Source organism: Streptomyces sp. NPDC090025 (assembly GCF_044748125.1).
Lineage (GTDB): Bacteria > Actinomycetota > Actinomycetes > Streptomycetales > Streptomycetaceae > Streptomyces.
The window spans coordinates 485,059-531,982 of sequence record NZ_JBIVFL010000001.1; the positions used below are offsets into that span (position 1 = coordinate 485,059).

General features: G+C 70.6%; 49 protein-coding genes and 4 tRNA genes (1 of these 53 cut by a window edge). 25 read left to right on the plus strand and 28 right to left on the minus strand.

Features of this window, described 5'->3' with window-relative positions; all coding sequences use genetic code 11:
• The 5 genes from ACIPXM_RS02325 to ACIPXM_RS02345 form a co-directional block, all read left to right on the plus strand.
• On the plus strand, positions 1-530 hold the 3' end of the coding sequence (locus ACIPXM_RS02325; RefSeq protein WP_401652460.1) for a NuoM family protein. It extends 1,024 nt beyond the left edge of the window; the window shows 530 of its 1,554 coding nt (coding positions 1,025-1,554); the start codon falls outside the window, past its left edge; it ends in the stop codon at positions 528-530.
• Entirely contained in the window at positions 527-2,074 is a 1,548-nt protein-coding gene (locus ACIPXM_RS02330; RefSeq protein ID WP_401650994.1) for an NADH-quinone oxidoreductase subunit N, read from the plus strand. The genes ACIPXM_RS02325 and ACIPXM_RS02330 overlap by 4 nt, the downstream gene beginning before the upstream one ends.
• A gap of 63 nt (positions 2,075-2,137) precedes the next feature.
• Positions 2,138-2,623 carry a large conductance mechanosensitive channel protein MscL gene (gene mscL, locus ACIPXM_RS02335; protein ID WP_401650995.1) on the plus strand — a complete coding sequence of 162 codons (486 nt, stop codon included), beginning with the start codon at positions 2,138-2,140 and terminating at the stop codon, positions 2,621-2,623.
• 175 nt (positions 2,624-2,798) lie between these two features.
• Positions 2,799-3,662: a zinc metalloprotease HtpX gene (htpX, locus tag ACIPXM_RS02340; RefSeq protein ID WP_401650998.1), complete on the plus strand. Its 864-nt coding sequence runs from the start codon at positions 2,799-2,801 to the stop codon at positions 3,660-3,662.
• A complete protein-coding gene (locus tag ACIPXM_RS02345; RefSeq protein ID WP_401651000.1) occupies positions 3,659-4,060 on the plus strand; it encodes a YccF domain-containing protein in 402 nt (133 codons plus the stop codon). Before htpX ends, ACIPXM_RS02345 begins: the two co-directional genes overlap by 4 nt.
• 18 nt (positions 4,061-4,078) lie before the next feature.
• Here ACIPXM_RS02345 and ACIPXM_RS02350 read toward each other — a convergent pair whose 3' ends face one another.
• The gene (locus ACIPXM_RS02350) at positions 4,079-5,317 is read right to left on the minus strand and encodes an APC family permease (protein ID WP_401651002.1); all 1,239 of its coding nucleotides are present in this window, start codon (positions 5,315-5,317) and stop codon (positions 4,079-4,081) included.
• A gap of 57 nt (positions 5,318-5,374) precedes the next feature.
• Here ACIPXM_RS02350 and ACIPXM_RS02355 point away from each other — a divergent pair, with 57 nt between their 5' ends.
• Positions 5,375-5,647: a GlsB/YeaQ/YmgE family stress response membrane protein gene (locus ACIPXM_RS02355; RefSeq protein ID WP_401651004.1), complete on the plus strand. Its 273-nt coding sequence runs from the start codon at positions 5,375-5,377 to the stop codon at positions 5,645-5,647.
• Between the two features lie 19 nt (positions 5,648-5,666).
• On the opposite strand, the gene ACIPXM_RS02360 is transcribed toward ACIPXM_RS02355, so the two are convergent.
• From ACIPXM_RS02360 to ACIPXM_RS02370, 3 genes are all read right to left on the minus strand, one after another.
• Positions 5,667-6,290, minus strand: coding sequence for an alpha-ketoglutarate-dependent dioxygenase AlkB family protein (locus ACIPXM_RS02360; RefSeq protein ID WP_401651007.1), 624 nt, complete (start codon positions 6,288-6,290; stop codon positions 5,667-5,669).
• Between the two features lie 9 nt (positions 6,291-6,299).
• Positions 6,300-6,800 carry a methylated-DNA--[protein]-cysteine S-methyltransferase gene (locus ACIPXM_RS02365; RefSeq protein WP_401651009.1) on the minus strand — a complete coding sequence of 167 codons (501 nt, stop codon included), beginning with the start codon at positions 6,798-6,800 and terminating at the stop codon, positions 6,300-6,302.
• Positions 6,801-6,929: 129 nt separating this feature from the next.
• On the minus strand, positions 6,930-7,418 hold the full coding sequence (locus ACIPXM_RS02370; RefSeq protein ID WP_401651012.1) for a YajQ family cyclic di-GMP-binding protein: 489 nt from the start codon (positions 7,416-7,418) through the stop codon (positions 6,930-6,932).
• Between the two features lie 168 nt (positions 7,419-7,586).
• Between ACIPXM_RS02370 and ACIPXM_RS02375 the strand changes: the two genes are divergently transcribed.
• Positions 7,587-7,668 (plus strand) — tRNA-Tyr (locus tag ACIPXM_RS02375).
• Between the two features lie 94 nt (positions 7,669-7,762).
• On the opposite strand, the gene ACIPXM_RS02380 is transcribed toward ACIPXM_RS02375, so the two are convergent.
• The 4 genes from ACIPXM_RS02380 to ACIPXM_RS02395 form a co-directional block, all read right to left on the minus strand.
• Entirely contained in the window at positions 7,763-8,170 is a 408-nt protein-coding gene (locus tag ACIPXM_RS02380) for a hypothetical protein (RefSeq protein WP_401651015.1), read from the minus strand.
• Positions 8,171-8,173: 3 nt separating this feature from the next.
• On the minus strand, positions 8,174-8,845 hold the full coding sequence (locus ACIPXM_RS02385; protein WP_401651018.1) for a DUF6313 family protein: 672 nt from the start codon (positions 8,843-8,845) through the stop codon (positions 8,174-8,176).
• Between the two features lie 123 nt (positions 8,846-8,968).
• Positions 8,969-9,625, minus strand: a complete 657-nt coding sequence (locus ACIPXM_RS02390; protein ID WP_401651021.1) for an SDR family oxidoreductase — start codon at positions 9,623-9,625, stop codon at positions 8,969-8,971.
• Between the two features lie 17 nt (positions 9,626-9,642).
• Positions 9,643-10,947 (minus strand): amidohydrolase family protein, encoded by a 1,305-nt coding sequence (locus ACIPXM_RS02395; RefSeq protein WP_401651024.1) that lies wholly within the window; start codon positions 10,945-10,947, stop codon positions 9,643-9,645.
• A 193-nt stretch (positions 10,948-11,140) separates the two neighbouring features.
• Here ACIPXM_RS02395 and ACIPXM_RS02400 point away from each other — a divergent pair.
• From ACIPXM_RS02400 to ACIPXM_RS02425, 6 genes are all read left to right on the plus strand, one after another.
• A tRNA-Thr gene (locus ACIPXM_RS02400) sits at positions 11,141-11,213 on the plus strand.
• 42 nt (positions 11,214-11,255) lie between these two features.
• A tRNA-Met gene (locus tag ACIPXM_RS02405) sits at positions 11,256-11,328 on the plus strand.
• Positions 11,329-11,414: 86 nt separating this feature from the next.
• Positions 11,415-11,579: a 50S ribosomal protein L33 gene (gene rpmG, locus ACIPXM_RS02410; protein ID WP_003956487.1), complete on the plus strand. Its 165-nt coding sequence runs from the start codon at positions 11,415-11,417 to the stop codon at positions 11,577-11,579.
• A 137-nt stretch (positions 11,580-11,716) separates the two neighbouring features.
• Positions 11,717-12,169: a MaoC family dehydratase N-terminal domain-containing protein gene (locus tag ACIPXM_RS02415; RefSeq protein ID WP_401651027.1), complete on the plus strand. Its 453-nt coding sequence runs from the start codon at positions 11,717-11,719 to the stop codon at positions 12,167-12,169.
• Positions 12,170-12,172: 3 nt separating this feature from the next.
• Positions 12,173-12,601, plus strand: coding sequence for a MaoC family dehydratase (locus ACIPXM_RS02420; protein WP_401651029.1), 429 nt, complete (start codon positions 12,173-12,175; stop codon positions 12,599-12,601).
• A 32-nt stretch (positions 12,602-12,633) separates the two neighbouring features.
• A complete protein-coding gene (locus tag ACIPXM_RS02425; protein WP_401651032.1) occupies positions 12,634-13,743 on the plus strand; it encodes a UDP-N-acetylmuramate dehydrogenase in 1,110 nt (369 codons plus the stop codon).
• Between the two features lie 37 nt (positions 13,744-13,780).
• Here ACIPXM_RS02425 and ACIPXM_RS02430 read toward each other — a convergent pair whose 3' ends face one another.
• Positions 13,781-14,413 (minus strand): NAD(P)-dependent oxidoreductase, encoded by a 633-nt coding sequence (locus ACIPXM_RS02430; protein ID WP_401651034.1) that lies wholly within the window; start codon positions 14,411-14,413, stop codon positions 13,781-13,783.
• Positions 14,414-14,520: 107 nt separating this feature from the next.
• Between ACIPXM_RS02430 and ACIPXM_RS02435 the strand changes: the two genes are divergently transcribed.
• Both ACIPXM_RS02435 and ACIPXM_RS02440 read left to right on the plus strand, forming a co-directional pair.
• Positions 14,521-15,138 carry a TetR/AcrR family transcriptional regulator gene (locus tag ACIPXM_RS02435; protein WP_401651036.1) on the plus strand — a complete coding sequence of 206 codons (618 nt, stop codon included), beginning with the start codon at positions 14,521-14,523 and terminating at the stop codon, positions 15,136-15,138.
• A gap of 41 nt (positions 15,139-15,179) precedes the next feature.
• Complete coding sequence (locus ACIPXM_RS02440) at positions 15,180-15,908, plus strand: hypothetical protein (RefSeq protein WP_401651039.1); 729 nt, start codon at positions 15,180-15,182, stop codon at positions 15,906-15,908.
• Here ACIPXM_RS02440 and ACIPXM_RS02445 read toward each other — a convergent pair.
• Together ACIPXM_RS02445 and ACIPXM_RS02450 are read right to left on the minus strand one after the other, a co-directional pair.
• On the minus strand, positions 15,853-16,890 hold the full coding sequence (locus ACIPXM_RS02445) for an adenosine deaminase (protein WP_401651041.1): 1,038 nt from the start codon (positions 16,888-16,890) through the stop codon (positions 15,853-15,855). The two genes, ACIPXM_RS02440 and ACIPXM_RS02445, sit on opposite strands and share 56 nt — an antisense overlap.
• Positions 16,891-17,039: 149 nt before the next feature.
• Positions 17,040-18,266, minus strand: coding sequence for a pyridoxal phosphate-dependent aminotransferase (locus ACIPXM_RS02450; protein WP_401651044.1), 1,227 nt, complete (start codon positions 18,264-18,266; stop codon positions 17,040-17,042).
• Between the two features lie 259 nt (positions 18,267-18,525).
• Here ACIPXM_RS02450 and ACIPXM_RS02455 point away from each other — a divergent pair.
• The 9 genes from ACIPXM_RS02455 (at position 18,526) to ACIPXM_RS02495 (ending at position 31,238) form a co-directional block, all read left to right on the plus strand.
• Positions 18,526-18,598 (plus strand) — tRNA-Trp (locus ACIPXM_RS02455).
• A 106-nt stretch (positions 18,599-18,704) separates the two neighbouring features.
• Positions 18,705-18,992 (plus strand): preprotein translocase subunit SecE, encoded by a 288-nt coding sequence (gene secE, locus ACIPXM_RS02460; protein WP_401651047.1) that lies wholly within the window; start codon positions 18,705-18,707, stop codon positions 18,990-18,992.
• A 44-nt stretch (positions 18,993-19,036) separates the two neighbouring features.
• Complete coding sequence (gene nusG / locus ACIPXM_RS02465) at positions 19,037-19,990, plus strand: transcription termination/antitermination protein NusG (RefSeq protein WP_401651050.1); 954 nt, start codon at positions 19,037-19,039, stop codon at positions 19,988-19,990.
• A gap of 159 nt (positions 19,991-20,149) precedes the next feature.
• Entirely contained in the window at positions 20,150-20,584 is a 435-nt protein-coding gene (gene rplK / locus ACIPXM_RS02470) for a 50S ribosomal protein L11 (RefSeq protein ID WP_030494213.1), read from the plus strand.
• Positions 20,585-20,664: 80 nt separating this feature from the next.
• Positions 20,665-21,393: a 50S ribosomal protein L1 gene (gene rplA / locus ACIPXM_RS02475; protein ID WP_401651053.1), complete on the plus strand. Its 729-nt coding sequence runs from the start codon at positions 20,665-20,667 to the stop codon at positions 21,391-21,393.
• A 581-nt stretch (positions 21,394-21,974) separates the two neighbouring features.
• A complete protein-coding gene (rplJ, locus tag ACIPXM_RS02480; RefSeq protein ID WP_401651056.1) occupies positions 21,975-22,505 on the plus strand; it encodes a 50S ribosomal protein L10 in 531 nt (176 codons plus the stop codon).
• Positions 22,506-22,625: 120 nt separating this feature from the next.
• Positions 22,626-23,012, plus strand: coding sequence for a 50S ribosomal protein L7/L12 (gene rplL, locus ACIPXM_RS02485; protein ID WP_401651059.1), 387 nt, complete (start codon positions 22,626-22,628; stop codon positions 23,010-23,012).
• 555 nt (positions 23,013-23,567) lie between these two features.
• On the plus strand, positions 23,568-27,050 hold the full coding sequence (gene rpoB, locus ACIPXM_RS02490; protein WP_401651062.1) for a DNA-directed RNA polymerase subunit beta: 3,483 nt from the start codon (positions 23,568-23,570) through the stop codon (positions 27,048-27,050).
• A gap of 273 nt (positions 27,051-27,323) precedes the next feature.
• Complete coding sequence (locus tag ACIPXM_RS02495; protein ID WP_401651064.1) at positions 27,324-31,238, plus strand: DNA-directed RNA polymerase subunit beta'; 3,915 nt, start codon at positions 27,324-27,326, stop codon at positions 31,236-31,238.
• 70 nt (positions 31,239-31,308) lie between these two features.
• On the opposite strand, the gene ACIPXM_RS02500 is transcribed toward ACIPXM_RS02495, so the two are convergent.
• The 15 genes from ACIPXM_RS02500 to ACIPXM_RS02570 form a co-directional block, all read right to left on the minus strand.
• Positions 31,309-31,572 (minus strand): hypothetical protein, encoded by a 264-nt coding sequence (locus ACIPXM_RS02500; RefSeq protein ID WP_401651067.1) that lies wholly within the window; start codon positions 31,570-31,572, stop codon positions 31,309-31,311.
• Positions 31,559-31,795, minus strand: coding sequence for a hypothetical protein (locus tag ACIPXM_RS02505; RefSeq protein WP_401651069.1), 237 nt, complete (start codon positions 31,793-31,795; stop codon positions 31,559-31,561). The genes ACIPXM_RS02500 and ACIPXM_RS02505 overlap by 14 nt, the downstream gene beginning before the upstream one ends.
• Positions 31,796-31,865: 70 nt before the next feature.
• Positions 31,866-32,777, minus strand: coding sequence for a peptidoglycan-binding protein (locus tag ACIPXM_RS02510; protein ID WP_401651072.1), 912 nt, complete (start codon positions 32,775-32,777; stop codon positions 31,866-31,868).
• Between the two features lie 104 nt (positions 32,778-32,881).
• Positions 32,882-33,292: an ATP-binding protein gene (locus ACIPXM_RS02515; protein WP_401651075.1), complete on the minus strand. Its 411-nt coding sequence runs from the start codon at positions 33,290-33,292 to the stop codon at positions 32,882-32,884.
• Between the two features lie 58 nt (positions 33,293-33,350).
• A complete protein-coding gene (locus tag ACIPXM_RS02520; protein ID WP_401651077.1) occupies positions 33,351-33,923 on the minus strand; it encodes a hypothetical protein in 573 nt (190 codons plus the stop codon).
• Positions 33,923-35,023 carry a hypothetical protein gene (locus tag ACIPXM_RS02525; protein ID WP_401651080.1) on the minus strand — a complete coding sequence of 367 codons (1,101 nt, stop codon included), beginning with the start codon at positions 35,021-35,023 and terminating at the stop codon, positions 33,923-33,925. Before ACIPXM_RS02525 ends, ACIPXM_RS02520 begins: the two co-directional genes overlap by 1 nt.
• 8 nt (positions 35,024-35,031) lie before the next feature.
• Positions 35,032-36,180 carry a hypothetical protein gene (locus ACIPXM_RS02530; protein ID WP_401651082.1) on the minus strand — a complete coding sequence of 383 codons (1,149 nt, stop codon included), beginning with the start codon at positions 36,178-36,180 and terminating at the stop codon, positions 35,032-35,034.
• 52 nt (positions 36,181-36,232) lie between these two features.
• Complete coding sequence (locus ACIPXM_RS02535) at positions 36,233-37,447, minus strand: hypothetical protein (RefSeq protein WP_401651085.1); 1,215 nt, start codon at positions 37,445-37,447, stop codon at positions 36,233-36,235.
• Between the two features lie 109 nt (positions 37,448-37,556).
• Positions 37,557-38,735 (minus strand): hypothetical protein, encoded by a 1,179-nt coding sequence (locus ACIPXM_RS02540; protein WP_401651088.1) that lies wholly within the window; start codon positions 38,733-38,735, stop codon positions 37,557-37,559.
• A 141-nt stretch (positions 38,736-38,876) separates the two neighbouring features.
• Positions 38,877-40,076 (minus strand): hypothetical protein, encoded by a 1,200-nt coding sequence (locus tag ACIPXM_RS02545; protein WP_401651090.1) that lies wholly within the window; start codon positions 40,074-40,076, stop codon positions 38,877-38,879.
• Between the two features lie 82 nt (positions 40,077-40,158).
• Entirely contained in the window at positions 40,159-41,082 is a 924-nt protein-coding gene (locus ACIPXM_RS02550; RefSeq protein ID WP_401651094.1) for a phage distal tail protein, read from the minus strand.
• A 121-nt stretch (positions 41,083-41,203) separates the two neighbouring features.
• Entirely contained in the window at positions 41,204-42,466 is a 1,263-nt protein-coding gene (locus ACIPXM_RS02555) for a tape-measure protein (RefSeq protein WP_401651097.1), read from the minus strand.
• The gene (locus ACIPXM_RS02560; RefSeq protein ID WP_401651100.1) at positions 42,463-43,665 is read right to left on the minus strand and encodes a phage tail protein; all 1,203 of its coding nucleotides are present in this window, start codon (positions 43,663-43,665) and stop codon (positions 42,463-42,465) included. Before ACIPXM_RS02560 ends, ACIPXM_RS02555 begins: the two co-directional genes overlap by 4 nt.
• Positions 43,666-43,724: 59 nt before the next feature.
• Positions 43,725-44,465, minus strand: a complete 741-nt coding sequence (locus tag ACIPXM_RS02565; RefSeq protein ID WP_401651102.1) for a hypothetical protein — start codon at positions 44,463-44,465, stop codon at positions 43,725-43,727.
• 151 nt (positions 44,466-44,616) lie between these two features.
• Complete coding sequence (locus ACIPXM_RS02570; RefSeq protein ID WP_401651104.1) at positions 44,617-44,808, minus strand: hypothetical protein; 192 nt, start codon at positions 44,806-44,808, stop codon at positions 44,617-44,619.
• A gap of 252 nt (positions 44,809-45,060) precedes the next feature.
• On the opposite strand from ACIPXM_RS02570, the gene ACIPXM_RS02575 reads away from it, so the two are divergent.
• Positions 45,061-45,966, plus strand: coding sequence for a hypothetical protein (locus ACIPXM_RS02575; RefSeq protein WP_401651107.1), 906 nt, complete (start codon positions 45,061-45,063; stop codon positions 45,964-45,966).
• Between the two features lie 38 nt (positions 45,967-46,004).
• Here the strand turns inward: ACIPXM_RS02575 and ACIPXM_RS02580 are convergent, their stop codons facing one another.
• On the minus strand, positions 46,005-46,241 hold the full coding sequence (locus tag ACIPXM_RS02580; protein WP_401651110.1) for a hypothetical protein: 237 nt from the start codon (positions 46,239-46,241) through the stop codon (positions 46,005-46,007).
• 188 nt (positions 46,242-46,429) lie between these two features.
• Positions 46,430-46,720, minus strand: a complete 291-nt coding sequence (locus ACIPXM_RS02585; protein WP_401651111.1) for a hypothetical protein — start codon at positions 46,718-46,720, stop codon at positions 46,430-46,432.
• Between the last annotated feature and the right edge of the window lie 204 nt (positions 46,721-46,924).

Consider the following 46,924-nt stretch of genomic DNA (forward strand, 5'->3'; position numbering starts at 1 on the left):
ACGGCGCCCTCTTCGCCAACATCGCCCACGGCCTCATCACCGGCCTGCTGTTCTTCCTGGTCGGCGCCGTCAAGGACCGCTACGGCACCGCCGACCTCGACACCCTCGCCGGAGCCACCGGCGCCGCCCTCTACGGCCGCGCCCCCCGCCTCGGCGCGCTCCTCGCGTTCGCCGCCGTCGCCTCGCTCGGCCTGCCGGGCCTCGCCGGGTTCTGGGGCGAGATGCTCGCCCTGTTCGGCGCCTTCGACCCGGCCGAGGGCCTCAGCCGTCCCGCCTTCCTCACCTTCATGGCGATCGGCGGCCTCGGCACCCTGCTCACCGCCGGATACCTCCTCGTCGTGGTCCGCCGGGTCTGCATGGGCGGCCCGCGGCCCGCGGGCGAGACCGCCATCGCCGACGTCCAGGGCTACGAGTTCGCCGCCTGGACCCCGCTCGTCGCCCTCACCGTCCTCGCCGGACTGTGGCCCGCGGTCCTCCTCGGCCTCACCGACCCGGCCGTCCAGAAGCTCCTCGCGGGAGGCACCCAGTGACCGCCCTGGCCGCCGCCGACCTCGTCCAGTCCGTCGACTGGACGACGATCGCGCCGCCCACCCTGACCGCGCTCGTGGGACTGGTCGTGCTCGTCGCCGACCTGTTCGTCCCGGCCGCGCGCAAGCAGTTCCTCGGCTGGACCGCGATCGGCGGCCTCGCCGCCGCGCTCGCACTGCTCGTCCCGCTGCGCGACGGCGACCACGCCACCTTCTGCCTCACCCTCGACACCCAGCTCCGGGCGTGCAGCTACACGGCCGACCGGTTCACCGTCGTCATCCAGTTCCTGGTGCTCGCCGGAGCCCTGGTCACCGCGCTGCTCTCGGTCGCCGACACCCGCGAGAAGCTGCCGCCGGGCGAGTACTGGTTCCTGCTGCTCGCCTCCGCCGCGGGCGCCGCCCTGCTGCCCGCCGCCCGCGACCTCGCCACCCTCGTCGTCGCCCTCGAAGTCGCCTCGCTGCCCGCGTTCGCGCTCGTCGGCCTCAAGCGCGGCGACCGGATGTCCGGCGAGGCCGCGCTGAAGTTCTTCCTGTCCTCGGTCACCGCCACCGCCGTCACCCTGCTCGGCGTCAGCTTCGTGTACGCGGCCACCGGCACCCTCCACCTCACCGAGATCGCCGCCCGGCTCGGCGACGTACCGGGCCAGCTGCACACCCTCGCGCAGGCCGGAGTGGTCCTCGCGCTCGTCGGCTTCGCCTTCAAGACGGCCGTCGTGCCCTTCCACTTCTGGGTCCCCGACACCTACGTCGGCGCCCCGCTGCCCGTCGCCGCCTACCTCTCCGTGGTCGGCAAGGCCGTCGGCTTCACCGGCGTCATCCTGCTGACCGTCGGCGCCTTCCCCGCGTACGCCGACGTCTGGGGCCCCGCGCTCGCCGTGCTCGCCGCGCTCACCATGAGCGTCGGCAACGTCGCCGCCCTCCGCCAGAGCACCACGCGCGCGTGGAGCGCGGTACGGCTGCTCGCCTGGTCCTCGATCGCGCAGGCCGGCTACCTCCTGGTGCCGATCGCCGCCGCCGCGTACACCGGCGACGACCAGATCGGCGCCACCGTCGCGTACGCCCTGATGTACGCGGTCGTGAACCTCGGCGCCTTCGCGGTGGTCGCGCTCGTCGCCCGCACCGCCCCCGAACTGCGGCTCACCGACCACCGCGGCCTCTGGTCCCGGCGGCCCCTGACGGCCCTCGCGCTCGGTTTCTTCCTGCTGAACCTGGCCGGACTGCCCCCGGGTATCATCGGCCTCTTCGCAAAGGTGACCGTCTTCTCGACGGCCGTCGACGCGGGCCTCGGCTGGCTCGCGGTCGTCATGGGCGTCAACGTCGTGATCGGCCTCTACTACTACCTGCGGTGGACGGCGCTGCTGTTCCAGGGCAGTGGCGAGACGGCGGACGCGCCCGTGGCCGGGTCCGCGGACCCGGCCACGGCGGCGGTACGGGCCGGGGTCCCGGCCCCGATCACCGTCGCCGTGGTGCTGACCGCGGCCGCCGGCGTGGTGCTGTCCTGCTGGCCGGAGACCGTGCTGCGCTATGCGACCGCGAACCTTTTCTGACCTCGTACGCCCCCATAGCCCCCACACACGTCCCCCCACAGAATCACCAAGGAGCGGTACCCCGTGCTGAACGGTTTCAAGGACTTCATACTTCGCGGGAACGTCGTCTCGATGGCCATCGGTCTGGCCGTCGGCTCGGCGTTCACGGCCGTCGTGACCGGCTTCAGCAAGGCGTTCATCACCCCCCTCATCGGTCTCGCGACCGGCTCGGTCGGCGACTTCAGCGAAGCGCACTTCACCATCGGCAAGACCGACTTCCCGTACGGCCTGGCCATCGCCGCCGCCATAGCCTTCGTGATCACCGCCGCCGTCCTCTACTTCCTGATCGTCGTCCCCATGGCGAAGATCCAGGAGCGCTTCGCCCGCGCCGAGGCCGCCGACCCGAAGTCCGAGAAGCGCGACTGCCCGCGCTGCTTCACCGAGATCCCGGCCGTCGCCTCCCGCTGCGCCCACTGCACCAGCGAGATCGAGCCCGTCCCCACGGCCCTGGCGAAGCTGACCACCGACGCGGCCGACGCCACCAGGGTCGCGGTCCCGTACCAGCGCTGACCCGCCCGCAAGAGGCCCGTCACCCGTACGGCCCACACGGCACCCCCCGCGACCTGGGGAACCCGAGCTTCCCGCCTGGCGTTGACCTGGTGAGGAGGGTCCACTGGACGGTGGACCCCATGAGAGCCCCACCAGAGCAAAGGGTTCCCCTGCCGCACCACTTGGAGGGCGTACCGTGCACCGCCGGCACAACGGGCTGAGGACCGCCGTCCTCCTGGGAGGGCTGTCCGCCCTCATCATCGTCATCGGCAGTTTCTTCGGGCGTACGGGCCTGATCGTCGCGCTCGTCGTGGCGCTCGGCACCAACGCGTACGCGTACTGGAACAGCGACAAGCTGGCACTGCGCGCCATGCGCGCCCGCCCGGTGAGCGAGTTCGAGGCACCAGCCCTCTACCGGATGGTCCGCGAGCTCTCCACCCAGGCCCGCCAGCCCATGCCCCGGCTGTACATCTCGCCCACCCAGGCCCCCAACGCCTTCGCGACCGGCCGCAACCCGCGCAACGCGGCCGTGTGCTGCACCGAGGGCATCCTCGCGATCCTCGACGAGCGCGAGCTGCGCGGGGTCATCGGCCACGAGCTGAGCCACGTCTACAACCGGGACATCCTGATCTCCTCGGTCGCCGGAGCGCTCGCCTCCGTGATCATGTTCCTGGTCAACTTCGCCTGGCTGATCCCGGTCGGCCGGTCCAACGACGACGACGGCCCCGGACTGCTCGGCATGCTGCTGATCATCATCCTGGGCCCGATCGCCGCCTCGATCATCCAACTGGCCATCTCGCGCTCCCGGGAGTACGAGGCGGACGCCTCGGGCGCCCAGCTCACCGGCGACCCGCTCGCCCTGGCCAGCGCCCTGCGGAAGCTGGAGGCGGGCACCAAGCAGCTGCCGCTGCCGCCCGAGCCGAAGATCGAGACGGCGAGCCACATGATGATCGCGAACCCCTTCCGGCCGGGGCAGGGGCTGTCCAGGATGTTCTCCACCCACCCGCCGATGGCGGAGCGCATCGCCCGACTCGAGAAGATGGCAGGTCCCCGCCCGTGAAGACGATCCTCAACGTCATCTGGCTGGTCCTCTGCGGATTCTGGATGTTCCTCGGCTACATGCTGGCCGGTGTGCTGCTCTGCATCACGATCATCGGGATCCCGTTCGGCCTCGCCGCCTTCCGGATCGGCCTGTACGCCCTGTGGCCGTTCGGCCAGACCGTCGTCGACCGGCGGGACGCCGGGGCGCCGTCCTGCGTCGGCAACGTGCTGTGGCTGATCCTGGCGGGCTGGTGGCTGGCGCTCGGCCACATCACCACCGGCATCGCGCTGTGCATCACGATCATCGGCATCCCGCTCGGCATCGCGAACTTCAAGATGATCCCGGTGTCGCTGCTGCCGCTCGGCAAGGAGATCGTCAGCACCGACCGGGCGGCGTACGGCTACCGCCCCCAGTGAGACCGCCCGGGTACGTCCTCAGTGGTGCGGCGGTGACGGGCGCCCCCGGCTGACCGTCACCGCGTACGCCACCACGCCGACCGCGAGCACCCCGAGCCCGGCGAGCACCGCCGTCGGCGGCAGCGCGAAGGCGAGGGTCGCGCAGCCCGCGAGGCCGAGCACGGCGAGCGGGCGCTCACGGCGGCCGAGGGTCCAGGCGGAGGCGTTGGCGACGGCGTAGTAGACCAGCACCCCGAACGACGAGAAGCCGATCGCGCCCCGTACGTCCGCGGTCGCCGCGACCACGGCCACCACCGCGCCCACCGCGAGCTCCGCGTGGTGCGGCACCTGGAAGCGCGGGTGGACGGCGGCGAGGGCGGCCGGGAGGTGGCCGTCGCGGGCCATCGCGAGGGTGGTCCGCGACACCCCGAGGAGCAGCGAGAGCAGCGCCCCGAGGGCGGCGACGGCCGCGCCGACCGCGACGAGCGGCACCAGCCGGTCGGCGCCCGCCGCGCGGGCCGCGTCGGCGAGCGGGGCGGGGGAGGCGGCCAGGCCGCGCGGGCCGAGGACGGAGAGCACGCCGACGGCGACGGCCGCGTAGACGGCGAGGGTGACGCCGAGGGCGATCGGCACGGCCAGCGGGATGGTCCGCTCCGGGTCGCGGACCTCCTCGCCGAGGGTCGCGATCCGCGCGTACCCGGCGAACGCGAAGAACAGCAGTCCGGCCGCCTGGAGCACCCCGCCCCCGGGCAGTTCCCCGGCGAGCGCGAGCCGGTCGGCGTCCCCGGCCCCGGCGGTGGTGACCACGACGGCGGCGAGCACGGCGAGCACGAAGGCCACGATGATCCGGGTGAGCAGCGCGGACTTCCGTATGCCCGTGTAGTCGACGGCGGTGAGCAGGACGACGGCGGCGACCGCCACCGCGTGGGCGTGGTCGGGCCACAGGTAGGCGCCGGCGGTGAGCGCCATGGCCGCGCAGGAGGCGGTCTTGCCGACGATGAAGGCCCAGCCCGCCAGGTGCCCCCAGAACGCGCCGAGCCGCTCCCGCCCGTAGACGTAGGTGCCGCCGGAGGCCGGGTAGCGGGCGGCGAGCCGGGCGGAGGCCATGGCGTTGCAGTACGCGACGACCGCGGCGATCCCGAGCGCCGGGAGCAGACCGGGTCCGGCCGCCTGCGCGGCCGGTCCGAGCGCCGCGAAGATGCCCGCGCCGATCATCGAGCCGAGCCCGATCACGACGGCGTCGAACACTCCGAGCGTGCGGCGCAGTTCCTGTGTCATGCCCCGCACATTAGGGGGTCCGGCAACCACCGGACGCCACCGGGCGTCCTTGGGGACATGAGCATCATCAGCTGGATAGTCCTCGGCCTGCTTGCCGGTGTCATCGCCAAGGTCCTGCTGCCCGGGCGCGACCCCGGCGGCCTGATCGGCACGACCCTGATCGGGGTCGTCGGCGCGTTCCTCGGCGGCTGGCTGTCGGCGAAGTTCCTCGACCGGCCGATCTCCCAGGACTTCTACGACGGGGCGACGTGGCTGTCGGCGATCGGCGGTTCGCTGGTGCTCCTGATCGGCTACCGGATCCTGTTCGGCAACTCGCGCGAACGCCGCTGAGACACCGGCCGGAGACCGGTCAGAGGCCGGTCTCGCGCAGGGTGATGTTGAGCCGCCCGGCCAGGCCGAGGGCGGGCTCGGCCGTCCCCGGGTACACCTTCGGCACCCCGTGGAACGCGAACCGTGAGGGCCCGCCGAACACGAACAGGTCGCCGGACGCCAACTCCACGTCCGTGTAGGGCCGTCCCCGGTCCTCGGTGTTCCCGAACCGGAACACGCAGCGGTCGCCGAGGCTCAGCGACACGACGGGCGCCGCCGAACGCTCGTCCCTGTCCTGGTGCATGCCCATCCGGGCGCCGTCCCCGTAGAAGTTCACGAAGGCGGTGTCGGGCGCGTAGCCGTCGTGCCGGCCGTACGCCTCCGCCAGTGCCGCCCGGCCCAGTTCGGCGAGCCAGTCGGGGAGTTCGACGGTCACGGTGTCGAGATAGCGGTACGGCACCCAGCGCCGCCCGAGCCCGAGCGAGCGCACCGACATCACCCCGCCGCCGGGCAGCACGGTCTGCCGGTACCGTCCCGGGCCGCGCCCGAACTCCCGGCAGGCCGTGACCAGTTCCCGCTGCCGCTCGAACGGCAGCCAGCCCGGCACGTGCACCGCGCCGGGCGCGGGCTCGGACCGCTGCCGGGGGAACAGCTCCTGGGTCACCGGATCACCTCACCCCAGGGCGCCTTCGAGCCCGAGCAGCCGCTCCTTGCGGTCGAGCCCGGCGGCGTACCCCCGCAAGGACCCGTCGGCGCCGATCACCCGGTGGCAGGGCCGTACGACGAGCAGCGGATTGCGCCCGATCGCGGTCCCCACCGCCCGCACCCCGGCGCCGGACGACCCGACGCGCCGGGCGATCTCCCCGTACGAGACGGTCGTGCCGTACGGGATCTCCTCAAGGGCCCGCCACACGCGCCGCTGGAACTCCGTGCCGCCCGTGGCGCACGGCACGTCGAATCGGTCGCGGCGTCCGGCGAAGTACTCGCCGAGCTGCGTGGTGATCTCCGTGAAGGCCGCCGGGTCGAGCGTCCAGCCGTCCTCGGCCTCCGCCGCCCCCTTCTGCCCGGGCAGCGAGAGCGAGGCGAGCACGGTCCGCCCGTCCTCGCCGGGGTGCCCGACCAGGAGCATCCGCCCCAGGGGCCCGTCCGCGTACGCGTAAAGGGTGCCGCTCATGACCGTTTCCTCAACCTCGTCCGTGCCGACCTGCCTGTGAGGTCCAGTCTGCGAGCCGGCCGGACCCCGGGCTGGCGGTTTTCGGACGCCGTCCCGGGGCCGCTCGCCGGGCTCGTGGAACCCTTCGGACTACCGGTAGTTCACGAACTGCAGCGCGAAGTCGAAGTCGTGGTTCTTCAGGAGCGCGATCACGGCCTGCAGGTCGTCCCGGCTCTTCGAGCTGACCCGCAGCTCGTCGCCCTGGACCTGCGCCTTGATGCCCTTCGGGCCCTCGTCGCGGATGATCTTGGCGACCTTCTTCGCGTTGTCCTGGGAGATGCCCTCCTCGATCGTCGCGAAGATCTTGTACTCCTTGCCCGACAGCTGCGGCTCGCCCGCGTCGAGCACCTTCAGCGAGATGCCCCGCTTGATCAGCTTGGTCTGGAAGACGTCGAGGATCGCGAGCACCCGCTCCTCGCCGCTCGCCTGCATCAGGATCTTCTCGCCCGACCACTCGATCGAGGCGTTGGTGCCCTTGAAGTCGTAGCGCTGCGAGATCTCCTTGGCGGCCTGGTTGAGGGCGTTGTCGACCTCCTGCCGCTCGACCTTGGAGACGATGTCGAAACTGGAGTCGGCCATGAGGTGAGGCTCCTTGCTGGGATGCGTTCGGGTACAGCACAAAGCGTAGCCACCCGGACCGCCGCCGACCCGTGATCAATCCGGTGGCGGAGCACCCCCGGGGATCGGGTATTGTTTACGTCGTTGCCAGGGAGCACCGCGAAAGCGGCTCCGGGGCAGCGATCCCATGGCGGTGTGCCCGAGTGGCCAATGGGAACGGACTGTAAATCCGTCGGCTTAGCCTACCCAGGTTCGAATCCTGGCGCCGCCACATGGAAGAACGGCCCCTGATCTGCGGAAACGCGATCAGGGGCCGTTTTGCTTAACCTGTGACAAGAGAGAACGGCCGCCGCCCCGCCCGTGCGCTACTCCGGCCGCTCGAAGCTCGAACCCTCGCCACGGCCCTCGCCGAAGCCCTCGTCCCGGCCGTCGGGGTCCGGCCGTTCCTCCTCGTCCAGGGGGCGGCGGAGCCGGGGCAGCGCGTCCATGCCCAGAGCGCGGGACCAAGTGCGGTAGCGGGCCGCGGTCGCCAGTCGGCGCCGGCCGGGCCAGCCGGACTCGGCCGGGCGCAGCTCGTACGGACCCACTTCGGCGACCGACAGCAGATCCAGGAGCATCCGGGTCGACAGCGGCTCGTTGAGGTGGTCCGCCACGTCCTCCGAGCCCCAGCGGATCACCGTCTCCGCCGCCCGGGTGAGGCCCTCGTCGGTGGCCGTCGGAAAGGCCAGCGCGAGCGAAGCGCGCACGATCTCCACGGCGTCCTCGGAACGCATGGCTCACCGCCTCCTGTCGCAGACGACGCACGCGCCCATGCGGGCCGTGACCCCCAACGCCATCTTGCCCGTGTTCTGGGCCTGGCGCAGGCACTCGTGCCGGTCGAGATGGGCGTACTGCTGGGTCGACATCAGGTCCCGCACATAGACCTCCCAGTGGTCCTGCGCCTTCACCCAGTCGTTGCGGTGGGCGATCCGCACCCAGCCGTCGACGAAGTCCTGGCGGGCGTACGTCCCGTGGAAGTACGGGCCCAGGTCGTCGATCAGACCGGGCAGCCGCAGCCGGTCCTTCATGCGGCGGCGCCGGAACAGGGTCGCCGTCGACACCGACTTCACGCGGTTGATGCGCTCCGCGATCACATGACCGGCGAAGCCACCGATGATGGCCGGGACCAGCAGCCAGCCGATCAGCGAGGCGATCCACGCCTTCCGGCCGTCCGGCTCATGGATGAGCGTGAAGAACTGGTAGACCTGGCTGGGGCTGGTGGCCCGCGCGCCCATCACGTACACGACGGCCAGGACGACCGCCATCGGCAGCCCCCAGTCCAGGATCCACTGCGTCACGCCCTTCAGCGCCTTCCGCGACCGCCAGGCGCGCCGCAGCCGCCGCAGTGTGCGGCGGCGGTCCGGCGGCAGCTCCAGCTGTGTCGGGACAGGAATGGGCCCACCGATCACCGACTACCCCCCGAGGCGTCAACTCATCGACCGCGGTGGCCGATTCTAGAGCGCCCGGAGGGGCGGGAGGGAGTGATCGGAGGGATGGGAGGGAGTGATCGGGCAATCGGCTCCCGACCCCGCTCAGTTGCCCGCGACGTCCTTCACCGCGACCGACAACGGGGTGTTCCCGGAGATCAGTTCCAGGGTCAGGCCCGCCGTCGCCGGGGTGTCCAGGAGCTCGGCGAGGGCCGCCGCCACGTCGTCCCGGGGTACCGGGCCGCGGCCCGTCCTGGCCTCCAGACGGACCAGGCCGGTGCCCGCGTCGTCGGTGAGCATCCCGGGGCGCAGCACCGTCCAGTCCAGGCCCGGGCGGGACCGCACGGCGTCGTCCGCCGCGCCCTTCGCCCGCAGATAGACGTCGAAGATCTCGTCGCCCTGGTGCGTGGCGTCGGCGCCCATCGAGGAGACGACGAGGAACCGCCGTACCCCCGCCCGTTCGGCCGCGTCGGCGAAGAGCACCGCCGCGTCCCGGTCCACCGTGTCCTTGCGGTCGGCGCCGCTGCCCGGGCCCGCGCCCGCCGCGAACACGGCCGCGTCGGCGCCTTCGAGAGCCGCCGTCACCTCCGTGACCGAGGCCGACTCCAGGTCCAGGACCACCGGTTCGGCGCCCGCCGCCCGTAGGTCCGCGGCCTGTTCGGGGCGGCGGATGACGCCCACCGGGGTGTGTCCGCCCGCGGCGAGCAGCCGCTCAAGTCGCAGGGCGATCTGTCCGTGTCCTCCAGCGATGACTACGCGCATACTCACGACCGTACGGCTCACGCCCCGGTCCGTCCTCCCGGATCCGGCCGGTCGGGCCGGTCGGGGCGGTCGGGGCGCTCCGGACGCTCCGGACGGACCTGCCGGGGCAGGTCGAGCGCGGCGGCCGAGTCGCAGTACTCCCGCACCGCACTGGTCCGCGCCACCACCCGGCCCCGGTGCACCACGATCCGGCTGTACGCGAGCGAGAGCACGCCCGCCAGCCGCTCGCCGCGCACCGCGAGCAGCTCGGCCGGGAAGCCCGCCTCCACCCGGACCTCCGGCAGCCCCATCGCCGCCCGGGCCTCGGCGCTCACCGCCCCGTACGCCTCCGGCGCGGACAGCCCGCCGAGCGAGGCCAGCAGATAGCCGGCCTCCAGCGGGTCGCCCCGGCCCACCGGGTTCGACACGTCCCGCAGCGCGCCGCCGCCCGCCGCGACCCGCACCCCGGCGGCCCGCAGCAGCCGCACCGGCGCCGTGCCGCGCCGTTCGGTGCCCGCGCAGCCGCCCTGTGGCAGGCACACCACGGTCACCCCGGCCGCCGCCAGCTGGTCCGCCGCCCGCCGGGCCGTGTCGCCGGGCAGCCGGGCGAGCCCCGCGCAGGGCCCGATCGTCACCCCGGGCCGCAGCCCGGCGACCATCGCCGCCAGCCGGGCGAGCCGCCCCGGGTCGTCGGCGTCCGTGTGCAGGTCCACCGGGCAGCCGTGCTCGGCGGCCACGTCGAGGAGCGCCTCCACGTAGCCGGTGGGGTCCGGATCCAGGTCCGGGCAGCCGCCGACCACTCCGGCGCCCATCTTCAGGGCGTCCCGCAGCATCGCGAGCCCGTCCGCCCCGGCGGCGCCGGTGAGCAGCCGGGGGGTGGCCACGGCGGTCAGATCGGCGAGCCCGCGCAGCGAACGCCGGGCCTGCAGCACCGCCTCCAGCGGCCCGAGGCCGTGCACCCCGCCGATCCGCACCTGGGCGCGCACGGCGGTGGCCCCGTGGCCGAGCTGGAGCAGGGTGGCCTCGGTGGCCCGCCGCTGGACCTCGTCGACGGCGTACGAGACGGGGCCGGGGGAGTCGGCGGTGAGGGCGGTGTCCACGTGCGCGTGGGGCTCGGCGGGCGCGGGCAGCAGCAGATAGCCGGCCAGGTCGACCCGGGAGCCGACGGCGGTGAGGCTGCCGGCCGTGCCCACGGCCTCGATCCGGCCGCCGCCGAGCCGGACGTCGACGGTCCGCCCGTCGGTGAGCCGGGCGTTCGAGAGCAGCAGCGACACGGAGTCCGCCGCGGTGGCGGCGGCCCGGTCGTCGGGCGGTGGCTGGGGCTGCTTGCTGTCGGCTGACAATCGGGCTCCTCGGGGCCAAGATCAAGATCACGCAGCGTGGGCCCGAGCCTAGGGGCGGCCGCTTCGACCTTCGAGGAGGAGCGCAATAGTCGTACTGATGACTGCACGAGTGGCCTATGGGGCACGTGCTCCCACCTGCCCGGGAAACGGATTTGGGGGATGGGCCGGAGACCGTGTAATGTCTTCCTCGCTCGCCCCAATAGCTCAGTCGGTAGAGCGTCTCCATGGTAAGGAGAAGGTCTACGGTTCGATTCCGTATTGGGGCTCTGGTGTGAAGGGCCCGCCCTCGGGCGGGACCTGATCATCAAAGCGGTGTAGCTCAGTCGGTAGAGCAAGCGGCTCATAATCGCTGTGTCACCGGTTCAAGTCCGGTCACCGCTACACACAGTAGCCGATTGTGGGGTCGGTCCTGCGATCGGCTACTCTTTTTTGCGTTCATCCGTCCAAGTCCGTCAAGGAGCACTCACGTGGCTGCCACCGACGTCCGCCCGAAGATCACGCTGGCCTGCGTGGAGTGCAAGGAGCGGAACTACATCACCAAGAAGAACCGGCGCAACAACCCGGACCGTCTTGAGATGAAGAAGCACTGCCCGCGCTGCAACTCGCACACGGCGCACCGCGAGACGCGCTAACCAGGCTAGAGCACGAGGCCGTCCCCGAATTCTGGGGGCGGCCTCGTGTCGTTTCTCCGCATCCCCAGCACGCCCCCGTACGCCCGCACGTCCCCGCATCCCGCCGCAGCCGCGGTAGACCAGGAGGTATCGACGCCATGGCGCTCGACCAGTCCTTCGTGGGCCGGACCTACCCGCCCACCCCGCCGTACGAGGTCGGCCGCGAGAAGATCCGCGAGTTCGCCGAGGCGATCGGTGACGACAACCCGGCCTACCTCGACCAGGAGGCCGCCAAGGCCCTCGGTCACCCCGACGTCGTCGCCCCGCCGACCTTCGTCTTCGCCATCACCTTCAAGGCCGCGGGCCAGGTCGTCGAGGACCCGCAGCTCGGCCTCGACTACAGCCGCGTGGTGCACGGCGACCAGAAGTTCGCCTACACCCGCCCGGTGCGGGCCGGTGACCGGCTGTCCGTCACCACCACCATCGACGCGATCAAGTCGCTGGCCGGGAACGACATCCTGGACATCCGCGGCGAGGTCCACGACGAGACCGGCGAGCACGTGGTGACCGCCTGGACCAAGCTCGTCTCCCGTGCCCCCGAGGAGGTCTGACCCATGACCGCGAAGATCGCCTACGCCGAGGTCGAGGTCGGGACCGAGCTGCCCGCGCGCTCCTTCCCGGTGAGCCGCGCCACACTCGTCCAGTACGCCGGTGCCTCGGGTGACTTCAACCCGATCCACTGGAACGAGAAGTTCGCCCGCGAGGTCGGCCTGCCCGACGTCATCGCCCACGGCATGTTCACCATGGCCGAGGCAATCCGCGTGGTGACCGACTGGGCCGGCGACCCGGCCGCCGTCGTCGAGTACGGCGTCCGCTTCACCAAGCCCGTCGTGGTCCCCAACGACGACGAGGGCGCCCTGATCGAGGTCTCCGCGAAGGTGGCCGCCAAGCTCGACGACCAGCTGGTCCGGGTCGACCTGACCGCGACCAGCGCCGGACAGAAGGTCCTCGGCATGAGCCGGGCCGTGGTCCGGCTGGCCTGAGGCCCCGCCGTTTCCGGGGGCACGTTCCACGCGTGAACGAAAACCGTTCACGCGTGGAACGTACTCTTGAGCCCGTGCACGCACTCCACGACGCCCCCCTCGCCCCGCTGACCACCTTCCGGCTCGGCGGCCCCGCCGCCACCCTCGTCACGGCCACCACCGACGACGAGGTGATCGCCGCGGTCCGCGCGGCCGACGCCGCCGGGACGCCACTGCTGATCATCGGCGGCGGCTCCAACCTGGTCATCGGCGACAAGGGCTTCGACGGCACCGCCCTGCACATCGCCACCCGCGGCTTCGCGCTCGACGGGACCCGGCTGGAACTCGCCGCGGGCGAGGTGTGGACGGACGCCGTCGCGCGGACCGTGGAGGCCGGACTCGCCGGGATCGAGTGCCTGGCCGGGATCCCCGGCTCCGCCGGCGCCACCCCGATCCAGAACGTCGGGGCGTACGGACAGGACGTGTCCGCCACGGTCACCGAGGTCGTCGCGTACGACCGCAGGGCCGAGGAGACCGTCACGCTCTCCAACGCCGAGTGCGCCTTCTCGTACCGGCACAGCGTCTTCAAGGACCAGCCGGACCGCTATGTCGTGCTGCGGGTCCGCTTCCTGCTGGCGGACGCCGCCGGGCTGTCGGCGCCGATCGCCTACCCGGAGACCGCCCGCGCGCTCGGCGTCGAGGCGGGCGACCGGGTGCCGCTGGCGAAGGCCCGCGAGACCGTGCTCCGGCTGCGCGCCGGGAAGGGCATGGTGCTCGACCCGGCGGACCACGACACCTGGTCGGCGGGGTCGTTCTTCACCAACCCGATCCTGACGGCGGGGGAGTACGCCGACTTCCTCGGCCGGGTCGCCGGGCGCCTGGGCGGCGACGTGACCCCGCCCGCGTACCCGGTGGGCGCGGCGGGCGAGGACGGCGCCGTGAAGACGTCGGCGGCCTGGCTGATCGACAAGGCCGGTTTCGTGAAGGGGTACGGCTCCGGGCCCGCCCGGATCTCCACCAAGCACACCCTCGCGCTGACCAACCGCGGCGAGGCGACCACCGAGGACCTGCTCGCGCTCGCGCGCGAGGTGGTCGCCGGGGTCAGGGACGCCTTCGGGATCACGCTGGTCAACGAGCCGGTGACGGTCGGCGTCCAGCTCTGAGCGGGCAAGGCGGTGCCGGACCGTCCTCGGACATGCCCTAATAGGCGACGCCCACGCCCTGCTTGAGCGTCGACGTGTCGTCGATCATCGCCAGCATCGCGTGGGCCACGTCCGCCCGGGCCAGTGAGCGGCCGCGCGGCGGGGTGCCGCCGACGACCCGGCGGTAGCGGCCGGTGACCGGCTTGTGGGTGAGTTTCGGCGGGCGGACCGAGGTCCAGTCGGTCGCGCTGGCCGCCAGGTCCGCCTCCATCACGCGCAGATCGGCGTAGACGTCCTTCAGGACCGCGTTGACGATCGCCAGCATCGCCCGGTCGGCGACCCCCTGTCCGGCCGGTACCGGGCCCAGCGGTGCGGCGCTGACCACCAGGAGACGGCGGGCACCGGCGGACTCCATGGCGCGCAGGACGGTACGGGTCAGCCGGGCGGCGATCCCGGCGTCCGCGCGGCTGCGGGCGCCGAGGCCCGACAGGACGGCGTGGGCGCCGGTCACGGCGGGGCGCAGGGCGTCCGGGTCGGTGAGGTCGGCGCGGAACACGGTGAGGCCGGGGCCCGTGAGGGTGAACCTGGCCGGGTCGCGGACCACGGCGGTCACCTCGTGGCCCGCGTCGAGGGCCTGGCGGACGATCTCCTGGCCGATGCCACCGGTGGCACCGAAGACGGCGAGCTTCATGTCACACCTTCTGGGGTGGGTGAGTATTCACTAACCTCTGATGGTTCTAGAGTGAGCGTGTACTCACTCACCCGTCAAGCGATTCCGAGCGCGAACCGAGGAGCCCCGTGGAACAGAAGCCGACCCGGACCCGGATCCTCGACGCCGCCCACCATCTGATGCGGACCGCGGGCCTGGCCCGTACCACCACCAAGGAGATCGCCCGCGAGGCCGGCTGCTCGGAAGCGGCGCTCTACAAGTACTTCCCGAGCAAGGAGGAGCTGTTCGTCACGGTCCTGGCCGAACGGCTGCCCCGGCTCGGCGACCTGCTCGGCACCCTCGCCGTCGACCCGCAGGGCCGCACGGTCCAGGAGAACCTGGTCGAGATCGCCCGCAAGGCCGCCCTCTTCTACGACCAGACCTTCCCGATGGCCGCGTCCCTCTACGCCGAACCCCAGCTCAAGGCCCGCCACGAGGCCGTGCTCAGGGGCCTCGGCCGCGGCCCCCACATGCCGATCGAGGGCCTCGCCGAATACCTCCGCGCCGAACGCGACCACGGCCGGATCGCCGCCGACAGCGACCCGGACGCCGCCGCCGCACTCCTCCTCGGCGCCTGCGTCCACCGCGCCTTCGCCTGGGAGATGACCCCCGAGGGCCGCCCCCCGCAGCCCCTCGACGACTTCGCGCACGCCATCGCCGCCACCCTGATGACCGGACTCGCGGTACGGGGCCAGGACCCCGCGTAATCCGGTTGTCCCGGCGGAGACCCGGCCGCACCCTGGGGGCCATGCAGCTGAAGGCCCGCGAGTTCCGGCCCCGCACCGGGGCCCGCGCCCACCGGATCGTCCAGCCGTGGCGGCCGCTGCGGCACACCACCGTCAACTCGCCGGTCCACGACCGCTGGGGCTATCTCGTCGGCGACCACGACGGACTCGCCCGGCTGGCCGGGTTCTTCTCCTTCGCCGCGTTCTCCCCGCACACCCTCGTGCACCTCCCGCTGCGCGCGGGCCTGCCGCGCGACTTCGCCCCCGGCACCCCCGTCGACCTCGTCCTCGCCCACCGGGACACCGGCGGACTGCGCCCCTCCGCCTGGCCCGCGCTGCGCGCCCGGCTGCGCGACGGACGCCCGCTGACCGTCCGTACCGACGAACGGCGCACCGCCGAGCGGGCCGGGGTCTGGCGCGCGGACGAGGAACGGCGGGCGGCCGGGGCGGCCGGCCGGCTGCGGCCCGCCGTGCACGCGCGGACCCTGTTCCTGTTCGGCGGCCGTGACGTGTTCTGCGCCGCGGCCGAGGCGTTCGCGCACGCCGCCGGGAACGGCCCGCTGGGCAAGCGCGCCGCCCTCGGCCACGACGTGCTCGCCGACTCCCTCACCCCGTACCTGGACCAGGGCGGCGCCACCGGCCACGAGCGGACCGAGCTCGACATCGGCTTCCAGGCCCGGCCCCCGCACCACCGCTTCAGGCCGCCGGGGCGGCCAGCCAGTCGTCGATCCCCGAGAGCAGCTTCCGGCTGACGTCCTCGGGCGCCGCCGAACCGCGCACCGACTGCCGGGCCAGCTCGGCCAGTTCGGCGTCCGTGAAGCCGTGGTGACGGCGGGCGATCTCGTACTGGGCGGCCAGCCGGGACCCGAAGAGCAGCGGGTCGTCCGCGCCCAGGGCCATCGGGACGCCCGCGTCGAACAGGGTGCGCAGCGGCACGTCCTCGGGCTTCTCGTACACCCCGAGCGCCACATTGGACGCGGGGCACACCTCACAGGTCACCTGGCGCTCCGCCAGCTTGCGCAGCAGCCGCGGGTCCTCCGCCGCCCGGACGCCGTGCCCGACCCGCGCCGCCCGCAGGTCGTCCAGACAGTCCCGTACGGAAGCGGGGCCGGTCAGCTCACCGCCGTGCGGGGCCGCGAGCAGACCGCCCTCGCGGGCGATCGCGAACGCCCGGTCGAAGTCACGGGCCATCCCGCGCCGCTCGTCGTTGGAGAGCCCGAAGCCGACCACGCCCCGGTCCGCGTAGCGCACCGCGAGCCGGGCCAGCGTGCGCGCCTCCAGCGGGTGCTTCATCCGGTTCGCCGCCACCAGCACCCGCATCCCGAGCCCGGTGTCGCGGGCCGCCGAGTCCACCGCGTCCAGGATGATCTCCATCGCCGGGATCAGACCGCCGAGCAGCGGCGCGTACGAGGTGGGGTCGACCTGGATCTCCAGCCAGCCCGAACCGTCCCTGACGTCCTCCTCGGCGGCCTCACGGACAAGCCGCTGGATGTCCTCGGGCTCGCGCAGACAGGAGCGGGCCATGTCGTACAGCCGCTGGAAACGGAACCAGCCGCGCTCGTCGGTGGCCCGCAGCTTCGGCGGGGTGCCGCCGCGCAGCGCCTCGGGGAGGTGCACCCCGTACTTGTCGGCCAGTTCGAGGAGGGTGCCGGGCCGCATCGACCCCGTGAAGTGCAGATGCAGATGGGCCTTGGGCAGCAGACTGAGGTCGCGGTGTACGTGAACGTGCTCCATTGGCCGATACTGCCGCACCCGAAAGGACGAAAACAGTCCGTTTCCCCGATCGGGACCTTGCTAGAACGTAAAAACGGGCCCCGGTTCCGAGGAACCGGGGCCCGCGCCGCCCGGCCGGGGCCGGGCGGAAAGGTCAGGCGGTCAGGCGGTCAGTCGCGGGCCTCGGCCAGCAGCTTCTGCAGCCGGGCCACGCCCTCCGCCAGGTCCTCGTCGCCCAGGGCGTACGACAGACGCAGGTAACCGGGGGTGCCGAACGCCTCGCCGGGGACGACGGCGACCTCGGCCTCGTCCAGGATCAGCGCGGCCAGCTCGACCGAGCTCTGCGGGCGCTTGCCGCGGATCTCCTTGCCGAGCAGCGCCTTCACCGACGGGTACGCGTAGAACGCGCCCTCCGGCGTCGGGCAGTACACGCCCTCGATCTCGTTCAGCATCCGCACGATGGTCTGGCGGCGGCGGTCGAAGGCGGTGCGCATCTCGGCGACGGCGTCCAGGTCGCCCTGGACGGCGGCGAGCGCGGCGATCTGCGCCACGTTGCTCACGTTGGAGGTGGCGTGCGACTGCAGGTTGGTCGCGGCCTTGATGACGTCCTTCGGGCCGATCACCCAGCCCACCCGCCAGCCGGTCATCGCGTACGTCTTGGCGACGCCGTTGACCACGATGCACTTGTCGCGCAGCTCGGGCACGATCGCCGGCAGCGAGGTGAAGGTCGCGTCGCCGTAGACCAGGTGCTCGTAGATCTCGTCGGTCAGCACCCACAGGCCGTGCTCGACGGCCCAGCGGCCGATCGCCTCGGCGTCGGCCTCGCTGTAGACGGCGCCGGTCGGGTTGGACGGGGAGACGAACAGGACGACCTTGGTGCGCTCGGTGCGCGCGGCCTCCAGCTGCTCGACGGAGACCCGGTAGCCGGTGGTCTCGTCGGCGACGACCTCCACCGGGACACCGCCCGCGAGGCGGATCGACTCGGGGTAGGTGGTCCAGTAGGGGGCGGGCACGATGACCTCGTCGCCCGGGTCGAGGATCGCGGCGAACGCCTCGTAGATGGCCTGCTTGCCGCCGTTGGTCACCAGGACCTGGGAGGCGTCGACCTCGTAGCCGGAGTCGCGCAGCGTCTTGGCGGCGATGGCGGCCTTGAGCTCGGGCAGGCCGCCGGCCGGGGTGTAGCGGTGGAACTTCGGGTTCCGGCAGGCGTCGACGGCGGCTTCGACGATGTAGTCGGGCGTCGGGAAGTCGGGCTCACCCGCGCCGAAGCCGATGACCGGGCGCCCGGCGGCCTTGAGGGCCTTGGCCTTGGCGTCGACGGCGAGGGTGGCGGACTCGGAGATCGCACCGATGCGGGCGGAGACCCGTCGCTCGGTGGGAGGGGTAGCAGCGCTCATACGGCCATCGTCCCAGACCCCCGAGCGCCCGGGCACACAGGTTTCACGGTCCGGACAGCCACCGGACAGGACCGGTCAATCCCGGTCGGGGACAAGGGCGTACGGGCCGCGGGGCGGGGGCCGGCGGGGGGCTCGTGGGACCCCCGGGGCAGGCCGGAGCCGTTTCTGTTCGACGTAGGCCCCCATGACCACGTACACTCACTGCTCGTTGGCCCGCACCGACCACATCTCACGATGCGGTAGGTTGGGGAAGCCACAAAGGGTCGTAGCTCAATTGGTAGAGCACCGGTCTCCAAAACCGGCGGTTGGGGGTTCAAGTCCCTCCGGCCCTGCTACACACACCGCCAGGTTGTGTGCGCATGTACGTACTTCATTGCACCGCCGTGCGGCTCCAATCCGGGCGCGGCACGGCCACGACCCGGAATCAGGTGAGACATCGTGACGGATGCCGTAGGCTCCATCGACACGCCTGACGCCGAGGATGCGGCACCCGAGTCGCAGAAGAAGGCCCGTAAGGGCGGCAAGCGCGGCAAGAAGGGCCCTCTCGGCCGTCTCGCGCTCTTCTACCGCCAGATCATCGCGGAACTCCGCAAGGTCGTCTGGCCCACTCGCAGCCAGCTGTCGACGTACACCACTGTGGTGATTGTCTTCGTTGTCATCATGATCGGTCTCGTGACCGTGATTGACTATGGCTTCCAGGAAGCAGTCAAGTACGTCTTCGGCTGACTTTTTGTTCCACCCCATCTGTATCGCAGGAAGAAGCAGCCACCGTGTCTGACGCGAACCTGAACGACGCCTTCGAGTCCGAGTCCGTCGAGGACGAGCTGGACATCGTCGAGGCGGCCGACGAGGACGACCAGGCCGAGGCTGCCGACGTCGAGTCCGGCGAGGACGACGGCACCGAGGTCGCCGACGTCGAGGCTGCCGAGGAAGAGGCGGAGGAGGCCGAGGAGGCCGCCGCCGAGCTCTCCGACGAGGACGAGGCTGACGACGTCGACGCCGATGAGGCGGACGACGTCGAGGCCGCCGACTCCGACGAGGACGAGGACGCCGAGGTCACGGACGAGGCCGCCGAGGACGAGGCCGACGCCGAGCCCGCCGCCCCGGTCGACCCGGTCACCGCGCTCCGCGACGAGCTGCGCACCCTGCCCGGCGAGTGGTACGTCATCCACACCTACGCGGGCTACGAGAAGCGCGTGAAGGCCAACCTGGAGCAGCGTGCCGTCTCGCTGAACGTCGAGGACTTCATCTACCAGGCCGAGGTCCCCGAGGAAGAGATCGTCCAGATCAAGAACGGCGAGCGCAAGAACGTCCGGCAGAACAAGCTGCCCGGCTACGTGCTCGTCCGGATGGACCTGACGAACGAGTCCTGGGGTGTCGTCCGCAACACGCCCGGCGTCACCGGCTTCGTGGGCAACGCCTACGACCCGTACCCGCTGACCCTGGACGAGATCGTCAAGATGCTCGCCCCCGAGGCCGAGGACAGGGCCGCCCGCGAGGCCGCCGAGGCCGAGGGCAAGCCGGCTCCGGCCCGCAAGGTCGAGGTCCAGGTCCTCGACTTCGAGGTCGGCGACTCGGTCACCGTCACCGACGGCCCCTTCGCCACCCTTCAGGCCACGATCAACGAGATCAACGCCGACTCGAAGAAGGTCAAGGGCCTCGTCGAGATCTTCGGTCGCGAGACCCCGGTCGAGCTCAGCTTCGACCAGATCCAGAAGAACTGACGCACTAGGTTTCCGGACAGGTCAGAAGGGCTGCTACAGCCCTTCTGACCTGCTCGGTTTTTAGCCGCACGCCGATACCCGTTATCGTTGTGCGGTATGCCTCCATCCGGATGACCGGATGGATCGGCTGAAAACTCTCACTAGGACCCGGAGAGAGCAATGCCTCCCAAGAAGAAGAAGGTCACGGGGCTCATCAAGCTCCAGATCAACGCTGGTGCGGCCAACCCGGCCCCGCCGGTCGGCCCCGCGCTCGGCCAGCACGGCGTCAACATCATGGAGTTCTGCAAGGCCTACAACGCCGCGACCGAGTCGCAGCGCGGTTGGGTCATCCCGGTGGAGATCACGGTCTACGAGGACCGCTCCTTCACCTTCATCACCAAGACCCCGCCGGCCGCGAAGATGATCCTCAAGGCCGCTGGTGTCGAGAAGGGCTCCGGCGAGCCGCACAAGACCAAGGTCGCCAAGATCACCGAGGCGCAGGTCCGCGAGATCGCCACCACCAAGATGCCCGACCTCAACGCCAATGACCTGGACGCCGCGTCCAAGATCATCGCCGGCACCGCCCGCTCCATGGGCATCACGGTCGAGGGCTGACCAGCCCCTTGCAGTCCCAGTGGTAGGGCCAGCGCCGGCCCGCACCACGACTCCATACTTTTGAACCAACAGGAGCAGCAGTGAAGCGCAGCAAGTCCCTCCGCGCTGCGGACGCCAAGATCGACCGGGAGAAGTTCTACGCCCCGCTCGAGGCCGTCCGTCTCGCCAAGGAGACCTCCACCTCCAAGTTCGACGGCACCGTCGAGGTCGCCTTCCGCCTGGGTGTCGACCCGCGCAAGGCCGACCAGATGGTCCGTGGCACCGTGAACCTTCCGCACGGCACCGGTAAGACCGCCCGGGTCCTGGTCTTCGCGACCGGTGACCGTGCCGAGGCCGCGATCGCCGCGGGCGCCGACATCGTCGGCTCCGACGAGCTCATCGACGAGATCTCCAAGGGCAACCGCCTGAACGAGTTCGACGCCGTCGTCGCCACCCCGGACCTCATGGGCAAGGTCGGCCGCCTCGGCCGCGTCCTCGGCCCGCGTGGTCTGATGCCGAACCCGAAGACCGGCACCGTGACTCCCGATGTCGCCAAGGCGGTCAACGAGATCAAGGGCGGCAAGATCGAGTTCCGCGTCGACAAGCACTCGAACCTGCACTTCATCATCGGCAAGGTGTCCTTCGACGACACCCAGCTGGTGGAGAACTACGGCGCGGCCCTGGAGGAGATCCTCCGTCTGAAGCCGTCCGCCGCCAAGGGTCGCTACATCAAGAAGGCCGCCATCAGCACCACGATGGGCCCCGGCATTCCGGTCGACTCCAACCGCACCCGCAACCTCCTCGTCGAGGAGGACCCGGCCGCGGTCTGAGCCTGACGGCTCGGGAGCCCGCACGCGGGCTCCAGCGTCCTTGAAGAACCGCCCTTCGGGCCTCCGTATGGAGGCGCCGGGGGCGGTTCTTCGCGTTTTCGGGGTTCTCGGGCCCGGGCGTCGCGCTGGTCGTTGTGGCGGCCGCCATCGGCGTGGCCGGCTGTCAGAGCGGCGACGGCGGCGGCGCGACGGGCACAGGGCCCCGGTGACGTCACGAAGGCCCTCACGACCGCCTACGAGAAGCCCTCGGCCGCCAATGCCGCGAACGAGACCTTCGACCTGTTCGCGAGGCTCAAGGAGCTCGGCGAAGGCGGCCCCCAGGGCTGATTTGCTCCTTGCGGCATCCGTCCCGTACTCTTTCGAAGAAGCCAAAGACCGCTGGTCGTCGACGCGCTCGCAAGAGTGCGGAGGCCGAAGGATTCGCTGAAAGACGCGAACGACCCGCGCAGGTGAATGTGGAAAGAGTTCCCGGGTTCTTCGGAAACCGGTCGAGCTGTGCCCCGTGCGCCTGCGCCCGGGGCGTTCTGTTTTTCCGGCCCCTTCTGAGCGGTCCTCATCACCCGGAAGGAGGCTGACGCACTATGCCGACGCCCAACAAGGCTGCATCGGTGGCCGAGCTCAAGGACGCGTTCCAGAGCTCCAACGCCGCCGTGCTGACCGAGTACCGGGGTCTCACCGTGGCGCAGCTCAAGACGCTGCGTCGTTCGCTCGGTGAGAACGCCCAGTACGCCGTGGTGAAGAACACGCTGACCAAGATTGCGGCCAATGAGGCTGGGATCACCGCGCTCGACGACCACTTCAACGGTCCGACGGCGGTCGCCTTCGTCACCGGTGACCCGGTGGAGTCGGCGAAGGCTCTGCGTGACTTCGCCAAGGAGAACCCGAACCTGATCATCAAGGCGGGTGTCCTTGATGGCAAGGCGCTCTCCGCAGATGACATCAAGAAGCTCGCGGACCTCGAGTCCCGCGAGGTTCTGCTCAGCAAGCTGGCCGGTGCCTTCAAGGGCAAGCAGTCTCAGGCTGCTCAGCTCTTCCAGGCGCTGCCGTCGAAGCTCGTCCGCACCGTGGACGCGCTGCGCGCCAAGCAGGCCGAGCAGGGCGGTGCCGAGTAACTCGGCTCGCGTTTTGATCCGGACCGCCCCTCGGGACGGCTCGGGTCGCAGCGGGCCGAAGTACGCCCGCCTTACCCAGAACATCCGGCACCTGCCGAATTAGTGGAAGGATCGCCCATCATGGCGAAGCTCTCTCAGGAAGACCTGCTCGCGCAGTTCGAGGAGATGACCCTCATCGAGCTCTCCGAGTTCGTGAAGGCGTTCGAGGAGAAGTTCGACGTCACCGCCGCCGCGGCCGTCGCCGTCGCCGCCCCGGGTGCCCCGGGCGCCGGTGCCGCCGCCGAGGTCGAGGAGAAGGACGAGTTCGACGTCATCCTCACCGGCGCCGGCGACAAGAAGATCCAGGTCATCAAGGTCGTGCGTGAGCTGACCTCCCTGGGTCTGAAGGAGGCCAAGGACCTCGTGGACGGCGCCCCGAAGCCCGTCCTCGAGAAGGTTGCCAAGGACGCCGCCGAGAAGGCCGCCGAGTCCCTCAAGGGCGCCGGCGCCACGGTCGAGGTCAAGTAACACCTCGTCGCGTCAGCGACTTCTGTCGAGCGTGTAACGCTCGCAGCGTGAAGGGCGATCATCCATCTGGGTGGTCGCCCTTCGACGTTCCCCGGGAGCGGCGTGGCGGCGGTCGTGGCAGGCCCGGGAAGCGGAGTATGGTGATCTTCGCCGTGCGCCGCGCAGGGGCCGGTCGGCGGCGGGGGCCTTGACGAACGGCACGCAGCGCGCAATTCTCAGGACGCGTCGTCACAACGATCCGATTCCGAGGCATGGATCGACGACCGAACGGGCAGTATCGAGGTGCGCCGCATGGCGCGAGGTAGCGCGGAGTTGAGAGCAACGAGGGTCGCGAAGAACTCGCCCTGGACATCAGTGGGCCAAGTGGCTACACTGACCCTTTGCGCTGCCTGTTAGCTGTCCCCTGCCCGTCACCAGGGGCATACCCTCGCATCCGCCTCGCCGGTCGACCCACTCTGACCTGGTCTTTTGACCATATCGGGAATCGTCGTCCACGGGGCTCCGCAAGGGACCGGTACGCGCGCAGTGAGTCCGAGCCCTCGGAAGGACCCCCTCTTGGCCGCCTCGCGCAACGCCTCGACCAATATGAACAACGGCGCCAGCACCGCCCCGCTGCGCATCTCCTTTGCAAAGATCAAGGAGCCCCTCGAGGTTCCGAACCTCCTCGCGCTCCAGACCGAGAGCTTCGACTGGCTGCTCGGCAACGCCGCGTGGAAGGCTCGCGTCGAGGCCGCCCTTGAGTCGGGACAGGACGTCCCCACGAAGTCCGGTCTGGAGGAGATCTTCGAGGAGATCTCCCCGATCGAGGACTTCTCCGGGTCGATGTCGCTGACGTTCCGCGACCACCGCTTCGAGCCGCCGAAGAACTCGATCGACGAGTGCAAGGACCGTGACTTCACCTACGGTGCCCCGCTCTTCGTCACCGCCGAGTTCACGAACAACGAGACCGGCGAGATCAAGTCCCAGACGGTCTTCATGGGCGACTTCCCGCTCATGACGAACAAGGGCACCTTCGTCATCAACGGCACCGAGCGTGTCGTCGTGTCGCAGCTCGTCCGTTCGCCCGGCGTCTACTTCGACTCCTCCATCGACAAGACGTCCGACAAGGACATCTTCTCGGCCAAGATCATCCCGTCCCGGGGTGCCTGGCTGGAGATGGAGATCGACAAGCGCGACATGGTCGGTGTCCGCATCGACCGCAAGCGCAAGCAGTCCGTCACCGTCCTCCTGAAGGCGCTCGGCTGGACCACCGAGCAGATCCTGCAGGAGTTCGGCGAGTACGAGTCCATGCGCGCCACCCTGGAGAAGGACCACACCCAGGGCCAGGACGACGCGCTGCTCGACATCTACCGCAAGCTGCGTCCGGGCGAGCCGCCGACCCGTGAGGCCGCGCAGACGCTGCTCGAGAACCTGTACTTCAACCCGAAGCGCTACGACCTCGCCAAGGTCGGCCGCTACAAGGTCAACAAGAAGCTCGGGGCCGACGAGCCGCTGAACGCCGGTGTCCTCACCACGGACGACGTCATCGCGACGATCAAGTACCTGGTGCAGCTGCACGCCGGTGAGACCGAGACGGTCGGCGCCAACGGCAACTCGATCGTCGTCGAGACCGACGACATCGACCACTTCGGCAACCGTCGTCTGCGCAACGTCGGCGAGCTGATCCAGAACCAGGTCCGTACGGGTCTCGCCCGTATGGAGCGGGTCGTGCGCGAGCGCATGACCACCCAGGACGTCGAGGCGATCACGCCGCAGACCCTGATCAACATCCGGCCGGTCGTCGCCTCCATCAAGGAGTTCTTCGGCACCAGCCAGCTGTCGCAGTTCATGGACCAGAACAACCCGCTGTCGGGTCTCACCCACAAGCGCCGTCTGTCGGCTCTTGGCCCGGGTGGTCTGTCCCGTGAGCGGGCCGGCTTCGAGGTCCGAGACGTGCACCCGTCCCACTACGGACGCATGTGCCCGATCGAGACCCCCGAAGGCCCGAACATCGGTCTGATCGGTTCGCTCGCCTCGTACGGCCGCGTCAACGCGTTCGGCTTCGTCGAGACGCCGTACCGCAAGGTCGTCGACGGTCAGGTCACCGACGAGGTCGACTACCTGACGGCCGACGAGGAGGACCGCTTCGTCATCGCCCAGGCGAACGCGACCCTGAACGACGAGCTCCAGTTCACCGAGCCCCGCGTTCTGGTCCGCCGCCGTGGTGGCGAGGTCGACTACGTCCCGCCGACCGACGTCGACTACATGGACGTCTCGCCGCGCCAGATGGTGTCGGTCGCGACCGCCATGATCCCGTTCCTCGAGCACGACGACGCCAACCGTGCCCTCATGGGCGCGAACATGATGCGTCAGGCCGTCCCGCTGATTAAGTCGGAGGCCCCGCTCGTCGGTACCGGCATGGAGTACCGCTGCGCCACCGACGCCGGCGACGTGCTCAAGGCCGAGAAGGACGGTGTCATCCAGGAGCTGTCCGCGGACTACATCACCGCGGCCAACGACGACGGCACGTACATCACGTACCGCCTGCACAAGTTCTCCCGCTCGAACCAGGGCACCTCGGTCAACCAGAAGGTCGTCGTCTCCGAGGGCGACCGCGTGATCGAGGGCCAGGTCCTCGCCGACGGCCCCGCCACCGAGAACGGTGAGATGGCGCTCGGCAAGAACCTGCTCGTGGCGTTCATGCCGTGGGAGGGCCACAACTACGAGGACGCGATCATCCTGTCGCAGCGCCTCGTGCAGGACGACGTCCTCTCCTCGATCCACATCGAGGAGCACGAGGTCGACGCCCGTGACACCAAGCTCGGCCCGGAGGAGATCACCCGGGACATCCCGAACGTCTCCGAGGAGGTCCTCGCCGACCTCGACGAGCGCGGCATCATCCGCATCGGTGCCGAGGTCACGGCCGGCGACATCCTGGTCGGCAAGGTCACCCCGAAGGGCGAGACCGAGCTGACCCCGGAGGAGCGCCTGCTCCGCGCGATCTTCGGTGAGAAGGCCCGCGAGGTCCGCGACACCTCCCTGAAGGTGCCGCACGGCGAGACCGGCAAGATCATCGGTGTCCGCGTCTTCGACCGCGAGGAGGGCGACGAGCTTCCTCCGGGCGTGAACCAGCTGGTCCGCGTCTACGTCGCCCAGAAGCGCAAGATCACCGATGGTGACAAGCTCGCCGGCCGTCACGGCAACAAGGGTGTCATCTCCAAGATCCTCCCGATCGAGGACATGCCCTTCCTCGAGGACGGCACCCCGGTCGACATCATCCTCAACCCGCTGGGTGTCCCGTCCCGAATGAACCCGGGACAGGTCCTGGAGATCCACCTCGGCTGGCTCGCCAGCCGCGGCTGGGACGTCTCCGGCCTCGCGGAGGACTGGGCCGAGCGCCTCCAGGCGATCGGCGCCGACCAGGTAGCCCCCGGCACCAACGTCGCCACCCCGGTCTTCGACGGTGCGCGTGAGGACGAGCTCGCGGGTCTGCTCCAGCACACCATCCCGAACCGGGACGGCGAGCGCATGGTGCAGCCGACCGGCAAGGCGCGCCTGTTCGACGGCCGCTCCGGCGAGCCGTTCCCGGACCCGATCTCCATCGGGTACATGTACATCCTCAAGCTCCACCACCTGGTCGACGACAAGCTCCACGCGCGTTCGACCGGTCCGTACTCGATGATCACCCAGCAGCCGCTGGGTGGTAAGGCCCAGTTCGGTGGTCAGCGCTTCGGTGAGATGGAGGTGTGGGCGCTCGAGGCGTACGGCGCCGCCTACGCCCTCCAGGAGCTGCTGACGATCAAGTCCGACGACGTCACCGGCCGCGTGAAGGTCTACGAGGCGATCGTCAAGGGCGAGAACATCCCTGAGCCCGGCATCCCCGAGTCCTTCAAGGTGCTCATCAAGGAGATGCAGTCCCTGTGCCTCAACGTGGAGGTGCTGTCCTCGGACGGCATGTCCATCGAGATGCGCGACACCGACGAGGACGTCTTCCGCGCAGCGGAGGAGCTCGGCATCGACCTGTCCCGGCGCGAGCCGAGCAGCGTCGAAGAGGTCTGACGGGAGTCCGGTCGGGGGGGGGGGGGGCCCCCACCCCCCCCCCCCCCCCCCCCCCCCCCCCCCCCACCCCCCCCCAACCCCCCCCCCCCGGCGGCGCGCCGGGGGGGGGGGGGGGGGGGGGGGCCCCGCCGGGGGGGGGGCGGGGGGGGGGGGGGGGTTTTGTGGGGGGGGGGGGGGGGGGGGGGGGGGCGGGGCCCCCCCCCCCCCCCCGCCGGCCCCAGGACCCCCGAATCAGACCCACAGCCTTACAACCCTGAGAGGGATTGACGCATAGTGCTCGACGTCAACTTCTTCGACGAGCTCCGGATCGGTCTGGCCACCGCTGACGACATCCGTCAGTGGAGCCACGGCGAGGTCAAGAAGCCGGAGACCATCAACTACCGCACCCTGAAGCCCGAGAAGGACGGACTCTTCTGCGAGAAGATCTTCGGTCCGACCCGGGACTGGGAGTGCTACTGCGGCAAGTACAAGCGTGTCCGCTTCAAGGGCATCATCTGCGAGCGGTGTGGCGTCGAGGTCACCCGCGCGAAGGTGCGCCGTGAGCGGATGGGCCACATCGAGCTCGCCGCCCCGGTCACCCACATCTGGTACTTCAAGGGCGTTCCGTCGCGTCTTGGCTACCTGCTCGACCTCGCCCCGAAGGACCTGGAGAAGGTCATCTACTTCGCGGCGTACATGATCACGTACGTCGACGACGAGCGTCGTACCCGCGATCTGCCCTCCCTGGAGGCGCACGTCTCCGTCGAGCGTCAGCAGATCGAGAACCGCCGCGACTCCGACCTGGAGGCCCGCGCCAAGAAGCTCGAGGGCGACCTCGCCGAGCTCGAGGCCGAGGGTGCCAAGGCCGACGTGCGCCGCAAGGTGCGCGAGGGCGCCGAGCGCGAGATGAAGCAGCTCCGTGACCGCGCGCAGCGCGAGATCGACCGCCTCGACGAGGTGTGGACCCGCTTCAAGAACCTCAAGGTCCAGGACCTGGAGGGCGACGAGCTCCTCTACCGCGAGCTGCGTGACCGCTTCGGCACGTACTTCGACGGCTCGATGGGTGCCGCGGCGCTGCAGAAGCGTCTGGAGACCTTCGACCTCGACGAGGAGGCCGAGCGCCTCCGCGAGATCATCCGTACCGGCAAGGGCCAGAAGAAGACCCGTGCGCTCAAGCGCCTCAAGGTCGTCTCCGCGTTCCTGCAGACCGCGAACAGCCCCAAGGGCATGGTTCTCGACTGCGTGCCGGTCATCCCGCCGGACCTGCGTCCGATGGTGCAGCTGGACGGTGGCCGCTTCGCGACCTCCGACCTGAACGACCTGTACCGCCGCGTGATCAACCGCAACAACCGTCTGAAGCGTCTGCTCGACCTCGGTGCCCCCGAGATCATCGTGAACAACGAGAAGCGGATGCTCCAGGAGGCGGTCGACGCCCTCTTCGACAACGGCCGTCGTGGTCGCCCGGTCACGGGCCCCGGCAACCGTCCGCTGAAGTCCCTCAGCGACATGCTGAAGGGCAAGCAGGGTCGATTCCGTCAGAACCTGCTCGGCAAGCGTGTGGACTACTCCGCGCGTTCCGTCATCGTCGTCGGCCCGCAGCTCAAGCTGCACCAGTGCGGTCTGCCGAAGGCCATGGCGCTCGAGCTCTTCAAGCCGTTCGTGATGAAGCGCCTGGTGGACCTGAACCACGCGCAGAACATCAAGTCGGCGAAGCGCATGGTCGAGCGCGGCCGCACGGTCGTGTACGACGTCCTCGAAGAGGTCATCGCCGAGCACCCGGTTCTGCTGAACCGTGCGCCCACGCTGCACCGTCTGGGCATCCAGGCGTTCGAGCCGCAGCTCGTCGAGGGCAAGGCCATCCAGATCCACCCGCTCGTCTGCACCGCGTTCAACGCGGACTTCGACGGTGACCAGATGGCCGTCCACCTGCCGCTCTCCGCGGAGGCGCAGGCCGAGGCCCGCATCCTGATGCTGTCCTCGAACAACATCCTCAAGCCCGCCGACGGCCGTCCGGTGACGATGCCGACCCAGGACATGGTCCTCGGTCTGTTCTTCCTCACCACCGACGGCGAGCTGCGGGACGTCAAGGGCGAGGGCCGTGCGTTCGGCTCGACGGCCGAGGCGATCATGGCGTTCGACGCGGGCGAGCTGGCGCTGCAGTCGCAGGTCGACATCCGCTTCCCGATCGGCACCGTGCCGCCGCGCGGCTGGGTCCCGCCGGTCGAGGAGGAGGGCGACGACCACATCGGCGCCGCCGCCTGGCAGCAGGGCGACAGCTTCCGCCTGAACACCACCCTGGGCCGCGCGCTCTTCAACGAGCTGCTGCCCGAGGACTACCCGTTCGTCGACTACTCGGTGGGCAAGAAGCAGCTCTCCGAGATCGTCAACGACCTGGCCGAGCGCTACCCCAAGGTCATCGTGGCGGCGACGCTCGACAACCTGAAGGCGGCCGGCTTCCACTGGGCGACCCGTTCCGGCGTCACCGTGGCCATCTCCGACGTCGTCGTCCCTGAGGCGAAGAAGGAGATCGTCGCGGGGTACGAGGCCAAGGACGAGAAGGTCCAGAAGCAGTACGAGCGCGGTCTGATCACCAAGGAGGAGCGCACCCAGGAGCTCATCCAGATCTGGACCACGGCGACCAACGAGGTCGCCGAGGCGATGAACGCGAACTTCCCCAAGACGAACCCCATCTTCATGATGGTTGACTCGGGTGCCCGAGGAAACATGATGCAGATGCGACAGATCGCCGGTATGCGTGGTCTGGTGTCGAACGCGAAGAACGAGACCATCCCGCGTCCGATCAAGGCCTCGTTCCGTGAGGGCCTGTCCGTGCTCGAGTACTTCATCTCGACCCACGGTGCCCGTAAGGGTCTGGCCGACACCGCGCTGCGTACCGCCGACTCGGGTTACCTGACCCGTCGTCTGGTGGACGTCTCGCAGGACGTGATCATCCGCGAGGAGGACTGCGGCACCGAGCGCGGTCTGAAGCTGAAGATCGCGTCCAAGGACGAGTCCGGTGTGCTGCGCAAGGCCGAGGACGTCGAGACCAGCGTGTACGCGCGCTGCCTCGCCGAGGACGTCGTCGTCGACGGCAAGGTGCTGGCCACGGCCGGTGTCGACCTCGGTGACGTGCTCATCGACCAGCTCGTCGCCGCGGGCGTCGAGGAGGTCAAGACCCGCTCGGTCCTGACCTGTGAGTCCGCCGTCGGCACCTGTGCCATGTGCTACGGCCGCTCGCTGGCCACCGGCAAGCTGGTCGACATCGGTGAGGCGGTCGGCATCATCGCCGCCCAGTCCATCGGTGAGCCCGGTACCCAGCTGACGATGCGTACCTTCCACACCGGTGGTGTGGCCGGTGACGACATCACCCAGGGTCTGCCGCGTGTCGTCGAGCTCTTCGAGGCGCGCCAGCCCAAGGGTGTCGCCCCGATCTCCGAGGCGGCCGGTCGCGTCCGCATCGAGGAGACCGAGAAGACCAAGAAGATCGTCGTCACCCCGGACGACGGCACCGACGAGACGGCGTTCCCGATCTCGAAGCGTGCCCGTCTGCTGGTGGGCGAGGGCGACCACGTCGAGGTGGGCCAGAAGCTCACCGTGGGTGCCACCAACCCGCACGACGTGCTGCGCATCCTCGGCCAGCGTGCCGTCCAGGTCCACCTGGTCGGCGAAGTCCAGAAGGTCTACAACTCGCAGGGCGTGTCGATCCACGACAAGCACATCGAGATCATCATCCGGCAGATGCTGCGCCGTGTGACGATCATCGAGTCCGGCGACGCGGAGCTGCTTCCGGGCGAGCTGGTGGAGCGTTCGAAGTTCGAGACCGAGAACCGTCGTGTGGTCCAGGAAGGCGGCCACCCGGCCTCCGGCCGTCCGCAGCTGATGGGTATCACCAAGGCCTCGCTGGCGACGGAGTCCTGGCTGTCGGCCGCCTCCTTCCAGGAGACGACCCGAGTGCTGACGGACGCGGCGATCAACGCCAAGTCCGACAGCCTCATCGGCCTCAAGGAGAACGTCATCATCGGTAAGCTCATCCCGGCCGGTACGGGTCTGTCCCGCTACCGCAACATCCGGGTCGAGCCGACCGAGGAGGCCAAGGCCGCGATGTACTCGGCCGTCGGCTACGACGACATCGACTACTCGCCGTTCGGCACGGGCTCCGGCCAGGCCGTCCCGCTGGAGGACTACGACTACGGTCCGTACAACCAGTAAGCGGTGAGACGAAGGGCGGTCACCCCCACGGGGGTGGCCGCCCTTCGGCGTACCCGGACCGCCCGGGCGGTCAGCGGCCGGTCATCTGCCAGACCGCGACGAGCACCCCGGCGGTGCCGGTGAGCGCGGCGACCGAGGCGAGCGGCCAGCGGCCGCGCTCCAGGGCGTCGAGCCGGGCCTCGTGGTCGGCGAGCTGCTTGTCGGTCTGGTCGGAGCGCTGTACGAGCAGCGCGAGCGAGCCGTCGACGCGGGCGAAGCCCGCCTCCAGGGTGCCGCGGAGCCGTTCCAGTTCGAGGGCGACGGCGACCGGGTCGTTCGGGTCAGACTCGGTCATCGCCCGCCGCCTCCTGGGTGGTGCGCAGCCAGGAGGGCAGCAGGTTCTGGACGGCGGGCACGGCCATCACCCGGGTGAGGGCACCGGCGGCGGCGAGCGCCCCGGCGACCCACGGGAGGGCGGTGGGCAGCCCGGCCGCGTCGACGATCGCGGGCAGCACGACGGCGAGGGCGACCGCGGTCTGCAGGACGGTGCGGGCCGTGCGCTTGGCGGCTTCGGACATGGGTGGTTCTCCTTGCGTGGGGGAGCGGGGCGGCGGCCGGCCGGTGACGTGGGCCGGCCGCCGCTCCTGGTCACTTCGTGTACGGGACCTTCAGGGCGTTCCAGGACGCGGCGCCCGGCCAGCCGTCGGCGTCGGAGCCGGCGAAGCCGAGCTTGCGCTGCCAGGCGGCGTACGACTGGCGGTCGGTCTCGGACCAGCGCGGGCTCGGGCCGACCTGGTAGCGGCCGCAGCCCTCGGCGACGAGCCGGCGGCCCATCGCGGTGACGATCGGCGAGCTCGGGGTGGTCTTGAAGAACGCGGTGCCGGGGAACGGCTGGTAGCGCGGGGTCGCGGGCTTGGCGGGCGGGGCCGGCTTGGCGGTGGGGGCCTTGCCGAGGCGCTGCTGCACCCGGTCGCGCATGCCCGGCATGCCGAAGCCGCGCGGGTCGTTCTTCCAGTCCGACCATTCGGAGTGGCCGATCACGGACTTCGCGCCCCAGCCGTGCGCCCGGCAGAGGGCGGCGGAGACGCGTTCGATGGCGTCGAGCTGTTCGGCGGGCCAGGGGTCGGAGCCGTTGCCGAGGTTGACGCACTCGAAGCCGTAGAAGCGGGAGTTGCCGTCGACGGCGCCCGCGCTGCCCTGGTGTTCGCGGGGCAGCGGGGGCCGTACCCCGTACGTCTCGCTGATCACGGCCTGCAGGACGGACGGGTCTCCGCCGCCCGCGTGGTTGGCGCGGCCGGCGGAGACCAGATGGACGGAGCCGTCCTTGGCGATGACGCCGTGGCACAGCGGTCCGGGCAGCCCGGCGTAGCCGTCGTAGCAGAGCTCGACGGTGTTGGCGGTGCCGCTGGAGACGGTGTGGTGGATCATCACGCCGGTGACGGGCCCCCAGGACCCGTGGCCGTTGCGGTTGTGGGAGCGCCAGCCGTCGTGCTCGACGACGGTGACGCCTTCGGCGCGGAGCGCGGCGACGAGCCGGTCCGCGGTCAGGGGGGCTGCCATCTGGGTCTCCTCAGGGCATGGAAAAACCCCGGCCGGTCGGTCGGCGCGGGGCTGCTGGTGGTGCGGGTGGTTCTGTTGGTACGGGGTGGGGCGGGCGCTCCGGGTTACGGCGCCGGGGGCGCGGGGGCCGGTTCGGGCGTCGGCGCGGGCTCCGGGGCCGGGATCCAGACGGCGCAGAGCGCGGCGGCCGCGGCGCGGCGGGCCTCGAAGTCGGCGAGGGCGGCGGCGACCGCCCGCTGCGGCGCGGTCTGGTCGGGCACGGCGGGCAGGCCGTCGCGGGCCGGGACGGAGACCATGCCGTAGCCGCGCAGCGTGACGTCCTGCTCGCCGCGCTCGGTGAACTCGGCCGTGACGTACACCGTCGGGTACTGACCGGTGACCGGGTCGCGGTCCAGGACGAAGCCGAGGCTGTTGTCGTAGACGCGGACGTTGAGGGCGTGACCGTTCTCGTGGACCGTGGCGCGGCCCGCGTAGTCGATGGCCAGGCCCCAGGGCTGGGTGGGGTCGATGTTCAAGGGGTCCTCCGGGTTCCGGATGCTCGGGGCGGGACGGGACGGATCAGGTCGGGGCGGGTCAGGTCTGGGCGCCGTGGATGAGCACGGTCTGGGCGCTGACGGTGCCGCCGCTGGCCTGCGCCTGGATCTCGATGTTCATCGTCTGGCCGAACCGGGTCTTCATGTCGCCGGGCAGCAGTCCGAGGTGGTCGAAGGTGACGCCCGCGGTGACCGTGGGGCCGAACTGTGTGCCGTCGACGAGCACCCGCACCTGGCCGGTGGCGCCGGACGAGGCCGTCGTGTTGATGGCGATGCGCATCTTCGGCTGCCAGATCGGGTTGGAGCAGCGGGCGATGGTGACGAAGGTGGCGCTGGTGGTGGACGGCCACTTGGCGGTGTCGCTGGGCAGCGGCGGCATCAGCTGCAGCCAGGGCCGGGCGAGACCGCCGGTCATGATGTCGTCCGCGAAGATCTCGTGGTCGTACCCGTCGAAGATCCGGAACAGCGGGCGGTTGATGGTGACGCTGCCGGTCTGCGTGGGCGGCCGGATCTCGCTGACCGCCGGGCGGGTGTTGACCGCGGTCGACAGCGCCTTGATCCGGCTCTCCATCTGGTTCAGCCGGTCGATGATGTCCTCGGGCAGCTGGGGCATCAGGCCTCCTCAAGGTAGAGCTCGGCGGTGTCGGGACGGCCGCGCTCCGGCGGGGTGATCTTGACGCCTATGATCCGGTAGCGGGCGTCGAGACCGGTGGAGTACCACTCGTCGGTGATCCGGATCCGGGCCACCCGGCCGAGCAGGGCGGGCGGCACGATGCCGCCCAGGTGGATGCTGACCTCGGGGATCACGACGGCGCCGCGGCTCTGGTCGAGTTCGGCGGCGGCCAGCGAGTCCAGGGTCAGCTGGTCGGTGACCTCGTTGTGGTCCGAGGACAGGTCGATCACCGGCCAGCCGTCGCTCAGCAGGTCGGTCGCCTTCTGCTGGCGGGAGACGATCGGCCGGGACTCGGTGCCGGCGTTGTTGTTGACGGACGCGCCACGGGCCACGGCGGTGGTGCCGCCGCGGGTCGCGTCGTACGGGAAGGAGTACGACAGGATCACGCCGGGCCGGTCGAAGACCAGGTCGGTGGCGCCGGTGCGGATCTTCGGGGAGCCGAGCCTGAGCTGGCGGATCCGCTCGCCGGTGACCGGGTCGCGGTAGACGAGGATCTGGTGCTCGAAGCCGTTCTGGGTGGCGCCGAGCTGGTCGAGCGCCTCCAGGTAGACGGTCTCGTCGCCGTCGCGCCAGCTGGCCGTCTTCAGGACGCCGGACTTCTCCTCGCCCACGGTGATCTTGAAGCAGTCGCCGCTGCTGGTCATCTCGCTCCACAGACGGCGGGCGATGGCCAGCTGGTCGGTGGGCACGTCGTACTTGATCTCGGTACGGATCCGGCGGCGGCTCGCGTACGAGTCGAAGGTCGCGGCCTGCAGCGACAGGGTCAGCACGCCGCGGCCGCTGGACTGCAGGGTGGTGGTCCAGATGATGCCGCCCCACCACAGGTCGCCGCCGCGCTCCAGATAGATCGCGGTGCGGCCCTCGCGGACCTTCTTGACGCGGTCCGCGATCTCCTTGTTGGGGATCGGGATGGTGCCGGACAGCGAGCCGGCCTTGCCGATGAAGTCGTCGAAGGAGACGTCACGCAGCGGCAGGATGTCGATGGTCTGGTCGGTGACCAGGTCGCAGAAGATGGCCCGGTAGGGCGTGTCGAGTGCCATGGCGGACCTCACGGAAGGATGTAGGTGGCGCTGACGCGGATGTTCCGGCCGGCGACGAGGGCACCGGTGGGGGACCAGGTGCGCAGGGTGACCGTGCCGTTGGAGCTGATGAAGGCACCGCCGTTGGCGAAGCCGTCGCAGGCGCTGGCCTCGTAGTCGAAGGCGGGCCGCCAGCCGGCCGGCAGGACGCACAGCGGCTCGTCGTCGATGTTGCCCGCGCTGTTGGCGCCGACCTGGGCGCCGGTGCGGGTGACGGTGACCAGCACGGTGCACAGGCCGCTCTTGGTGCGGCGGCCGCTGAAGGACACGACGCTCCAGTTGGCGAGCGCGGCGGCGCCGGAGGTGGTGGTCTCCACCTCGACCGGCGGCTGGTAGTTCACCCAGACGTTGCTGCTGCTCCAGCGCTGCAGGACGCCGTTGTTGTCGCGGAACTGGCCCTGGTAGCTGCCCGCGGAGACGGCGCCGCTGGGCGCGATGCCGCCGACCTCCTTCGGGTAGGCGACCCAGGCGGTGCCGTCCCAGCGCTGCAGGAAGTGGGCGTTCTCGTTGTCCTGGTACTGGCCCGGGTAGGAGCCGGGGACACCGGCGTTGTTGTAGACCGGCAGGATGCCGCCGGCCGCGACCACCGTGGTGCGCAGGTCGGTGGTCGTGGTGGGCCCGGCCCAGTCGATGCCGCCGGTGCCGGCCGACGCGCCCTTCTTGACCACGACGGAGAAGAGCGGGAGCGAGCGGACGGGCGCCGCCGGGGCGACCGGGTTGGCGGCCGCGGTGCCCTTGACGATCTCGACGGCCGCCTCGTACTTGCCCAGGCTGTCCACGTCGTTGTCGTAGACGCGGAGGACGACCAGGTCGACGCGCGGGTTGAGCGGGTCGCCGTCGCCGAAGGTGATGGTCATGTCCTGGTCGAGGGCGACCGGGTAGTCACCGCCGCCGCCGGTGCCCTGGATGACGGCCCGGCCCGCGTAGACGGTGGCCGTCATCGGTCCTGAGCTGCCCATCCACAGGCCGCCGACGCGGTACTTGCCGTCGACCGTGCCCGGCAGGATGCCGGAGCGGGACGAGAGCGGATTGGCGGGGGTGGTGGCGCCGGTGTTGGTGATGCGGGTGTGCTGTCGGGTCTGGCCGGTGGACTGCAGCCAGCCGGTGCGTACGGGCATGGGGTCTCCTGTGGTGCGGGTCGGTCGGGCGGCCGGGGCGGCGGGACGCAGCTCAGTACTGCGGGGTCACCTGGATGTAGGTGTTGTCGAACCAGGCCCGCACGTTGGTGTTGGTGGTCCGGTAGTACGCGGTGATCGTGTAGGTGGCGCCCGGCGTCAGGTTGTAGAGCCGCTGGGTCGTCGACACCGACACGGCGCCGGTCGGGTCGGCCGACTTGGAGGCCATGGCGGCCAGTTCGTCGTCGAGGTCGCGGATCAGGGTCGCGCCCTGGGTGATCCGGACGCACATGAAGGCGGAGCTGGCGACGCCGGTGGTGCCGGAGTTGAGGCTGAGCTCCATCCGGGAGCCGAAGTCGAGGATCGCCGAGCGGCTCTCCGGCGCGACGAAGGTCACCACCAGCGGGTTCTCGGCCCGTTCGACCAGGGTGTTCACGTAGGTGGTGGACAGGGTGTAACCGGCGTCGAGCGAGTCGTTGAAGTACGGACCCGGGTACGCGGGCGCCCACTTGGCGCCGTCGTAGCGCTGCAGCGGACCGGCGGTGGTGGCCCGGTACTGGCCGGTGTAGCTGCCGGTGGCCATGGGCGCGGAGGTCGGCACGATGCCGCCGACGGCCTCCGGGTAGGCGACCCACTTGCCGCCGTCCCAGCGCTGGAACTGGTTGTTCGGGGTGTCCTGGTACTGGCCCGGGTAGGCGCCGTTGAGCACCGCGTTCTCGACCGGCAGGATGCCGCCGACCGACACGACCGGGGTGCGCAGGTCCTTCAGGGCGGTGTTCCACGGGATGCCGCCGTTGCCCGCGCTGGCGCCGGCCGGGACCGTCACCTCGTACAGCGGGAGGCTGCGCGGCGGGGTGGCCGGGGCCTTCGGGGCCTGGTCGGGGACGCCCTGGATGATCTCGATGGTGGCCTCGTTGCGGGTGCCCTCGTACAGCTTGTCGTAGACCCGCAGGACGACGAGGTCGATCCGGCCGTACTGGGCGTCGCCCGGGGCGAAGGTGACCTGCTCGGAGGTGGGCAGGGCGACCGGGTAGACGCCCTGCGAGATGTCGCCCTGGATCACGCCCCGGCCCTCGGAGACGGTGGCGGCCATCGCCGACGCGTTCGTCATCCAGAAGCCGGAGAGGCGGTACTGGCCGCCGTAGGAGCCGGGCAGGACACCGGAGCGCACCTGGACCGGGTTGACCATCGTGGTCGCGCCGATCTGGGTGAGGCGGGTGTCCTCGCGGGTCTGGCCGGTCTCGGCGACCCAGCTGCTGCGCAGGTTCATGGGGTTCTCCCGTCGGAGGTTGCGGAACGAAGGAAGGAAAAAGGGGGAGCGGGGGGAGCGGGGGAGCGTCGGCCGGGGCCGGGGCCGGGGCCGGGGGCCTGGGGCCCGCTCAGGGCTTGAGCCACTCGGCCTGGAAGGTGGAGGTCAGGACGCCGCTGGCGATGGTCCGTGCCGTGGTGCTGCCGGAGACGACGATCTGGAGGGTGTTGCCCGCGGCGAGCTTGAGCATGTAGTCGGAACCCAGGGTCTGCGGGACGGTGCTGTCCACCGTCTGCCAGATGTTGCGCAGGGCGCCGTTGACGTGCAGGCGGACGATCCGGGTGCCGGTGGTGCCCTCCGGCTGGAACAGCACGCGCGGCGAGATCCGCCACCACCCGGCGCGCGGCACCGTGTACGTGCTCGCGCCGCTCCATGCCTGTGCGTCGTCCACCTCGATGCGGTGGAGCAGCAGTGCCGCCGTGGTGTTGTTGGGCGTGAACGCCTGGCCCTGGATCGCGGCGACGCTGAACAGGAGCTTCGAGCGGTTGTCGACGTGCTGCCAGGTGGTGCCGTCGAAGCGCTGCAGGCCGCCGGCGGTGTCGCGGTACTGGCCGGTGTAGCTCGGGTAGAAGATCTGGCCGATGGGCGCGATGCCGCCGATCGACTTCGGGTACGAGATCCAGCCGCCGTTGCCGTCCCAGCGCTGGAGGTTCTCGAAGGACTCCCGGTACTGCCCGGCATAGGCGCCGTTGAATCCGTATCCGGGGGTGATGCCGCCGAGCGCGACCACCGGCCTGGACACCGATGTGGCCGTGGACCAGGTGATGCCGCCGGTGCCCGCCGAGGTGCTGGTGGGCACCCGGAGCTGGTACAGCGGCATCGTGCTGCCCGGGCCGGACGCCGGTGGCTGCGGCGTCTCGGCGGGGGTGCCCTTGACGATCCGGATCACCGCCCTGGTCTCCCCGGTCTGGTCGAAGTCGTCGTCGAGGACGGCGAGTTCGATCAGGTCGATGCGCGGGTTCTGCGGGTCGCCGTCGGCGATGGTGAGCGTCTCGGGCGAGGTGACGGCGACCAGGTAGGCGCCCTGGGCGGTCTCCTTGCCCTGGACGATCGCCCGGCCGGTGCCGATCGAGCACTGCATCGACGACACCCCGGTGAGCGCCAGGCCGCCCGGCAGCACCCCGCTGAGCGAGCGCAGCGCGGCCGCGTCCGGGCTGTCGCCGCTCGGGGTGAGCAGCGAGGCGAGGGTGAGCCGGGTGTCCCCGCGGGTCTGTCCCGAGGAGGTGAGCCAGGCTGCGCGTACGGTCATGGTCGGCCTTTCGGACGGGGGCCGGGCGGGCCCGCGGGGTGGGGGCGGTGCTGGTGGTGGAGGTGGCGCTGGTGGTGCGGTGGGGCCTGCGGCGGCGCCGGTGCTGGCGGCGGTGCGGGCGGTGGTGCGGGCGGCCGGGCGTCAGCCCGTCTTGACCCACTCCGCGGTGAGGGTGCAGCCGTAGCCGGAGCCGCCGAGGGTCTTCACCGATCCGCCGGAGCTCTGGTAGCCGGCGAGCTGGAGGGTGTCGCCCGCGACGAGCCGCAGCAGACCGCCGCCGCCGACCGAGATGGCGCCGTTCCCGGCCGGGAGCAGCCAGGTCATCCGGGACTGCCCGACGCCGTTGACCATCACGCGGGAGCCGCGCATGCCGGACTGGCTGTCGTTCTGCCAGGTGACATGGGCGTTGACGCGCCACCAGCCGGTGCGGGGGGCGACGTAGGTGGTGGTGCCGTTGAAGCCGCGCAGGTCGTCGACCTCGACGGTCGGCAGATTGATCACGGTCCAGGAGTTGTTCACGACGGTCTGCTGCTCGGTGCTCTGCCACTGGGTGGCGCCGAACAGGACGGTCCCGGTGCCGTGCGACAGCTGCCAGGCGGAGCCGTCCCAGCGCTGCAGGGTCACCCCGTTGTCGCGGTACTGGCCGACGTAGCTGCCGACGGTGACCGTGTTCGGCGCGACGCCGCCGATCGCCTTCGGGTAGTTCACCCAGGCGGCGCCGTCCCAGCGGCCGAGCATGCCGCTGGCGTCGCGGTACTGGCCGGGGTAGGCGCCGTTGAAGCCGCTCGCCGGGGAGATGCCGCCGAGCGCCACCGTGTACCAGTAGGCGTTGGTGACGCCGCCACTGGTCCAGGCGATACCGCCGGTACCGGTCGAGACGCCCTTCGGCACCCTGATCTGGTAGAGCGGCAGGGCGCTGCCCGGGCCCGGCGAAGGGGCGACCGGGGCCGCCGCCGGGGTGCCCCGGACGAGCCGGATCACCGCGTCCGTGACCCCGGTCTTGTCGTACGTGTCGTCGAGGACGGCCACTTCGATCACGTCGATCCGGTCGAACTGCGGGTCGCCGTCGGCGATCGTGATCGTCTCCGGCGAGACCGCGGCCACCAGATAGGCACCCTGCCGGGTGTCCTTGCCCTGGATGATCGCCCGGCCGGTGCCGATCGAGCACTGCATGGCGGAGGTCCCGGTCAGCTGGAAACCGCCCGGCAGGATGCCGTGACGGGAACGCAGCGGGGTCTCGGCCGGGCTGGCGCCGGTGGGAGTCAGCAGCGCGGCGAGGGTGAGGCGGGTCTCTTCGCGGGTCTGGCCGGAGGTCTGGAGCCAGGAGGCCCGTACGGTCATGGTCGTTCGTTCCTCTCGTGGTGCGGTGGGTGAGAGGGCCGCGCCGGCGTGGTCCGACGGCCGCGGCCGGTGAGCGGCACGGTCACCACTCGGCGCTGCGCCAGCGGACCGTCATCAGGGCGTCCGGGGTGGCCGCGTCGGGGCGGAACGACAGCTCGGTGCGCCCCGGCTCCAGCAGGAACAGCTCCTCCGGGCTCGAGTCCGCCATCGCCGTGTGGCGGCGGGAGGCGGAGTTGTTGAGCGTCACGGAGCCGTTGGCGGTGTCGACGACCAGCTCGTCACCGGCGGCCAGGTCGATGGCGTAGCGCAGCCGGCGCTTGCTCACCCGGTCGGTGACGGTGGGCATCGAGCAGGGGCCGCGGAACACGATCACCGGGTGGGTGGGCGCCGAACCGACGTTGTCGACGACGGCGTCACCGGTGGACTTGGCCTCGCCCCAGTTCAGCGGCCACACCAGCGGCCAGGAGAGACCGGACTCCGGCTGCGGCGGGGTGGTGGTGGCCGTCTGCTCGTTGACGGCGTAGCGGCGCGGGTCGGAGGTCAGCCACTGCACGGACATCTTGGAGCTGCCCTGGGTGGCGAAGCCCTGGTCGGCGGGGATGACCCGCTGGGCGATCCGGGCGCGTACGGCGAGCAGTTCGCCGTGCAGCCGGACGGTCAGCCAGCGCTCCTCGTCGAGCAGCGCGAGCGACTGGCGCAGCGCGCGCATCGCCTCGGGCACGCCGTTGAACTCCGGCATCAGGACGATGGAGCCGCCGACCTTGCGGGGCTTGGCGTACCGGGCGCCCGGCCAGGCGCCGTGCGAGGTGGGCCGGTCGGCGTCGGAGGAGTCGTACTCGGGCAGGTCCTCCCACCCCTGAAGACCGGACCGGTCGACGGCGAAGGGGGTGCCGGGGCCGATGAGGAGCCCGGCCCACTGGATCTGCCCGTCCTGGGTGATCAGCGAGCCGGGCGCGAGGTCGGCGGTGTAGGAGTTTCCGGCGTAGGGGTTGGTGGTCTCGGCCATGGGGGCCGTCACCTCACTTCTGAGGGGGTGGGTGTCGGGGGGCGTGCCGGGGGGCCGGGCCCCGTGACGGGGCCCGGCTGCCGGGTGGTGCGCGGGCCGCGTACGCGGACGGCGGCGCGGGTCAGCAGTGGGCGGCGGCGAGGAACAGCAGGTCCTCGGCGGTCGCCCGGGGCCCGGCGCCCGGGTCCTCGTAGAAGTCCCGGATCCGGTGCGGCGGCCGCGGCGGCTCGGTGATCGCCGGGACCGGACGGGACTCCAGGACGGTGAGCGGGTCGATGCGGGGCGCGGTGGCGGCGCCGGGGAAGACGACGCCGCCCTCGGCGAGCATCGGGATCTTGGGGATGTCGATGCCGAAGTGCTTGCCGAGGAAGTCGAAGCTCAGCTTGTTGAGCCCGTCGATGATCCAGTTGGCGAAGGCGATGAGGCCCTTGATGGGACCGGTCACCACGCCGCTGACCGAGGTCAGGGCGCCCTTGACGATCTCGCCGAAGCCGCGCAGGGCGCCGCCGACGGCGGTGTTGGCGGAGCGGAAGAAGCCGGGGACCTGCTCGGTGAAGAAGGACAGCAGCGGCTGGATGGCGCTCTTGATGCCGTTCATGGCGCCGGAGGCGATGCCGCGCAGGGCGTTGGAGGACGACGACACGGAGGAACCGGTGCCGGAGAAACCGCCGATGGCGGCGCCGATGACGGTGAGGACGGAGGTGATGACGGTCAGGTAGCCCTTGAAGTACGTCATGACGACGTCGCCGAGGAACTCCATGATCGGCTGGAGGTACTTCCAGATGGCTTCGAAGCCCTTGAAAGCCTGTTCCATGACCTGCTCGATGATGCGCTGGCCGGTCTCGGAGTTCATCGCGTACTCGATGAGCCAGGCGGCGACGGGGAGCAGGATGCCGACGAGGAAGCCGAGCGGGTTGGCCCGCATGGCGACGTTGACGGCCATCATGGCGACCGAGGCGACGGTCATGACCATGCCGAACTTGTCCATCAGCTTGGTGACGATGTCGGTGATGGGAAGGAGCGGCAGCAGGATGGCGAGGATGCCGCCGAGGCCCTGACTGAGCTTGCCGAAGGCGCCCTTGGCCTTGCCGGCCTTGTCGCCGAAGGACTTGACGCCGCGGGGGGCGGTGGAGCGGGCGATCTTGGTGACGGAGGTGGAGGTGGTGGTGGCGTCGGTACGGATGCGGGTCACCGGAGCGGCCGCGGCCCGCACCTCCCGGGCGAAGCGGTCGGTCTTCCCGGCGGCGTCCCGTGAACTCCGCGTCAGCGTGCGCAGTACGGTGGCGGCCGCCTGGGCGTCGCGCTTGAGGTTGCGGAGTCCCTGGGGAACGCCGACGAGCAGCCGGCCGCTGAAGACGATCGCCGGAGGGACGGCCGTACTCATCCGCGCGCCTTCGCCAGGTACATCAACGCGTCGGCGGTGGACTGCGGGTCGCTGTTACGGGCCGCGTGGTAGTTCTCGATGTGCAGCCCGACGCCGCCGCCCCGGCCCGACTGCAGCTGCGCCGACATCCGGGCGCGCCGCGCGGTCATGGCGAGCAGCCGGTCCAGCTTGGAGAGCGGGAGCACGGCCTCGGCCTCGCCGGCCTCGGCGATGATCGCCGGGACACCGCCCGCCTGCGGCATGACGACACCACCGGTGGCGAGCATCGGGATGGTGGGGACGCTGACGCCGAAGGTCTTGCCACCGACGACCGGCACCCAGCCGGGGACACTGACCTTGACCCGGTTGACGGCGCTGATCATGCGGTTGATCAGGCCGATGATGGAGTTGATCGGGCCGGAGACGCCGCTCTTGATGCCGTTGAACGCCCGGGACGCGATGTCCTTGAGGCCGTTCCAGATGGACGACATCTTGTCCTTGACGGCCTGGAAGGCGTTCGGGATCGCGGACTTGATCCAGTTGACCACCGGGGTGATCACGGACTTGATGCCGTTCCAGACGGAGCTGATGACGGTCTTGATCGCCTTCATCACGGTGGTGATGACGGTCTTCCAGATGTTGACGTAGGTCTTGACGACGGTGGCGACCGCCTTGACCACGGTGGAGATGGCGCTCTTGATGCCGTTCCAGACCGTCTTGATCAGGGCGCCGGCGTTCTTCATGATCGGGCCGATGGCCTTCATGACGGCGCTGATGACGACCTTGATGGCGTCGAACGCCTTCTTCATGATCGTCTGCATCGTCTTCGAGCGGGACGCCACTTCGACGATCTTCTCGATGAGCGGCATGAACAGCTCGATCAGGCGGGCCAGGAAGTTGCCCTTCATGGACTTGTTGAGCTTGTCCTGGCCCTTGGCGGCCTTGCCGGCGCCGGTTTCGTACTTGCCCATCTTGGTACCGGCGGACTGTCCGGTCTGACCGGCCTTGGACATGGACTTCTCGGCCTGGTCCGAGGCCGTCTTGAGGCTCTTGAGCTGGGACGAGGTGGACTGGGCTGAGGACTTCAGCTGCTTGACGCCGTTGGAGGCCGAGTTGGCGCCGGTGCCGACGCGGGTGACGGCCTGGGCGCTCTGCTGGGCGTCCGTCTTGAGCTTTCTCAGCGCCGACGAGGCGCTGCCGAGTGCTTTGGCGAGAGACATGGGCACCTGGTTTCAGGGAGTGGGGGAAGACTGGCTGGCGAGGGCGTCGATGCGCGGCACTACGTGGGCTCGGAGAGTGCGACGGCCGTCTGCCCGATGGCGGAGCGCAGCGAGTTCAGCTGGGTGGTCGCGTCCTTGGCGTTGTTTCCCCACAGCTTCTTGGCGTCGGCTTCCTTCTGGCGAAGGGTGTTGATCTTGGTGACGAGATTGGCCGCGCTGTTCGACGTCCTCTTGGCGGACTTCTCCGCGCGGTCGAGACGCTTCTGCAGCCTGTCGATCTCCTGTCGGGCGAGGTTCACCCGGGCATTGGCGCGGTCGAGCGTCGCCTGTGAAGCGCGTCCCTGGTCGAACCGGGACTGAACGTCGCGCTGATTGCCCTCGGCGGTGCGCAGTCGGGCTTGTGCGCGGGCCAGTTCGTCCTGCCGCTCGGTGACCCGGGTGAGCTTCCGGGTCATGCGCTTCTGCTTGGCGGCCAGGTCCCGCTGCTTGTTCTCGACGCGTACCGTGAACGCCTTGGTCTTGTCGGCCCACGGCCAGCCGAGGCGCTGCCGGCCGTTGATCGTGATGCCCTTGTCGTCGAGCTTGAACCAGGTGTAGTCCACCTTGAAGAGGCCGACCGAGGCGGCGAACAGGCCCGCCATCTCGATCTTCATGAGGGTGATGTCACCCTTCATGCCGGAGACCGTGCTCGACAGGTTGGACGCGGCGGTCTTGTTTTCCTCGTACTTCTTTGTCATGTCGATCCAGGGGACCGACTTGACCATGACTGCGGTGATCTCTTGGGGTGTGGGAACGGCCATGGGTGTCCTCGATTCGAAGAGGTCGTGCCGAAGCTCACCCGGGGGCGCCGGAGACGCCGGAGCCGCCGATCCCGGGAGGGCGTCGACGGCTCGGTGCGCGGTGTGCGGGGCCTGGGCCCCGCCCGCTGGCGTGGTGCGGCGTGCGGAGGGTTCAGTTACGGCGGAGTTCGGCGAGCGCGTCGTTCCAGCCCGCCTTGTAGGCGTGGATCTCGCGAGCCGCGATCTCGGCGTCGAGGGTGGCGAGCAACGCGCGCTTGTCGAGGGGACCGGGGCGCTGGAGCAGCGAGTGGAGACGGTCGTGGAGCGGGCTCTGGGTGGCGCTTCCCCCGGCCTGAGACGTCATGGTGCCCTGCCTTCCAGCTGTCGAACTAGTGTGCGATGCATTGTCGAACATTGGTTCGAACTTGTCGAGCGAGAAGGGTCGGGCGGCGCGTCGTTCCGGGCCCCGTGCGTCGTTGGTCACGCCTCGAACGGGACCGGTGTTCGAGCCGGGGTAGTCTGGATGACGCGTTCCCGGACCTGACACAGTCGGGGGGCGACGGGGCGCGAGGGGCGCGCGGGGGGACCCCAGGGGGTTGGAAGGCAGTGCTGACGCATGGACACGGAGCCGGGCGCTAACCGGCGGGAGCGGGTCGTCGACTGGCTCGAATCCCACCCGGACCTGCCGCATCTCTTCGCACGCCTCGCCGAACTCGTCCACGTCGCGGGTTACGCGCCCGAGGACCTCGTCGTGCTGCCACGCGCCGAGGTCGACCGGCGGGAGACGGCGGCGTTCACCGGCGGCTGGGCAGAGGCGGTCGCCGACGAACTCCCGCGGATCCGCCGCGAGTACGAGAAGCGGGTCGCCGACGCGTACGCCCAGGGCCAGGGCGACGCCCGCGGCATCCGCCGCCCGGAGCAACGAACCGGTCTGAACCCGGAAGGCGCCCGGGTCATCCCGCTGCCCTTCACCCGGCTGCTCGAGCCGCCGGCCGCGGTCGTCCAGGCCGAGGAGCGGGTGCGCCTGGAGCGCGAGCTGTTCGACCAGCGCACCGAGCACACCTACGCCGACGAGCCCGAGCCCCGGCCGGAGCCCGGACCCGCCGTCGTACGGGGGCTGGAATCCGCCCCCGAGGCTGAGCCGGAGCTGTCCGACGTGGTCGGCCCGGAGCGGGAGGCCGGCCCGGTTCCGCAGGCCGGACCCGACGCCGGACCCGACGCCGAACCCGGCCTGAGCTCCGGGACGGAACCGTTGGTGACCGCCCAGGAGAGCCGCGCCCGCCGGAGCACCCAGCCGGTGCGCAAGGTGGTCCGCGGCAAGGGCGGGCGGCCGATCGTGCCGCCGATCACCAGCGTGCCGGCGCAGGTCGGTCCGGGGCAGGAGCGGCGCGGCGGCGAGTCCGGCGACCCGGACGCGCGCTCGCGCGCGCGTGGGCGCCGCCTGTCCGACCGTGCCAAGGCCCTGGAGCGGGAACTGGGCGCCGAGCGAGCACGGGAAGCGCCCCCGGAGCCCGCTCCCTGACGGGAACGGGCACCGGGGGCCATGGGGGGGGGCGGGCGTCAGCCGAAGAAGCGCGCGACTTCCCAGGGGGAAAGAGAAGTCGGCCCGTCCTCGTCGGGACCGGCGCTCGACTCCCCGTCCTCCGGGGCGTCCTCGTCGTCATCCGGCGCACTCGGGCGCGGGACCGGCTGCGGCGGGTCGGGCTGCTCGCCGTCCTCGTCCGTGTTGACGCACATGAACATCCAGTTGGCGGTGGCCAGATGGTCGACCGCCGCCGCCAGCAGATGGTCGGTCACCGACCACTCGGCGGCCTCCCCGTGGAGGTTCCGCTGGACGGCGCTGTCGGCCGGGAGGTGCTTGATCAGCGCCGCGACGCGTCTGCTGGAGAGCGTCCCGCGGTGCCAGTCGAGGAGATCCGTCCCGTAATAGCGGAGCAGGTCCGCCTCAAGTGCCTCGGCGTGTTCGTCGACGAACTCGACGAGGCTCAGTCTTCCCCCAGGCCGAGCCCGGTCTCCTGGCCGTACGCCTCCAGGATCGCGGCGATGTCCTGCATGGTGATGTCGTGCTCCTCGAAGCGGGCGTACTGCTCCTCACCCATCAGGAGTTCGAGCAGACCGTCCACGTCGCTGTCGTCGAGCTTGCGCAGGCCCTTGGCCGTCTTGCGCGAGAGCTCGGTGGGCAGCGTGAAGGACTCGCCGTCCAGTTCGAAGGACCAGGTGCGGCCGTGGGCCTCCAGGCGCTGGGCGCGGGCGGCGTTGACGTCGAATCGGGACATGGTGATCCGTACTCCTTGTTCGAGTGATGTGCGTGATTCGAGTGGGTGAGGAGAAAGCTGAGGGGGCGGGGCGGGGCGGCGCGCGGCCCGCCCCCCCCCCGGGGGGGGGTAATACGGTCGCGGTGTACATGTCGTGCCTGAACATGAAGGACCCCCCCGGCATGCCCTCACCGATACACCACCCCCACTACGTGTTTCCCACCA

Bases quoted from the DNA above. Each gene is read 5' to 3' on its own strand.
- ACIPXM_RS02535 (WP_401651085.1), bottom strand. From the start codon at position 37,447: ATGAACCTGCGCAGCAGCTGGGTCGCCGAGACCGGCCAGACCCGCGAG.
- ACIPXM_RS02570 (WP_401651104.1), bottom strand. From the start codon at position 44,808: ATGACGTCTCAGGCCGGGGGAAGCGCCACCCAGAGCCCGCTCCACGAC.
- ACIPXM_RS02430 (WP_401651034.1), bottom strand. From the start codon at position 14,413: ATGAAGCTCGCCGTCTTCGGTGCCACCGGTGGCATCGGCCAGGAGATC.
- ACIPXM_RS02350 (WP_401651002.1), bottom strand. From the start codon at position 5,317: ATGACACAGGAACTGCGCCGCACGCTCGGAGTGTTCGACGCCGTCGTG.
- ACIPXM_RS02510 (WP_401651072.1), bottom strand. From the start codon at position 32,777: ATGGCAGCCCCCCTGACCGCGGACCGGCTCGTCGCCGCGCTCCGCGCC.
- ACIPXM_RS02450 (WP_401651044.1), bottom strand. From the start codon at position 18,266: ATGAGCGCTGCTACCCCTCCCACCGAGCGACGGGTCTCCGCCCGCATC.
- rplL (WP_401651059.1), top strand. From the start codon at position 22,626: ATGGCGAAGCTCTCTCAGGAAGACCTGCTCGCGCAGTTCGAGGAGATG.
- ACIPXM_RS02370 (WP_401651012.1), bottom strand. From the start codon at position 7,418: ATGGCCGACTCCAGTTTCGACATCGTCTCCAAGGTCGAGCGGCAGGAG.
- ACIPXM_RS02585 (WP_401651111.1), bottom strand. From the start codon at position 46,720: ATGTCCCGATTCGACGTCAACGCCGCCCGCGCCCAGCGCCTGGAGGCC.
- ACIPXM_RS02415 (WP_401651027.1), top strand. From the start codon at position 11,717: ATGGCGCTCGACCAGTCCTTCGTGGGCCGGACCTACCCGCCCACCCCG.
- ACIPXM_RS02530 (WP_401651082.1), bottom strand. From the start codon at position 36,180: ATGCCCGTACGCACCGGCTGGCTGCAGTCCACCGGCCAGACCCGACAG.
- ACIPXM_RS02355 (WP_401651004.1), top strand. From the start codon at position 5,375: ATGAGCATCATCAGCTGGATAGTCCTCGGCCTGCTTGCCGGTGTCATC.
- ACIPXM_RS02420 (WP_401651029.1), top strand. From the start codon at position 12,173: ATGACCGCGAAGATCGCCTACGCCGAGGTCGAGGTCGGGACCGAGCTG.
- ACIPXM_RS02565 (WP_401651102.1), bottom strand. From the start codon at position 44,465: ATGGCCGTTCCCACACCCCAAGAGATCACCGCAGTCATGGTCAAGTCG.
- ACIPXM_RS02440 (WP_401651039.1), top strand. From the start codon at position 15,180: ATGCAGCTGAAGGCCCGCGAGTTCCGGCCCCGCACCGGGGCCCGCGCC.
- ACIPXM_RS02380 (WP_401651015.1), bottom strand. From the start codon at position 8,170: ATGCGTTCCGAGGACGCCGTGGAGATCGTGCGCGCTTCGCTCGCGCTG.
- ACIPXM_RS02525 (WP_401651080.1), bottom strand. From the start codon at position 35,023: ATGGCACTCGACACGCCCTACCGGGCCATCTTCTGCGACCTGGTCACC.
- ACIPXM_RS02550 (WP_401651094.1), bottom strand. From the start codon at position 41,082: ATGGCCGAGACCACCAACCCCTACGCCGGAAACTCCTACACCGCCGAC.
- ACIPXM_RS02555 (WP_401651097.1), bottom strand. From the start codon at position 42,466: ATGAGTACGGCCGTCCCTCCGGCGATCGTCTTCAGCGGCCGGCTGCTC.
- ACIPXM_RS02540 (WP_401651088.1), bottom strand. From the start codon at position 38,735: ATGACCGTACGCGCAGCCTGGCTCACCTCCTCGGGACAGACCCGCGGG.
- ACIPXM_RS02445 (WP_401651041.1), bottom strand. From the start codon at position 16,890: ATGGAGCACGTTCACGTACACCGCGACCTCAGTCTGCTGCCCAAGGCC.
- ACIPXM_RS02575 (WP_401651107.1), top strand. From the start codon at position 45,061: ATGGACACGGAGCCGGGCGCTAACCGGCGGGAGCGGGTCGTCGACTGG.
- rplJ (WP_401651056.1), top strand. From the start codon at position 21,975: ATGCCGACGCCCAACAAGGCTGCATCGGTGGCCGAGCTCAAGGACGCG.
- rplK (WP_030494213.1), top strand. From the start codon at position 20,150: ATGCCTCCCAAGAAGAAGAAGGTCACGGGGCTCATCAAGCTCCAGATC.
- ACIPXM_RS02560 (WP_401651100.1), bottom strand. From the start codon at position 43,665: ATGTCTCTCGCCAAAGCACTCGGCAGCGCCTCGTCGGCGCTGAGAAAG.
- ACIPXM_RS02365 (WP_401651009.1), bottom strand. From the start codon at position 6,800: ATGAGCGGCACCCTTTACGCGTACGCGGACGGGCCCCTGGGGCGGATG.
- ACIPXM_RS02545 (WP_401651090.1), bottom strand. From the start codon at position 40,076: ATGACCGTACGGGCCTCCTGGCTCCAGACCTCCGGCCAGACCCGCGAA.
- ACIPXM_RS02500 (WP_401651067.1), bottom strand. From the start codon at position 31,572: ATGACCGAGTCTGACCCGAACGACCCGGTCGCCGTCGCCCTCGAACTG.
- ACIPXM_RS02390 (WP_401651021.1), bottom strand. From the start codon at position 9,625: ATGCGCGTAGTCATCGCTGGAGGACACGGACAGATCGCCCTGCGACTT.
- ACIPXM_RS02505 (WP_401651069.1), bottom strand. From the start codon at position 31,795: ATGTCCGAAGCCGCCAAGCGCACGGCCCGCACCGTCCTGCAGACCGCG.
- ACIPXM_RS02520 (WP_401651077.1), bottom strand. From the start codon at position 33,923: ATGCCCCAGCTGCCCGAGGACATCATCGACCGGCTGAACCAGATGGAG.